This window comes from Rhodococcus sp. 14-2470-1b (assembly GCF_002259415.1).
Classification (GTDB): domain Bacteria; phylum Actinomycetota; class Actinomycetes; order Mycobacteriales; family Mycobacteriaceae; genus Rhodococcoides.
The window spans coordinates 57,084-114,754 of record NZ_NPFY01000036.1 but is presented as its reverse complement, the minus strand read 5'-3'; the positions used below and the strand labels follow the sequence as shown (position 1 = coordinate 114,754).

General features: G+C 64.0%; 57 protein-coding genes and 1 pseudogene (2 of these 58 cut by a window edge). 27 read left to right on the top strand and 31 right to left on the bottom strand.

Features of this window, described 5'->3' with window-relative positions:
- The 3 genes in view from modA to CH293_RS25150 are tightly spaced (at most 42 nt apart) and all read right to left on the bottom strand, a layout consistent with a single transcriptional unit that may run on beyond the window.
- Nucleotides 1-368, bottom strand: the beginning of a protein-coding gene (gene modA, locus CH293_RS25160) for a molybdate ABC transporter substrate-binding protein (RefSeq protein ID WP_094721787.1). The gene continues 445 nt to the left of window position 1, outside the view; 368 of the gene's 813 nt are visible here — the first part of the coding sequence; it begins with the start codon at nt 366-368; its stop codon lies off the left edge, out of view.
- Between the two features lie 28 nt (nt 369-396).
- Nucleotides 397-795 (bottom strand): molybdopterin-binding protein, encoded by a 399-nt coding sequence (locus tag CH293_RS25155; protein WP_020110257.1) that lies wholly within the window; start codon nt 793-795, stop codon nt 397-399.
- Nucleotides 796-837: 42 nt separating this feature from the next.
- Nucleotides 838-1,017 carry a hypothetical protein gene (locus tag CH293_RS25150; RefSeq protein ID WP_037112771.1) on the bottom strand — a complete coding sequence of 60 codons (180 nt, stop codon included), beginning with the start codon at nt 1,015-1,017 and terminating at the stop codon, nt 838-840.
- A 162-nt stretch (nt 1,018-1,179) separates the two neighbouring features.
- Between CH293_RS25150 and CH293_RS25145 the strand changes: the two genes are divergently transcribed.
- Genes CH293_RS25145 through truB form a run of 3 tightly spaced genes read left to right on the top strand, consistent with a single transcriptional unit; the run spans nt 1,180 to nt 3,715 of the window.
- Entirely contained in the window at nt 1,180-2,103 is a 924-nt protein-coding gene (locus CH293_RS25145; RefSeq protein WP_037113326.1) for a metallophosphoesterase, read from the top strand.
- Nucleotides 2,100-2,762 carry a 4'-phosphopantetheinyl transferase Npt gene (npt, locus tag CH293_RS25140; protein WP_037112775.1) on the top strand — a complete coding sequence of 221 codons (663 nt, stop codon included), beginning with the start codon at nt 2,100-2,102 and terminating at the stop codon, nt 2,760-2,762. Before CH293_RS25145 ends, npt begins: the two co-directional genes overlap by 4 nt.
- Before the next feature lie 26 nt (nt 2,763-2,788).
- Nucleotides 2,789-3,715 (top strand): tRNA pseudouridine(55) synthase TruB, encoded by a 927-nt coding sequence (gene truB / locus CH293_RS25135; protein WP_037112778.1) that lies wholly within the window; start codon nt 2,789-2,791, stop codon nt 3,713-3,715.
- A gap of 10 nt (nt 3,716-3,725) precedes the next feature.
- Here truB and CH293_RS25130 read toward each other — a convergent pair whose 3' ends face one another.
- Genes CH293_RS25130 through CH293_RS25115 form a run of 4 tightly spaced genes read right to left on the bottom strand, consistent with a single transcriptional unit; the run spans nt 3,726 to nt 7,024 of the window.
- Nucleotides 3,726-4,436, bottom strand: coding sequence for a metal-dependent transcriptional regulator (locus CH293_RS25130; RefSeq protein ID WP_037112780.1), 711 nt, complete (start codon nt 4,434-4,436; stop codon nt 3,726-3,728).
- Between the two features lie 52 nt (nt 4,437-4,488).
- Nucleotides 4,489-5,349: a metal ABC transporter permease gene (locus CH293_RS25125; protein ID WP_037112782.1), complete on the bottom strand. Its 861-nt coding sequence runs from the start codon at nt 5,347-5,349 to the stop codon at nt 4,489-4,491.
- Between the two features lie 2 nt (nt 5,350-5,351).
- Nucleotides 5,352-6,095: a metal ABC transporter ATP-binding protein gene (locus CH293_RS25120; RefSeq protein WP_037112785.1), complete on the bottom strand. Its 744-nt coding sequence runs from the start codon at nt 6,093-6,095 to the stop codon at nt 5,352-5,354.
- Nucleotides 6,092-7,024: a metal ABC transporter substrate-binding protein gene (locus tag CH293_RS25115; RefSeq protein WP_037112787.1), complete on the bottom strand. Its 933-nt coding sequence runs from the start codon at nt 7,022-7,024 to the stop codon at nt 6,092-6,094. The genes CH293_RS25120 and CH293_RS25115 overlap by 4 nt, the downstream gene beginning before the upstream one ends.
- A gap of 103 nt (nt 7,025-7,127) precedes the next feature.
- Between CH293_RS25115 and CH293_RS25110 the strand changes: the two genes are divergently transcribed.
- From CH293_RS25110 to CH293_RS25095, 4 genes are all read left to right on the top strand, one after another.
- Nucleotides 7,128-8,096, top strand: coding sequence for a bifunctional riboflavin kinase/FAD synthetase (locus CH293_RS25110; RefSeq protein WP_170945351.1), 969 nt, complete (start codon nt 7,128-7,130; stop codon nt 8,094-8,096).
- 104 nt (nt 8,097-8,200) lie between these two features.
- Nucleotides 8,201-8,470, top strand: coding sequence for a 30S ribosomal protein S15 (gene rpsO, locus CH293_RS25105; RefSeq protein ID WP_020110253.1), 270 nt, complete (start codon nt 8,201-8,203; stop codon nt 8,468-8,470).
- A 332-nt stretch (nt 8,471-8,802) separates the two neighbouring features.
- Nucleotides 8,803-11,076, top strand: a complete 2,274-nt coding sequence (locus CH293_RS25100; protein WP_020110252.1) for a polyribonucleotide nucleotidyltransferase — start codon at nt 8,803-8,805, stop codon at nt 11,074-11,076.
- Between the two features lie 73 nt (nt 11,077-11,149).
- Complete coding sequence (locus CH293_RS25095; protein WP_255122982.1) at nt 11,150-12,430, top strand: pitrilysin family protein; 1,281 nt, start codon at nt 11,150-11,152, stop codon at nt 12,428-12,430.
- Here CH293_RS25095 and CH293_RS25090 read toward each other — a convergent pair.
- On the bottom strand, nt 12,394-13,017 hold the full coding sequence (locus CH293_RS25090; RefSeq protein ID WP_094721785.1) for a TetR/AcrR family transcriptional regulator: 624 nt from the start codon (nt 13,015-13,017) through the stop codon (nt 12,394-12,396). The two genes, CH293_RS25095 and CH293_RS25090, sit on opposite strands and share 37 nt — an antisense overlap.
- A gap of 76 nt (nt 13,018-13,093) precedes the next feature.
- Between CH293_RS25090 and CH293_RS25085 the strand changes: the two genes are divergently transcribed.
- Complete coding sequence (locus tag CH293_RS25085; protein ID WP_094721784.1) at nt 13,094-13,765, top strand: 1-acyl-sn-glycerol-3-phosphate acyltransferase; 672 nt, start codon at nt 13,094-13,096, stop codon at nt 13,763-13,765.
- On the opposite strand, the gene CH293_RS25080 is transcribed toward CH293_RS25085, so the two are convergent.
- The 5 genes and pseudogenes from CH293_RS25080 to CH293_RS25065 all read right to left on the bottom strand — a co-directional run bounded on the left by CH293_RS25080 (nt 13,752) and on the right by CH293_RS25065 (nt 17,830).
- Nucleotides 13,752-14,489, bottom strand: a complete 738-nt coding sequence (locus CH293_RS25080) for a polyprenol monophosphomannose synthase (protein WP_037113328.1) — start codon at nt 14,487-14,489, stop codon at nt 13,752-13,754. The two genes, CH293_RS25085 and CH293_RS25080, sit on opposite strands and share 14 nt — an antisense overlap.
- Nucleotides 14,490-14,612: 123 nt before the next feature.
- Nucleotides 14,613-15,433 (bottom strand): annotated as a pseudogene (locus CH293_RS25075) (2-phosphosulfolactate phosphatase).
- Entirely contained in the window at nt 15,430-15,606 is a 177-nt protein-coding gene (locus tag CH293_RS28300) for a hypothetical protein (RefSeq protein WP_176460119.1), read from the bottom strand. The pseudogene CH293_RS25075 and the gene CH293_RS28300 overlap by 4 nt, the downstream one beginning before the upstream one ends.
- 45 nt (nt 15,607-15,651) lie before the next feature.
- Nucleotides 15,652-16,737 (bottom strand): GGDEF domain-containing protein, encoded by a 1,086-nt coding sequence (locus CH293_RS25070; RefSeq protein ID WP_037112795.1) that lies wholly within the window; start codon nt 16,735-16,737, stop codon nt 15,652-15,654.
- A gap of 103 nt (nt 16,738-16,840) precedes the next feature.
- Complete coding sequence (locus tag CH293_RS25065) at nt 16,841-17,830, bottom strand: endonuclease/exonuclease/phosphatase family protein (RefSeq protein ID WP_094721867.1); 990 nt, start codon at nt 17,828-17,830, stop codon at nt 16,841-16,843.
- A gap of 208 nt (nt 17,831-18,038) precedes the next feature.
- Between CH293_RS25065 and CH293_RS25060 the strand changes: the two genes are divergently transcribed.
- Together CH293_RS25060 and CH293_RS25055 are read left to right on the top strand one after the other, a co-directional pair.
- Nucleotides 18,039-19,454: a sugar porter family MFS transporter gene (locus CH293_RS25060; protein WP_094721783.1), complete on the top strand. Its 1,416-nt coding sequence runs from the start codon at nt 18,039-18,041 to the stop codon at nt 19,452-19,454.
- A 29-nt stretch (nt 19,455-19,483) separates the two neighbouring features.
- On the top strand, nt 19,484-19,840 hold the full coding sequence (locus CH293_RS25055) for a universal stress protein (protein WP_037112798.1): 357 nt from the start codon (nt 19,484-19,486) through the stop codon (nt 19,838-19,840).
- A gap of 3 nt (nt 19,841-19,843) precedes the next feature.
- On the opposite strand, the gene nuoN is transcribed toward CH293_RS25055, so the two are convergent.
- The 16 genes from nuoN to CH293_RS24975 all read right to left on the bottom strand — a co-directional run bounded on the left by nuoN (nt 19,844) and on the right by CH293_RS24975 (nt 36,320).
- The gene (gene nuoN / locus CH293_RS25050) at nt 19,844-21,421 is read right to left on the bottom strand and encodes an NADH-quinone oxidoreductase subunit NuoN (protein WP_094721782.1); all 1,578 of its coding nucleotides are present in this window, start codon (nt 21,419-21,421) and stop codon (nt 19,844-19,846) included.
- Nucleotides 21,418-22,944, bottom strand: coding sequence for an NADH-quinone oxidoreductase subunit M (locus CH293_RS25045; protein WP_094721781.1), 1,527 nt, complete (start codon nt 22,942-22,944; stop codon nt 21,418-21,420). Before CH293_RS25045 ends, nuoN begins: the two co-directional genes overlap by 4 nt.
- Nucleotides 22,938-24,818 carry an NADH-quinone oxidoreductase subunit L gene (gene nuoL, locus CH293_RS25040; RefSeq protein WP_094721780.1) on the bottom strand — a complete coding sequence of 627 codons (1,881 nt, stop codon included), beginning with the start codon at nt 24,816-24,818 and terminating at the stop codon, nt 22,938-22,940. The genes CH293_RS25045 and nuoL overlap by 7 nt, the downstream gene beginning before the upstream one ends.
- Before the next feature lies 1 nt (nt 24,819).
- Nucleotides 24,820-25,119, bottom strand: coding sequence for an NADH-quinone oxidoreductase subunit NuoK (gene nuoK, locus CH293_RS25035; RefSeq protein ID WP_020110242.1), 300 nt, complete (start codon nt 25,117-25,119; stop codon nt 24,820-24,822).
- Nucleotides 25,116-25,835, bottom strand: a complete 720-nt coding sequence (locus CH293_RS25030; protein ID WP_019664159.1) for an NADH-quinone oxidoreductase subunit J — start codon at nt 25,833-25,835, stop codon at nt 25,116-25,118. Before CH293_RS25030 ends, nuoK begins: the two co-directional genes overlap by 4 nt.
- The gene (gene nuoI / locus CH293_RS25025) at nt 25,832-26,335 is read right to left on the bottom strand and encodes an NADH-quinone oxidoreductase subunit NuoI (protein ID WP_037112806.1); all 504 of its coding nucleotides are present in this window, start codon (nt 26,333-26,335) and stop codon (nt 25,832-25,834) included. The genes CH293_RS25030 and nuoI overlap by 4 nt, the downstream gene beginning before the upstream one ends.
- Nucleotides 26,328-27,578 carry an NADH-quinone oxidoreductase subunit NuoH gene (gene nuoH / locus CH293_RS25020; protein WP_037112807.1) on the bottom strand — a complete coding sequence of 417 codons (1,251 nt, stop codon included), beginning with the start codon at nt 27,576-27,578 and terminating at the stop codon, nt 26,328-26,330. The genes nuoI and nuoH overlap by 8 nt, the downstream gene beginning before the upstream one ends.
- Nucleotides 27,575-29,923, bottom strand: coding sequence for an NADH-quinone oxidoreductase subunit G (locus CH293_RS25015; protein WP_094721779.1), 2,349 nt, complete (start codon nt 29,921-29,923; stop codon nt 27,575-27,577). The genes nuoH and CH293_RS25015 overlap by 4 nt, the downstream gene beginning before the upstream one ends.
- On the bottom strand, nt 29,920-31,233 hold the full coding sequence (gene nuoF, locus CH293_RS25010) for an NADH-quinone oxidoreductase subunit NuoF (RefSeq protein ID WP_094721778.1): 1,314 nt from the start codon (nt 31,231-31,233) through the stop codon (nt 29,920-29,922). The genes CH293_RS25015 and nuoF overlap by 4 nt, the downstream gene beginning before the upstream one ends.
- 1 nt (nt 31,234) lies before the next feature.
- Complete coding sequence (gene nuoE / locus CH293_RS25005) at nt 31,235-32,062, bottom strand: NADH-quinone oxidoreductase subunit NuoE (protein ID WP_094721777.1); 828 nt, start codon at nt 32,060-32,062, stop codon at nt 31,235-31,237.
- Complete coding sequence (gene nuoD, locus CH293_RS25000; protein WP_094721776.1) at nt 32,059-33,390, bottom strand: NADH dehydrogenase (quinone) subunit D; 1,332 nt, start codon at nt 33,388-33,390, stop codon at nt 32,059-32,061. Before nuoD ends, nuoE begins: the two co-directional genes overlap by 4 nt.
- A complete protein-coding gene (locus CH293_RS24995; RefSeq protein ID WP_094721775.1) occupies nt 33,390-34,046 on the bottom strand; it encodes an NADH-quinone oxidoreductase subunit C in 657 nt (218 codons plus the stop codon). The genes nuoD and CH293_RS24995 overlap by 1 nt, the downstream gene beginning before the upstream one ends.
- Entirely contained in the window at nt 34,043-34,597 is a 555-nt protein-coding gene (locus tag CH293_RS24990; RefSeq protein WP_019664151.1) for an NADH-quinone oxidoreductase subunit B family protein, read from the bottom strand. Before CH293_RS24990 ends, CH293_RS24995 begins: the two co-directional genes overlap by 4 nt.
- Nucleotides 34,598-34,635: 38 nt before the next feature.
- Nucleotides 34,636-34,995, bottom strand: a complete 360-nt coding sequence (locus tag CH293_RS24985; RefSeq protein WP_019664150.1) for an NADH-quinone oxidoreductase subunit A — start codon at nt 34,993-34,995, stop codon at nt 34,636-34,638.
- A 197-nt stretch (nt 34,996-35,192) separates the two neighbouring features.
- Entirely contained in the window at nt 35,193-35,600 is a 408-nt protein-coding gene (locus CH293_RS24980) for a response regulator transcription factor (RefSeq protein WP_037112823.1), read from the bottom strand.
- 90 nt (nt 35,601-35,690) lie between these two features.
- The gene (locus tag CH293_RS24975; protein WP_176460118.1) at nt 35,691-36,320 is read right to left on the bottom strand and encodes a hypothetical protein; all 630 of its coding nucleotides are present in this window, start codon (nt 36,318-36,320) and stop codon (nt 35,691-35,693) included.
- A gap of 162 nt (nt 36,321-36,482) precedes the next feature.
- On the opposite strand from CH293_RS24975, the gene CH293_RS24970 reads away from it, so the two are divergent.
- The 7 genes from CH293_RS24970 to CH293_RS24940 all read left to right on the top strand — a co-directional run bounded on the left by CH293_RS24970 (nt 36,483) and on the right by CH293_RS24940 (nt 47,092).
- The gene (locus CH293_RS24970) at nt 36,483-36,662 is read left to right on the top strand and encodes a hypothetical protein (RefSeq protein ID WP_037142485.1); all 180 of its coding nucleotides are present in this window, start codon (nt 36,483-36,485) and stop codon (nt 36,660-36,662) included.
- A gap of 76 nt (nt 36,663-36,738) precedes the next feature.
- On the top strand, nt 36,739-38,268 hold the full coding sequence (locus CH293_RS24965) for an aldehyde dehydrogenase family protein (protein WP_052059546.1): 1,530 nt from the start codon (nt 36,739-36,741) through the stop codon (nt 38,266-38,268).
- 40 nt (nt 38,269-38,308) lie between these two features.
- Nucleotides 38,309-39,829 (top strand): APC family permease, encoded by a 1,521-nt coding sequence (locus CH293_RS24960; protein WP_037142482.1) that lies wholly within the window; start codon nt 38,309-38,311, stop codon nt 39,827-39,829.
- Entirely contained in the window at nt 39,826-41,379 is a 1,554-nt protein-coding gene (locus CH293_RS24955) for a GMC family oxidoreductase (RefSeq protein WP_094721773.1), read from the top strand. The genes CH293_RS24960 and CH293_RS24955 overlap by 4 nt, the downstream gene beginning before the upstream one ends.
- On the top strand, nt 41,363-43,246 hold the full coding sequence (locus tag CH293_RS24950) for a putative nucleotidyltransferase substrate binding domain-containing protein (protein ID WP_094721772.1): 1,884 nt from the start codon (nt 41,363-41,365) through the stop codon (nt 43,244-43,246). Before CH293_RS24955 ends, CH293_RS24950 begins: the two co-directional genes overlap by 17 nt.
- Nucleotides 43,247-43,269: 23 nt before the next feature.
- Nucleotides 43,270-45,939, top strand: coding sequence for a glucosidase (locus CH293_RS24945; protein WP_094721771.1), 2,670 nt, complete (start codon nt 43,270-43,272; stop codon nt 45,937-45,939).
- 49 nt (nt 45,940-45,988) lie between these two features.
- Complete coding sequence (locus CH293_RS24940; protein ID WP_094721770.1) at nt 45,989-47,092, top strand: alcohol dehydrogenase catalytic domain-containing protein; 1,104 nt, start codon at nt 45,989-45,991, stop codon at nt 47,090-47,092.
- Here the strand turns inward: CH293_RS24940 and CH293_RS24935 are convergent.
- Nucleotides 47,074-47,883, bottom strand: a complete 810-nt coding sequence (locus CH293_RS24935; RefSeq protein ID WP_037142469.1) for an ABC transporter ATP-binding protein — start codon at nt 47,881-47,883, stop codon at nt 47,074-47,076. The genes CH293_RS24940 and CH293_RS24935 overlap by 19 nt on opposite strands.
- Before the next feature lie 112 nt (nt 47,884-47,995).
- Between CH293_RS24935 and CH293_RS24930 the strand changes: the two genes are divergently transcribed.
- The 7 genes from CH293_RS24930 to zwf all read left to right on the top strand — a co-directional run bounded on the left by CH293_RS24930 (nt 47,996) and on the right by zwf (nt 54,916).
- Complete coding sequence (locus tag CH293_RS24930; RefSeq protein WP_094721769.1) at nt 47,996-49,330, top strand: OFA family MFS transporter; 1,335 nt, start codon at nt 47,996-47,998, stop codon at nt 49,328-49,330.
- A 186-nt stretch (nt 49,331-49,516) separates the two neighbouring features.
- Nucleotides 49,517-50,275, top strand: coding sequence for a 4-hydroxy-tetrahydrodipicolinate reductase (dapB, locus tag CH293_RS24925; protein ID WP_217900786.1), 759 nt, complete (start codon nt 49,517-49,519; stop codon nt 50,273-50,275).
- Between the two features lie 4 nt (nt 50,276-50,279).
- Nucleotides 50,280-50,744, top strand: a complete 465-nt coding sequence (locus CH293_RS24920; protein WP_020110224.1) for a hypothetical protein — start codon at nt 50,280-50,282, stop codon at nt 50,742-50,744.
- A 16-nt stretch (nt 50,745-50,760) separates the two neighbouring features.
- Nucleotides 50,761-51,210, top strand: a complete 450-nt coding sequence (locus CH293_RS24915; RefSeq protein ID WP_094721768.1) for a flavodoxin family protein — start codon at nt 50,761-50,763, stop codon at nt 51,208-51,210.
- Nucleotides 51,211-51,237: 27 nt separating this feature from the next.
- Nucleotides 51,238-52,149, top strand: a complete 912-nt coding sequence (locus CH293_RS24910; protein WP_094721767.1) for an alpha/beta hydrolase — start codon at nt 51,238-51,240, stop codon at nt 52,147-52,149.
- 34 nt (nt 52,150-52,183) lie between these two features.
- Nucleotides 52,184-53,404 (top strand): winged helix-turn-helix domain-containing protein, encoded by a 1,221-nt coding sequence (locus CH293_RS24905; RefSeq protein ID WP_094721766.1) that lies wholly within the window; start codon nt 52,184-52,186, stop codon nt 53,402-53,404.
- 57 nt (nt 53,405-53,461) lie between these two features.
- A complete protein-coding gene (gene zwf, locus CH293_RS24900) occupies nt 53,462-54,916 on the top strand; it encodes a glucose-6-phosphate dehydrogenase (RefSeq protein ID WP_019664132.1) in 1,455 nt (484 codons plus the stop codon).
- 1 nt (nt 54,917) lies between these two features.
- Here zwf and CH293_RS24895 read toward each other — a convergent pair whose 3' ends face one another.
- Nucleotides 54,918-55,379 (bottom strand): toxin-antitoxin system HicB family antitoxin, encoded by a 462-nt coding sequence (locus CH293_RS24895; RefSeq protein WP_037142457.1) that lies wholly within the window; start codon nt 55,377-55,379, stop codon nt 54,918-54,920.
- A 101-nt stretch (nt 55,380-55,480) separates the two neighbouring features.
- Here CH293_RS24895 and thyX point away from each other — a divergent pair, with 101 nt between their 5' ends.
- From thyX to CH293_RS24880, 3 genes are all read left to right on the top strand, one after another.
- Nucleotides 55,481-56,233, top strand: a complete 753-nt coding sequence (thyX, locus tag CH293_RS24890; RefSeq protein ID WP_170945350.1) for an FAD-dependent thymidylate synthase — start codon at nt 55,481-55,483, stop codon at nt 56,231-56,233.
- Between the two features lie 72 nt (nt 56,234-56,305).
- Nucleotides 56,306-57,214 carry a 4-hydroxy-tetrahydrodipicolinate synthase gene (gene dapA / locus CH293_RS24885; RefSeq protein WP_037113334.1) on the top strand — a complete coding sequence of 303 codons (909 nt, stop codon included), beginning with the start codon at nt 56,306-56,308 and terminating at the stop codon, nt 57,212-57,214.
- Nucleotides 57,211-57,671, top strand: partial view of a ribonuclease J gene (locus CH293_RS24880; protein ID WP_230595701.1) — the 5' portion only. It continues 1,378 nt past the right edge of the window; only the first 461 of its 1,839 coding nucleotides appear in the window; it begins with the start codon at nt 57,211-57,213; its stop codon lies beyond the right edge, outside the window. The genes dapA and CH293_RS24880 overlap by 4 nt, the downstream gene beginning before the upstream one ends.

Genomic DNA, 57,671 nt, shown 5'->3' with positions numbered 1-57,671 from the left:
ACCGGGTCGCCGTCGACGAGATCCCCTTCCACCGCCTTCGTCATGTTGTTGGTGTCGGCCGAGGCGAAGACGTCGGCGGGTGCGCCCTGAGCGATTTGGTTCACCAGGTCGGAGGATCCGGCGAAATTGAATTCGACGGTCGCTCCGGGGTTCTCGGCCTCGAACGTCTCACCGAGCTCGGTGAACGTCGCCTTCAGTGAGGCGGCAGCGAACACGGTGATGTCACCGGTGACGTCCGATCCCGACGACGATTCGGACGCGCTGGCGGACTCGGTCGGCTCTGCGGAATCGTCGGCATTCGAGCATGCGGACAGAAGTGTGGCGCACGATCCGAGTGCGACGAGGGTGGTGACGAGTGATCGTTTCAATGGATTTCCTCCACGAGAAATGGCCCGTTCAGGGCGCTTCGACGATGACAGTGGTTGCCTTCACGACGGCGACGGAGATCTTCCCCGGTTCGAGCCCCAGTGTGCGTACCGATTCCGTGCTCATCAGCGAGACGACGGTGAACGGTCCGCACTGCATTTCCACTTCGCTCATCACGGTGTCGGAGGTGACCTTGGTGACGAGTCCGACCAACCGGTTCCGCGCCGAACTCTCGGTGCCCGTCGGGTCCGGCGGCGGCGACGCGTGATCTCTGGCGAACGTGGCGAGCACGGCGCCGTCGACGACCTTTCGGCCCGCCTCGTCCTTGCCTGCGGGTAGGGCTCCGCTGTCGATCCATCGGCGCACCGTGTCGTCGCTCACGCCGAGCAGTGCGGCGGCGTCGCGGACGCGAATCCGTGATTGCGGCATAAGGGAGACTCTAGACCAGCAGATGCGGATGTAATGCGTCGATCATCGGTTTCGTCGGGAGATCACCCTCTGCGCGGCGAAATGTGCCGCGAGCAACGCGACGACACAGACGGCCGCGGTGATCGCGAACCCCGTCACGAAGTTGTCGGAGGCGATCCCGGCGAGGAACGCGGCCATGACCGACAGAATCAGACCCGCCCGGAGCGCGCTCTTGTTTCCCATGTGTTCAATTCTCGCATCCGGTCCTCGTATCCGGACGAAGCCGTGGGCCGACCACGCATCGCCGGTAGTGGCAGGGGACAATCAGGAATGGCAGGGGTCGACCAGGCGTTGGTACTGGATCGAGGACGCACCCACACCCGTGATCGGAAGGACTTCTGGCCTGTGACAGCCAAGCTCTGGGCAGTCAGCGACATCCACGTCGGCCACCGAGGTAATCGGCCGGTCACCGAGGACATTCATCCCGAGTCTCCCGAGGATTGGCTCATCGTCGCCGGTGACGTCTCCGAGAAGACGGACGACATCAAATGGGCACTGGAACTGCTGCGCAGCAGGTTCGCCGAGGTGATCTGGGTGCCGGGCAATCACGAGTTGTGGACCACGGCCAAGGATCCGGTTCAGATCCATGGCGTTGCGCGCTACGAGTACCTGGTGAACCTGTGCCGCGAGATCGGCGTCGTGACACCGGAGGATCCGTATCCGGTGTGGGAGGGCGAAGGAGGACCGGCGACGTTGGTTCCGATGTTCCTCCTCTACGACTACTCGTTTCTGCCGCGAGGTGCGATCGACAAAGAGCACGGACTGAAGATCGCGCGGGACAAGAACGTCGTCGCGACCGACGAGTTCCTTCTCTCGCCCCAGCCGTACGCCACCAGAGATGCCTGGTGCCGGGCTCGAATCGACAGCACTCGTACACGACTCGATGCACTCGACACTTCTGTTCCCACGGTTCTGATCAATCACTTCCCGATGGTTCGGCAGCCGACCGACGTTCTGTTCTATCCGGAGTTCGCACTGTGGTGCGGCTCGACGCTGACCGCGGATTGGCACACTAGATACAACGCAATTTGCTCGGTGTACGGGCATCTGCACATTCCGCGGACGACGTATTACGACGGGGTGCGGTTCGAGGAGGTGTCCGTGGGCTACCCGCGTGAGTGGCAGCGACGTGGTCTGCCTGCGAACGTGCTGCGTCAGATTCTCCCGGTTCCCGAGTACCCCGAGGGCACGCTGAACAAATGGGGCGGCCACTTCACGGTCACTCCCGAGATGGAGGCGGAAGTAGAGAAGATGAGGGCGAACAAGTGATCGAGTCGATCCTGCCCAACGGTGTCGTGGCCGCAGAACTCTTCGACGATCCGCCCGGCTTGCAACCGCATCCGCTCGAGGCGCCGCTCGTGGCGAAGGCGGTGGACAAGCGCAAGCGTGAATTCACGTCGGCCCGTCACTGCGCTCGAGTCGCGATGGACAAGCTCGGTGTCGAGCCTGCTCCGATCCTGCGCGGAAAGTCCGGCGCGCCGCAGTGGCCCAAGGGTGTCGTCGGCTCGCTGACGCACTGCGACGGGTATCGAGGTGCCGTCCTGGCACACGCCATGCAGATCCGCTCGGTGGGTATCGACGCCGAACCTCACGGCCCTCTCCCCGACGGGGTTCTCGACGCCGTGAGCCTCGACAAGGAACGCGAGTGGCTGTCGGGGGCGGACTCGAGTTTGCACTGGGATCGGCTTCTGTTCTGCGCCAAGGAAGCCACCTACAAAGCGTGGGAGCCGCTGACGGGTCGGTGGCTCGGATTCGAGGACGCACACATCACGTTCGAGCGAACGGGTACGGGAAACGACCTGTCCGGAACGTTCCATTCGACACTTCTGGTGCCGGGCGCCACGATCAGTGGACCACCGTTGAGCTCGTTCGACGGCAAATGGCTCGTGTCCGACGGACTGATCGTCACGGCGATTGCAGTGACGTGACCTGCCTCCTGGCAGAATGAACTCCCGTGTCTGCACGTGGAAAGTTGTCGTCCGGCCTCGTCGGCGCCGGGTTGTTGATCGTCGACAAGGGAGCCGGGGTGACGAGTCACGACGTGGTGGCGTCGTGCCGGAAGTTGCTGAACACTCGTAAGGTCGGGCATGCGGGGACCTTGGACCCGATGGCTACCGGAGTGCTCGTGTTGGGTATCGAACGGGCGACGAAGATGCTCGGTCTGTTGGCGCTGACGACCAAGGCCTACACCGCGACCATCCGGCTCGGGCGGACCACGACCACCGATGACGCCGAAGGTGACACTGTCCTCGACGTCGACGCGTCGGCAGTGACGAACGAGGCGGTCGCGCGGCACGTGGCCGCGTTGACCGGTGAGATCGATCAGGTCCCGTCCAGCGTCAGCGCCATCAAGGTCGACGGTCAGCGCGCGCACAAGTTGGTGAGAGCCGGCGAGGACTTCACGATTCCCCCGCGGCGAGTGACGGTGACGAGGTTCGATGTCGTCGGCCGACAGGACGTGCAGGGTAGCGGTTTCGTCGACCTCGACGTCGAGGTCGACTGTTCGTCCGGAACGTACGTCCGTGCTCTGGCGCGTGATCTCGGTGATGCGCTGGGGGTGGGAGGCCACCTGACGGTGCTGCGCCGCACGAGGGTCGGTCCCTTCACTCTCGAACATGCGCGCACGCTGGAGGACCTTGCCGAATCACCGTCGGTCAGCCTGGATATCGACGAGGCCGCGAGGACGGCGTTTGCGCACCGTGAGATCAGTGCGGAGGAAGCAGAATCGATCAGCCAGGGACGTTGGCTCGATCCGATCGGGTTACCGGGGGTGTACGCGGCGATCGATCCGACCGGTCACACGATCGCCCTGTTGCAGGAGAAGGGTAAGCGCGCAAGTTCGGTGATGGTCGTGAGGCCGGCAACTTTGCGCGGCCTGTAGGCCGCTGCTGTCAGGCCGGGATCATCCAGATCGCTTCGGCGGCCCGTTGGCCGAGGTCGATGGGGCCCGCGTTCTCGGTCTTGCCGAGTTCGATGGCAACCGTTCCGGCGAAGTCACGGCGCTCGACGACGGTGATGGACAGGTCGAGGGTGATACCGACGGAGTCGAAGTACCGAAGCATCGCAGGATCGGAATCCGAGATGCGGGCAACGCGACCGCACTGTCCGTCGACGTAGTCGCTCAGGCGCGTTGCTTCCGGTGATGCGATGTCGCCGTCGACGGACGGGATCGGGTCACCGTGCGGATCACGTTCGGGGAAGCCGAGTTTGGCGTCTATCCGCGCCATCATGAGATCCGAGACCGCGTGCTCGAGGATTTCGGCTTCGTCGTGCACCTCGTCCCATCCGTACCCGAGTTCGCGAACGAGGAAGGTCTCGATCAGTCGGTGACGCCGCACCATCGCGATCGCCGCGGTGCGTCCGCGTTCGGTCAACGAGATAGCGCCGTAGCGCGCGTGGTCGACCATGCCCTGGTCGGCCAGCTTGCGGATTGCCTCGGACACCGTGGATGCGGACACTCCGATGCGTTCGGACAGCATCTTGGTGCTGACCGAGTCCTCGCTCCACTCGCTGGCTGTCCAGATGACCTTCAGATAGTCCTGTGCGACGGCCGACAGTTGCACGTCTTCGGCCGCGACAGGTTCACCGGTTCTTTCCGCCACGAAAGCGAGCTTAGGCAATCCACTCGGAAATGACACGTTGCCACCGGCGCGTTCAGGCCGCGACCTCCGTGCGCCTGCGGACTGCGCGAGTGACCAGCCCCTGACTCGGGCTGAACAGATACGCGAGCAGGAACACCAGTCCCTGCGCCAGCACGACCATGCCGCCCGAGGACACGTCGAGGTAGAAGCTGACGTAGATGCCCACCACGGCGCAGCCGACTCCGATGGTCGGCGCAAGTACGAGCATCCGCCCGAATCGATCCGTCAGCAGGTACGCGGTGGCGCCCGGCGTGATGAGCATCGCGACCACGAGGATCACTCCGACGGCCTGAAGCGCGACGACGGTGGTGAGGGCGAGCAGCGTCAACATCAGACCCGAGAGCACGGTCGGGGAGATTCCGACGGCCTGAGCCTGCGTGCGGTCGAACGCGAACAGCGTGAAGTCGCGGCGCTTGGCGACCATGACGACGAACGCGAGACCGCCGAGCACGATCACTTGCCACATGTCGCCGCGGGACACTCCGAGGAGATTGCCGAACAGAATGTGATTGAGGTCGATCTGGCTCGGAAACTTCGAGATCAGCACCACACCGAGCGCGAACAGAGTGGTGAACACCACCCCGATGGCTGCGTCCTCTTTCACCAGGGTGGTGTTGCGGACGACGCCGATCGCCCCGACGGCGATCAGAGCGAACAGGAGTGCGCCGATCGCGAACGGTGCACCGAGCAGGTAGGACAGAGCGACGCCGGGAAGGACGGCGTGCGAGACGGCGTCGCCCATGAGCGACCATCCGATCAGCACGAGCCAGCAGCTCAGAACCGCGCACACGATCGATGCGACGACCGTCACCAGCAGTGCACGCTGGATGAAGGTGTACTGGAGAGGTTCGACGATGATGTCGACGAGAACCATGGTCAGCTCGCTTCCGATGTGGTCGAGACGCCGAATGCCATTGCCAGGTTGTCCGGTTTCAGAACCTCACGGGGATCCCCGTGCATCAGGACACGTTGCTGGAGCAGGACGGCCTCGTCGCACAGATCCGGGAGGGCGTGCAGGTCGTGCGTCGAGACGAGGATCGTCGAGCCGGCTGCTGCCAGTTCCTTCAGTAACCGAGTGATGGTGGCCTCGGTGCGTTTGTCCACCCCCGCGAACGGTTCGTCGAGCAGCAGCAGCGTCGCCTCTTGCGCGATGGCCCGTGCAACGAACGCTCGTTTCCGCTGGCCGCCCGACAGTTGGCCGATCTGGCGATGCGCGAGGTCGGTGAGGTCCACTCGGCCCAGGGCGGCGTCGACGGCGTCGTGATCGCGGGCGCGCGGTGAGCGCATCCAGTTCTGCTTTCCGAAGCGGCCCATCATCACCACGTCTCGGACACTGACGGGAAACGTCCAGTCCACCGACTCGCTCTGCGGGACGTAGCTGACGGTCCCGTTCTTGCGCGCGGCGGCAGGCGCACCTCCGTGGATTCGGATCGATCCGGTGTTCGGTCGGACGACGCCCATGATCGCTTTGAACAGCGTCGACTTGCCTGATCCGTTCATGCCCACGAGACCGCAGACACGGCCGGATTCGAGGGTGAGGGAGGCGTTGCTCAACGCGGTCACGTCGCGGTAGGTGACGGACACTCCGACGATGTCCAGTGCTGCTGTCATGGTGGTCATTCCGGCTTTCCGAGTAGTGCGTCGGCGATGGTCCGAGCGTCGTAGGCGAGCAGGTCCAGATAGGTGGGAACGGGGCCGTCCTGATCGCTGAGAGAATCGACGAACAGCTTGCCGCCGAAGCGTGCTCCGGTGTCCTCGGCGACCTGCAACTGTGCTTTGTCCGAGACGGTCGACTCGCAGAACACCGCGGGCACGTCGTTGTCCTCGACGAACCGGATCGTGGACACCACTTGCTTCGGCGTGCCTTCCTGCTCGGCGTTGACCGGCCAGAGGTAGGCCTCGCGCAGATCGAAGTCCCTGGCGAGATAGCTGAACGCGCCCTCGCACGACACAAGTGCGCGTTGCTCTGCGGGCAACCGGTCGAGATCGCGCTTCAGCTCGTCGCCGACTGCGCGCAGTTCGAGCTTGTAGCCCTCGGCGTTGGCGCGGTAGTCCGACTCGTTGGCCGGGTCGAGGCGCACGAACGCCGCCGCGATGTTGTCCACGTAGGTCTCGGCCACGACCGGAGACATCCAGGCGTGTGGGTTGGTCTTCCCGGCGTACGCGTCGTCACGAATGAACACGGGCTCGACACCGGCGGTGACGACTGCGTGTGGAGCAGGAACTCGTTCGACGAACTTCTCGAACCACGATTCGAGCCCCAGGCCGTTGTCCAGGATGAGCTCGGCCGTTTCTGCCGTCCGCAGATCTCCCGGCGTCGGCTCGTAGCCGTGTATCTCCGCGCCGACCTTGGTGATCGATTCGACCCGGAGGTGGTCCCCGGCGACGTTGCGTGCCATGTCCGCGAGCACGGTGAAGGTCGTGAGGACGAGGGGGCGTCCATCGTCGGCGAGGATCGGTTCGTCTTCCCCGACGGACCGGGCGCAGCCTCCTAGAATCGCGACGCCGAGCACGATCGCTGCGATGCGTCGAAGAAATAAGTTCGGCACACCGAAATCTTGGCAGAGTGTTTGCAGGTTTGTCCACTGGTGTTCGCTGCGACATGTCCATCCGGACGTGACCCGCGCGGACGCGGGCCGTAGGCTTCTCCTCGTGCAGAGATGGCGAGGTCTCGACGATGTACCTGCCGACTGGGGTCGTTGTGTTCTCACGATCGGCGTATTCGACGGCGTCCACCGTGGTCACGCCCAGTTGATCAGCCGTGCGGTGACGTCGGCCGAGGACCGTGGAATACCCAGTGTGCTCATGACTTTCGATCCGCACCCGATGGAAGTGGTACGGCCCGGAACGCATCCGGCTCAATTGACGACGCTCACTCGGCGCGCCGAGTTGGCGGAAGAGCTGGGCATCGACGTGTTCTGCGTGATGCCGTTCACGCCCGAGTTGATGAAGCTCACGCCCGAGCGCTACGTCCACGAGATTCTGGTGGAGCGGTTGCACGTCGCCGAGGTCGTGGTGGGGGAGAACTTCACCTACGGAAAGAAGGCACTCGGCAACGTGGAGTTGCTGCGTAAGGTCGGCGACCGGTCCGGTTTCGCCGTCGACGGAGTCAACCTTCTGGCCGAGCACGCGGTCACCTTTTCCTCCACGTACATCCGTTCGTGTGTCGACGCGGGTGACGTGTCCGCGGCTGCCGCAGCCTTGGGGCGTCCTCACCGCGTCGAGGGCGTCGTCGTGCACGGCGACGGTCGCGGCCGCCAACTGGGGTATCCGACGGCCAACGTCGCACCGCCGATGTACTCGGCCATCCCTGCGGACGGCGTCTATGCGGCGTGGTTCACCGTGCTCGGTCCCGGCCCGGTCATCGGCACCGTGATTCCGGGTGAACGTCATCGCGCTGCCGTGTCCGTCGGCACCAACCCGACATTCTCGGGTCGGACTCGGACGGTCGAGGCGTTCGTGTTGGACAGTGACGGTGACCTTTACGGACAGCACGTCGCGGTCGATTTCGTCGAGCGGATTCGCGGAATGGAGAAGTTCGAGTCGATCGACGATCTGATCGAGGAGATGGGTCGGGACGCGGAGAAGGCTCGCGCCGCCCTGACCGACCGACTTTCGTGACCGGCTGCCTGCCCTGATAGGATCCCTTCTCGGTGCATGCTGCGGTCCGTGGTGGCTGCGCCGCTTTCCTTTCCCGCGGACGTCAGTGATCAGGAGTAGTACCAGTGGCATTGACCACCGAACAGAAGAAGGCCGTTCTCGGCGAGTACGGCTTGCACCCGACCGATACCGGTTCGCCCGAGGCGCAGGTCGCGATGCTCACCAAGCGCATCACCGATCTCACCGAGCACCTGAAGAAGCACAAGCACGACCACCACTCCCGCCGCGGCTTGCTGCTGCTGGTCGGACGTCGTCGCCGCCTGCTGAAGTACATCGCGAAGGTGGATGTCACCCGGTACCGTTCGCTCATCGAGCGTCTGGGACTGCGTCGATAACATCGGCGCCGACGCGCCCGCGAAAGTGGGCCGTCTTCGAAATATGCAGTAGCCAACGAGGCAGTGCTTAGACTGTTCCTCGTTGGCTATCTGTGTTTGGCATGCCAGCAAGACAAGCGAACACATGGGTGTTCGCACATCGCCGTGATCGCTCGACGCACCCAGGGTGTCGGTCTTCGGTAGTGGCCTTGGCGGACGAACTTCTCGTCCCCAGGGCTTCGATCGATGGCCGCCCCCGCGCAACAGCGACCGCAGTCCTGCCTGCACATGGCAGCGGGGCCAGTGGTCCGTCGGCGAGCGCACGGCAAAGACGAGAGGACGAGAAGAAGAGAATGACAGACACCACCAACCTGGACGTCGAAGAAGGCGTCTACGAAGCAACTGCCGTCATCGACAACGGCACCTACGGCAAGCGCAGCATCCGGTTCGAGACCGGTCGCCTCGCTCAGCAGGCATCCGGCGCCGTCGCTGCCTACCTCGACGAAGACACCATGCTGCTGTCCGCCACGTCGGCAGGCAAGAGCCCGCGCGAAGGGTTCGATTTCTTCCCGCTCACGGTCGACGTCGAAGAGCGTATGTACGCCGCCGGACGCATCCCCGGATCGTTCTTCCGTCGTGAGGGTCGCCCGTCCACCGACGCCATCCTCACCTGCCGCCTCATCGACCGGCCGCTGCGCCCGACGTTCGTCGACGGTCTCCGCAACGAGATCCAGGTCGTCATCACCGTCCTGAGCCTCAACCCGGCCGATCTCTACGATGTCGTGGCCATCAACGCGGCATCTGCGTCCACGCAGATCGCTGGGCTGCCGTTCTCCGGCCCCATCGGTGGTGTCCGTGTCGCGCTCATCGACAAGCAGTGGGTCGCGTTCCCGACGGTCGAGCAGCTCGAGAAGGCCGTGTTCAACATGGTCGTCGCGGGACGCATCGTCTCGGGTTCCGGCGCCGACGCCGACGTCGCGATCATGATGGTCGAGGCCGAGGCCACCGAGAACGTCATCGAGCTCATCGAGGGCGGCGCGCAGGCTCCGAACGAGTCCATCGTCGCCGAGGGTCTCGAAGCGTCGAAGCCGTTCATCGCTGCGCTGTGCACCGCACAGCAGGAGCTCGCCGCCAAGGCCTCCAAGCCGACCGGTGACTTCCCCCTGTTCCCGCCGTACCAGTCCGACGTCTACGACGCCGTCGCCAATGCTGCTCAGATCCCGTTGAGTGAAGCACTGACGATCGCAGGCAAGGCCGAGCGCGAGAACAAGCTCGACGAGGTCAAGGCTCAGGTACTCGAGCAGGTCTCGGACTCGTTCGAGGGTCGTGAGAAGGAAATCGGTGCTGCGTTCCGCGCGCTGACCAAGAAGTCGGTGCGTCAGCGCATCCTGACCGACCACTTCCGCATCGACGGCCGTGGTGTCACCGACATTCGTTCGCTGTCCGCCGAGGTCGCGATCATTCCGCGTACCCACGGCTCGGCGCTGTTCGAGCGCGGCGAGACGCAGATCCTCGGTGTCACGACACTCGACATGGTCAAGATGGCGCAGCAGGTCGACTCTCTCGGGCCCGAGACGTCCAAGCGGTACATGCACCATTACAACTTCCCGCCGTACTCGACCGGTGAGACCGGTCGCGTCGGATCGCCGAAGCGTCGCGAGATCGGCCACGGCGCGCTCGCCGAGCGCGCGCTGTTGCCGGTTCTGCCGAGCCAGGCCGAGTTCCCGTACGCCATCCGCCAGGTCTCCGAGGCGCTGAGCTCCAACGGCTCGACCTCCATGGGTTCGGTCTGCGCATCGACGCTGTCCTTGCTCAACGCCGGTGTGCCGCTGCGCGCTCCCGTCGCGGGCATCGCCATGGGCCTGGTGTCCGACGAGGTCGACGGCGAAACGCGTTACGTCGCGCTGACCGACATCCTCGGTGCCGAAGATGCCTTCGGTGACATGGACTTCAAGGTCGCAGGTACCAAAGACTTCGTCACGGCCCTGCAGCTGGACACCAAGCTCGACGGTATCCCGTCGAAGGTTCTGGCAGGCGCGCTGTCGCAGGCGAAGGACGCGCGCACCACGATCCTCGAGGTCATGGCCGAGGCCATCGACGCTCCGGACGAGATGAGCCCGTACGCACCTCGCGTCACGGCCATCAAGGTTCCCGTCGACAAGATCGGCGAGGTCATCGGACCCAAGGGCAAGATGATCAACTCCATCACCGAGGAGACCGGCGCCAACATCTCGATCGAAGATGACGGCACCGTCTACGTCGGTGCAGCGGACGGCCCGTCCGCTCAGGCCGCGATCGACAAGATCAACGCCATCGCCAACCCGCAGTTGCCGAAGGTCGGCGAGCGCTTCCTCGGAACCGTCGTCAAGACAACGGCTTTCGGTGCATTCGTCTCGCTGCTTCCCGGCCGCGACGGCTTGGTGCACATCTCGAAGCTCGGCGGCGGCAAGCGCATCAACAAGGTCGAGGACGTCGTGAGCGTCGGATCGAAGCTCCGTGTGGAGATCGCCGACATCGACAACCGCGGCAAGATCAGCCTCGTTCCCGTCGAGGAAGAGGGAGCAGCTGCTGCAGGCTCGTCCGATTCGGCTCCGGCCGACGCACCTGCCGAGGCGAACGCTGAGTAAGAAGCAGCAAGGCAGAACGGTACGTTCCTACGGGACGTACCGTTCTGCCGTTTCGGATCCCGCCGGGCAGAACCTGGGTGTCGAACGCACCACGCTGCCCGGTGGTCTTCGTGTGGTGACCGAGTTCGTGCCGGGAGTTCGGTCGGCGTCGGTCGGTGTGTGGGTCGGCGTCGGTTCGAGGGACGAGGGTCCGTCGGTGGCCGGTGCCGCTCATTTCCTGGAGCATCTGCTGTTCAAGTCGACGCCCACTCGGAGCGCGCTGCAGATCGCTCAGGTCATGGACGGGGTCGGCGGTGAGCTGAACGCGTTCACCTCGAAGGAGAGCACGTGCTTCTACGCTCACGTTCTCGACGACGATCTCGGTTTGGCGATAGACCTCGTCAGTGATGTCGTCCTCCGCGGGCGTTGTCGTGCAAGCGATGTCGACCTCGAGCGTCAGGTCGTCCTCGAGGAGATCTCGATGCGCGACGACGATCCGGAGGATCTCCTCGGCGATCTGTTCATCGAGGCGATGTTCGGTGATCATCCGCTAGGTCGGCCGATCATCGGAACCGTGGAATCCATCGAGGACATGACGCGCTCTCAGCTGCGCTCCTTCCACACGCGTCGGTACACACCGGAGCGGATGGTCGTCGCGGTGGCGGGCAATGTCGACCACCGCCAGGCGGTGGCGTTGGTCAAGCGTGCATTCGCGGGTCATCTGCACAAGGGCGTCAAGCCTGCTCCTCGGCGCGACGGTCTGGCGAGACTTCGTCATCGACCTGAGCTTCGTTTCGAACGACGAGACAGCGAACAGGCTCACCTGTCACTCGGTGTGCGCGCGTTCGGTAGGCACGAGGGGCACCGGTGGGCGCTGTCCGTACTGAATGCGGCTGTGGGAGGTGGGCTTTCGTCGCGCCTGTTCCAGGAGATCCGTGAAGAGCGCGGGCTGGCCTATTCGGTCTACTCGTCGGTGGACACCTTCTCCGATTCCGGTGCGTTCTCGGTGTACGCCGGGTGCCAACCCGAGAACCTCGCCGAGGTGACGACGGTGGTGCGTGAGGTTCTCGCGCAGGTCGCCTCCGATGGCATCACCGAGGAGGAGTGCGCGCGTGCCAAGGGGTCGCTGCGTGGCGGTCTTGTACTCGGCCTGGAGGATTCGGGGTCACGGATGAACCGGATAGGCCGCAGCGAGCTCAACTACGGCAATCACCGGGATATCTCGGAGACCCTCGCCCGGATCGATCAGGTGACCGTGAGTGAGGTGCGCGACGTGGCTCGGGTCCTGTTGTCCCGGCCGTTCGGTGCTGCGGTGGTCGGCCCGTACACCAGCGTCCGTCAGCTGCCCGCGTCGGTGAAATCCATAGCCGGCTGACTCGGACCTTCTCGGTTCGGATCACCCCGGTTCGTATCGACGATCGACTCGACCGCCGCATCCACCAGAGCGGTCGAGTCGACCTCGGTGACGACCGACAGCGCGGTCGTCGAGCTCAACGCAGCGATTCCGTGGACCGCCGTCCAGATCTGCACGGCTCGGACGTGAGTGTCGGTGCCTGCCAACGGTTCGACGAGGTCGGTGACGAATGCGAACAGCGGCAATGACGTTCCGCGAAGATGCATTCCCGAGTTCGCGAGGATGTCGTGACGGAACACGAGTGCGAACATGTCGGGTCGTTCGACGGCGTACCGCACGTAAGCGAGGGCCGCGGCTCGTAGGCGCGCCGCCGGTTCGGTGTTCTCGCCTACCTCCCGTTCGATTCTTCTGCGGAGGTCCTGCAGACCCCGTTGCGCGACGGCGGCGTGCAAAGCCGCGAGGGTAGGGAAGTAGCGCCGTGGTGCGCCGTGCGACAGTCCCGAGGCACGTGCGACGGATCGCACGGTGACGCCCGAAATCCCTTGGGTCTCCATCAAGTGCTCCGCCGCGTCGATCATGCGCGCGGCGGACGATTCGCGCCCGTCCATGGTAGACAGTGTCTACTATGGATGTAGACGATGTCTACGATTCGTAGTTCGGCAGACCAGAGGGAGTGCACCGCTCATGTGGTACTGGATGTTCAAGTACGTTCTGATCGGCCCCGTTCTGCGACTTCTGGGGAGACCGCGTATCGAGGGCATGGAACATCTGCCACGGTCCGGCCCCGTCATTCTCGCGGGCAACCATCTGACGGTGGTCGACTCGTTCTTCCTGGTGTTGGTCGTCAGGCGCAGAATCCGTTTCATCGCCAAGAGCGAGTACTTCTCGGGTGCGGGATTCAAGGGGCGTCTGCTGCGCTGGTTCTACACGAGTGCGGGCCAGGTCCCCGTCGACCGCTCCGGTGCAGGGGCGGGCGACCCAGCTTTGGCCGCAGCGCGAAAGATACTGGCCGACAACGGAGTGTGGGCCATCTACCCCGAGGGTACGAGGTCTCCGGACGGCCGGCTGTACAAGGGGAAGACGGGAATGGCGAGGGTTGCGCTGGAATCCGGCGCACCCGTCGTTCCCGTGGTCATGTTCGGTACCGAAAGATTCAATCCAGTGGGCAGTCGGATGTGGCGACCGACGAAGATCGTCGTGAAGTTCGGCGCTCCGATCGACTTCAGCCGGTACCGGGAACATGCGGGCAACCACGCCGTCGTGCGGTCCGCCACGGACGAGGTGATGTACTCCCTGATGGAGCTTTCCGGCCAGGAGTACGTCGACACCTACGCGGCGAAGGTCAAGGCCGCCTGACTCCGAAGAGCAACTTCCACGGTACGGCTGCGGATTCGAGCTGCACGGCGAGGCTCATCTTGGATTCGCCGTCGTTGCGTTCCTCGAAGCGAATGGGGACCTCGGCGATCTTCAAGCCGCGTCGGACGGTGCGGTGGTTCATCTCGACCTGGAACGCATAGCCGTTGCTCTCGACCGACTTCACGTCGATCGCCCGCAGCGTCGCAGCATGCCAGGCTTTGAAGCCCGCGGTCGCGTCCTTGACCTTCAACCGAAGAATTGCGTTGACGTAGAAGTTGGCCCATGCAGACAGTGCCTTCCGATGCCAGGGCCAATCGCTGGCCACGGCGCCGCCGGGGACGTAGCGCGAACCCAGTACGACGGCTGCGTCCGTTGTCGTGAGCGTGCGCACCATCGTGGGGATGACGTCGGCGGGGTGGGACAGGTCCGCGTCCATCTGGACGACGATGTCCGCACCGTCGTCGAGTGCGCGGCTCATGCCGGCCACGTACGCCCGGCCGAGCCCGTTCTTCTCGGTGCGGTGCAGAACCGTCACCGGCAGAGGCCCTGTCTCGGCGAGTTCGTCGGCGAGCGTGCCCGTGCCGTCGGGGGAGTTGTCGTCGACCACGAGCACGTGAAGATTGTCCAGTTGCAGACCGGCGAGAAGCTCGACGAGCTTCGGGAGGTTCTCGCGTTCGTTGTACGTGGGTACGACAACGGTCGTCTTCGGGGCGACGTTCGGAATGCTCACGCTCGTATGATCCGTGATCGGGTATCAAAGACCAAATAACGGACAGCCTCGTGTCCTGCCGTCGTCGGCGTTTGCGCAGTTCCGGGCCTCGAGCGGGACACTGGAATGTTGCGCCGGTCACACAGCTTCGTTGTGTGAACCAGCGTCGTTGTGCGAGCCAGCGCCGTTGTGTGAACCAGCGTCGACGAAGATTCCGGAGTCCAGGACGGGCACGGATCGCGAGGAGCCGACTTCCGCAGCGATCGTGACGTCGATTTCGTAGCCCTCGTCGATCAGTTCGAGACCTGATGCCGACTCGACGAGAGCGTGGGGGAGTCGACTGCACACAGCCTTCCACGCATCGCGTGCCATCTCGGCTTCCGGAGACAGAGTGCAGTCCGGGCGCCTGTCGCCCAGTTCCGCGAGGAGAAATCCGGCTCCCCACAGGTCTCGATGCACGGTCGCAAGGCGCCGTTGGGCCAGTGTTCTCCTGCGGCGATCACCGCGACGACGGCGTCGGTATCGGTGTTCGCAGCGATCCACTGCGCCGCAGCCGGCGCGTTGCGAAGCGAGACCCCTGTACAGACCGGTACCTCGGCAGCCAGCTGCGCGGATATCGTCGACCCGTTCGGCGACGGCAGCACGAGCCGCTGTGGCGGCGTCCCCGCGCGGAGCGTGGCCGGGGACAAGCTGATGTCGCCCGGGCCCGCATCGCGCCGCCGGACCGCCATGACGGCATCGGTGCGGCGGGCGTATTCGGCGGCCGAGGCCTGGCCGACGGCCCAGGGCACCACCGCGGTCCCCGCATCGGCGGCGACGGTCAACGTGGTGGTGAACGACAGAACGTCGACGACCACGGCAACGTCCGCCCCGGAAGCAATTGCCGATGCACCCGAGGTGCCCCAATCGAACCGAACCGTCGACGTGAACTGTCGATGGGCACGATCCGGATCGGTCACGGAGTCGTCACCTCCGAGGATGCAGGAGTGTCGTACGGCGACGGACCTTCCGGTGGTCCGAGGAGATGGCGAACGAGGAGAGTGGCTCCCAGAGCGAGAAGTGCGACGACGACGATGACAGCCACGACAGCCGCCAATCTGCGTGGGCCTCCGAAGAGATCGTTGGAACTCATTCGCTCATGATGGTGCATCGCGGCCCAGCTCGGTGGAGCGGGCCGTCAGGAGCCTGTTCTGACGTCGCCGTCGTAGACGTCGATCACTATCGAGTTGCCGCCGTGACTCTTGGCTCGGTACATCGCGGTGTCGGCGCTGTCGAGCAAATCGTCGAGGACCTCCGGGAGGTCGTGCACAGCGATCTTGCGATAGTGGATGCCGATGCTGGTGGTGGTCAATCCGGCGGAATTGCAGGACGGGATCGCATCTCGTAGGGCCTCGGCTGCCCGGGACATGTCGGACAGCGGGCCAGTGGAGACAACGACGAACTCCTCACCACCGGTGCGAGCGGTCACTGAGGGTGGCGGAAAGTTGGTGTTGATTGCCTGGGCAGTCTTGCGCAGGACATCGTCGCCGAAACTGTGCCCGAACTCGTCGTTGACGGCTTTGAAGTTGTCGAGGTCAGCGACGAGGACCGCAACTCCGGCTGCTCCGTCTTCCATCACTCCGACGGCCGAGTCAAGTCCGCGGCGGTTGCGCAGTCCGGTCAGAGGATCGAAGTGGGCCACCGCCGCGTCCCTCTTGAGGAACGTCAGATAGGCCTGAGTGAGGACCGGAGAGGACACCAGGACCATGACGAGAACGATGAGATATGCAGTCGTCTGGGCGAGGTCGGCGTCGGAATACGATAGTGCAAGGACGTACAGCGCGGCACACGCGCACAGGGACCATATCTGACGTGCTACGAAAACTCGGGTGTCGTGGTACGCCGCGACATAGTTGCCCATGACGGCGAAGAGCGCCGAACACAGGAGTGCCACCGGACGGTCGTCGAGAGAGAACAGAACGGCGGCGACGCCGATTTCGGCGAATGCAACGAAGAGCAGTGACTGACGATATGTCGGCCACGGACCGCGTATCCACAGGCAGCCGACGAATACCGAACACGACCCGAACGACGCGACGACGATGATGTCGGTGGGGCTCGACACAATCGGCGATGCAATGGCGAGCAGGCAGATCAGCCCGTAGAACCAACAGCACAGGCCGATCGCGACGCGACTTTGTCGGAGGATCGGATGCGTTTGCGAGTAGGAGACATTCCACACGTAGTCGGTCCGTTGCGACCACCACTCGTGCAGCGAACTCATTCCAAGGACCTCTACATCCCGTGCATGACCGACCCGCAGATAGTTGACTACTAATCTAATCAGACAACGATACTGACCGGTTGGAAATGACGATCGAACACCGTCAACGCAGTTGAATCTCAGCGACGAGTCCCGCGTGATCGGATCCGAGGATGGAGACGGGTTCGAGTGCGGTGGCACGGGCGCCCCGGGTGAGGACGTGGTCGATTCCGACGACGGGTGGATACGACTTGTCGGTCGGGTAGGTCGGTATCAAACCACTACCGGTCACGTCCGCAGCATCTTCGTACCCGGCGTCGAGGATGTGCCTGAACTTGCTGTGAGATCTGGTGGAGTTGAAGTCGCCGCTGACGATCACGTTGGACATCGACGTGGCTGTCGACACCTCCGACCGGAGCATGTCCATCTCCGAAGCCCACAGCGGCGTCGGAGACGGATAAGGCGGTACCGGATGGACCGAGTAGACACGGACAGGTTGTTCGGCACCGACGTCCAGGTCGACCGACAGGTTGGACAGAGTGAACACCGGGAGCTCGCGCTCCCCGGAGATCGGGAATCGGCTGAATATGCCGGTTCCTCCTCCGCCACCCGGTGTCGGCTTGGTGTAACGGTACGGGAGCAACTCGGCGATTCCTGCCGCGTCCAGCGCGCCTTCGGCGTCGAACGTCAATTCCTGTGCGGTGAAGACGTCGATGTCACGCGACCGGACGAAGTCCAGCACGTTGCCCGTATCGGCCAGCCCGAGCATCAGGTTGGCTTGCAGAACGTGCAGACTCCGCCCTTGGCCTGGTGTTTCGGCGGGCGGTCGATCGCTTGCGATGTACATGGGCGCGAGCAAGGCCGACGCCGTCACCGCGACGACGGTCGATGCCGTCGCCAGGATCCAGCGTTGGGACACCACGGCGACGGCGATACCGAGCAGGGAGAACGCCATGAGGATCGGTGCGAACGACGCCAACCCCACCACGTACCTGTTCTGTGTGTCGGTGAAGTAAGCGATGACGCCCGTCGCGCCGATCAACACGCAGCAGCCGGCAACGATGGCGGCGGCTACTTGCCGACCCCGAGCGCGATGCGCGGACCGATCAGACACTGCCGTTTCGTGTTGCACATGCGCAGCGTAACCACGGGTGAATGTCGCGGCTGTCGGTCCAGGTCGGATCGATTCAGTGAGTATCCTCTTCGGACGAAGAACTTGTGATCCAGTTCTCAGCACGCTAGAACTATGTAAAGACATACGTACAAGGATTCGGATGCGGGTGTAGGAGCAATTCTTCGCACGCACACAAGATTGGATCGAGATGACCCGTAGTGACGGATCGACCGGTGCAGTTCTCCCACCGGACACCGCAGGAACACACAGTCACCGGCTAGGCATCATTGCGGTGATCGCGACGTTCGGTGGATTGCTCTTCGGATACGACACCGGAGTGATCAACGGGGCGCTGGAGCCGCTCCGCGACGATTTGTCGCTGACCTCGTTCACCGAGGGCTTCGTGGTGAGCATTCTCATCTTCGGTGCTGCGATCGGCGCACTGGTGGGTGGGCGTCTGTCCGACCGATACGGCCGACGCCACAACATCATCATGCTCGCACTCGTCTTCATGGTCGGAACGCTCGGTTGTGTGCTCTCACCGAGCTGGGAGATCTTGGCCGTGTTCCGCTTCGTACTCGGACTCGCCGTCGGTGGCGCATCGGCGACAGTGCCCGTTTACCTCTCGGAGATTTCTCCCGTGGAGCGGCGTGGTTCGTTGGTCACGCGGAACGAGGTCATGATCGTCAGTGGGCAGTTCGCTGCCTTCGTGATCAATGCGATCATCTTCAACATATGGGGTGAGCACGAGTCCGTGTGGCGCTTCATGCTTCTCGTCGCAGTGGCCCCCGCAATCGTGCTTTTCTTCGGAATGCTGCGCATGCCCGAAAGCCCCCGCTGGCTTGTCCTGCAGGGCCGAGAGGACGAGGCTCTGGAAGTACTCAGGCAGGTTCGGTCGGAAGAACGCGCTCAGGCCGAGATGGCCGAAGTCCACCGACTCGCCGAGGAAGAGAAACTGGCGAAGACCGGTGGCGTGACCGACCTGTCCGTTCGTTGGATTCGTCGCTTGATCTACATCGGAGTCGGTCTCGGTGTCGCCAACCAGATCACCGGCATCAACTCGGTGATGTACTACGGCACTCAATTGCTGAGCGATGCCGGCTTCTCGTCCAGCGCAGCGATCATCGCGAACACCCTCAACGGATTGTTCAGCGTTCTCGGAATCACGGTCGGAATCTTCTTGATGAACAAGGTCAACCGACGGACCATGCTCATTGCAGGCTTCTCGCTGACTACAACGTTCCACCTTCTTGTCGGCCTGTCTGCGCTTCTGCTTCCCGACGGCACGGTCAAGGCTTATTTCATTCTGGTGTTCGTCGTTCTGTTCGTGTTCTGCATGCAGGGAACTATCGGACCCCTGGCGTGGTTGATGCTCGCCGAGATCTTCCCCCTGAAGATTCGCAGTTTCGCGATCGGCCTGTGTGTTTTCGCGCTGTGGATTGCGAACGCTGCCATCGCGCTGCTGTTTCCGCCGGTCGTGGCGGCCTTCGGAATCGCGGCCACGTTCTTCATCTTCGTCGGTCTCGGTGTGATCGCGCTCATCTTCTGCATCACCCAGGTCCCGGAGACGCGAGGTCAGACGCTCGAAGAACTGGAAACCCGGTTCCGCAAGGAATACTCCTAGAGGTCAGCTACACCGAGAGAGGTAAATTCATGTCAGTTCTGGTTGCAGTGACCGACAGTCCCGAGGGCATCCATTCACTGTCCGCCGCTGCGGACGAGGCGGCGCTTCTGGGCACCGATCTGATCGCGGTCAACCTGACCCTGGGCAAGCTCGACCTCTCCGTGCTTCCAGAAGACTGCGAGGTCACCGTCGTCGAACGTGCGGGCCGCGAAGACCGCGACCCAGTCACCGCCGTGCTCGACGAGTTGGAAGTGTTCCCCGATGTCACGCGTCTGGTGATAGGAATCAGGAAACGTAGCAGGGTCGGAAAGGCTTTGCTGGGCAGCGTGAGTCAACGTCTTCTGCTGACCTCCCCGGTTTCGGTTCTTGCGGTCAAGGCCCCGTAGGGCTCACCAGACCGCCGCACTAGCGGCGAGATCCAACAGCGGTTGTGGATACACACCGAACACGACGGTCGCGACGACGCCGAGGCCGATGGCCACGGCTGTTGCGACACCTGGAGTGACGACGGTGGGACGCCCACCGTCGTCACTGTCGTTCGTGCCGGCCACGGGGTCGGCGAAGAACATGAGGACGATGACGCGTACATAGAAGATCGCCGCGATGGCACTACTGAGCACCCCGACGACCACGAGCGCGGTTGCGCCGCTACCGGCCGCAGCCTGGAAGACCGCGAACTTACCGACGAATCCAGCCGTCAGCGGGATCCCCGCGAACGACAACAGCAGCAACGCGAAGACGGCGGCGATCGCGGGGGAGCGACGACCGATGCCGGCCCATCGCGCCAGTTCGGTCACCTCACCGTTGCCGTCGCGCACGACGGTGACGACGGCGAATGCCGAGACAGTGCTGAACCCGTAGACGAAGAGATAGAACATCGTCGCGGACAGCCCGTCGGCGTCCAGAGCGACGACGCCGGTGAGAATGAATCCCGTGTGGGTGATCGACGAGTACGCGAGCATCCGTTTGATGTCGGTCTGGGTGACCGCAAGAAGGGCACCCACCAGCATCGTGACGATCGCTACGGCCCACAGTGCCGGTCGCCAGTCGTCGCGCAGGTCCGGCAGTGCGATGTAGAACAGGCGGAGCATGGCACCGAACGCGGCGATCTTCGTCGCGGCGGCCATGAAGGCGGTGATCGGAGTCGGTGCACCCTGATACACGTCGGGAATCCACGAATGAAATGGAATCGCACCGACTTTGAACAGTAGGCCGACACCGACGAGTGCGGTACCGAGCATGGCCAGCACGTCGTTGCCGTCGCCGAGAGCGATGGCAGCACCGATGGGGCCGAGCTCGAGCGAGCCTGCGTACCCGTACAGCATCGCGGTACCGAACAGAAAGAACGCCGACGAGAACGCGCCGAGCAAGAAGTACTTCATCGCAGCTTCCTGCGACAGCAGCCTGCGCCGACGGGCCAACCCGCACATCAGGTACAGCGGCAGCGAGAACACCTCGAGGGCAACGAACATCGTGAGCAGATCGTTCGACGCGGGAAACAGCAGAAGGCCGCCGATCGCGAACATCGTCAGCGGGAACACCTCCGTCTGCGCCGCGCCTGCCTGGCCTGCCTGGCGTTCGGACAGACTTCCGGGAACGGTGGAGGCCTGCGGGGCGAAGGAGTCCACCCGGGTGCGTTCGAGTGAGCGTTCCCCGACCATGAGCAACGAGGGCACGGCCACGAGCAGCAGGGTGCCCTGGAGGAACAGCGAGGGGCCGTCGACCACGACCGAGCCCATCACGGACCGGGTGCCGGGTGAGCTGGAGCCGGACACGGCCAAGACGACGACCGCCACGAGAGATGCAATCGTCGCAGTCAAGGCAAGCGCCATCTGGATGCGACGACGGGCGGCACTCGGTGCGAACGCCTCGACGAGTACGCCGAGAACAGCTGCGGCGAAGACGATCAGCATGGGCGACAGAACGCTGTACTCGATGCTCGGCGCAGTCAGGACGGAGTCGTTCATCGGGGTCCCTCCGGCGTCTCGGCCACGTCTTCGATGCCCTGCACGGTGGTCACTGTCGTCTGTACCGCGGGAGAAACGATGTCCAACAGGGGCTTCGGGTACACGCCCAGTACGACGAGCAGCACGATGAGCGGCCCCATCACGGCCAGTTCACGCGGGACGAGGTCCTTCATTCCGTCGTTCTCGGCGCGGCGCGGACCCGTCATCACCCGTTGGTACAGCCACAGGATGTAGATCGCGGACAGCACGAGAGCGATCGATGCCACGATGGCGGCCACGTGATACTTCGCGAATGTACCGATCAGTACCAGGAATTCGCTGACGAACGGTGCGAGCCCAGGGAGCGACAGAGTGGCGAGACCGGCGACGAGAAAGGATCCGGCCAGCACCGGTGCGACCTTCTGAACGCCACCGTAGTGGGAGATGACGCGGGTGCCACGACGCGAGACCAGGAAGCCGGCGACGAGAAACAGTGCCGCCGTCGAGAGTCCGTGATTGACCATGTACAACGCGGAACCGGCCTGGCCTTGGCTGGTCATGGCGAAGATGCCCAGAATGATGAAACCGAAGTGCGAGATCGACGTGTACGCGATCAATCGCATCACGTCGGTCTGCGCGATCGCCAGCACGGCGCCGTAGACGATGCCCACGACCGCGAGAGTGACGATGACCGGCGCGAAGTACGACGACGACTCGGGGAAGAGTTGCAGACAGTAGCGAAGCATCGCGAACGTGCCCACCTTGTCCACGACGGCCATCATCAGAACGGCTGTGGCAGGGGTGGATTCGACGGCGGCGTCGGGTAGCCACGAGTGGAACGGCCACAGGGGTGCCTTGACGGCGAAAGCGAACATGAACCCGAGGAACAACGCGTTCAGAACCCCAGGGGTGACGCCGAGGTCGCCGAGAGCAGCCGTGTCGGCGATCTCGCGGAACGAGAAGGTTCTCGCCACGACGTACAGTCCGATGACCGCAGCGAGCATCACCAGACCGCCGACGAGGTTGTACAACAGAAATTTCACGGCCGCGGCGGCGCGTCCCGGACCGCCGAATCCTCCGATGAGGAAGTACATCGGGATCAACATGGCCTCGAAGAAGACGTAGAACAGCAACACGTCGAGGGCGCAGAAGGACATCAGGACCATCGACTCGACGAGAAGAATCGATGCGACATAGACGTGCGTGGACTGCCCGACGCGCGGATCGTTCCATCCTGCTACCAGCAGAATCGGAAGCAGGACCGTCGTCAGCAGGACGAGCACCAGCGCGATGCCGTCGATTCCCAGCTCGTATCGAGCTCCGAACGACTCGATCCACCAGTGGGATTCGACGAACTGGAATTCGTCACCGGACGGATCGAAGCCGGCGAACAACACCACCGCGACCGCCAGAGTGAGCAGCGAGGTCGCGAGCGCGCACACTTTCGCGAGCTGTGGCCTCGTGCGAGGCAGGATCAGGGTCAGGACAGCACCTGCCACCGGCAGCAGCCACAACATGGTCAGCCACGGAAAAGTGTTCACCACACCATCACCGCCACCATCATCGCGAGGACTACCGCCGTACCGGCCAGCATCGTCAGAGCGTACGAGCGCACGTACCCGGTCTGCGTGCCACGAATGCGAGCGGAGAGCGACGTCAGCCCGCTCGCCAGTGTGCGGGTTCCGCCCTCGACGGCGACGTCGTCGAAACGCTGCGCGGCCTCGGCCACCTTGAGACCCGGTCGCATCAGAAGCGCTTCGTTGACGGCGTCGCCGTACAGGTCGACACGTGCGGCAGTTGTCAGCGCGGTCACGGGTGTCGGCGCGATCGGCGGTACGGGAGTTCTCGCGTAGCGGTGATACGCGAGTCCGATGCCGACGGCCACCACCGTCAGTGCCATCACGGTCACCAGCCATGCTGGTATCACGTGCGCCTCCTCTGCCTCGCCGACGACCGGTTCCAGCCAGTGCGTCAGCGCTCCACCGATGGTGAACAAAGCTCCTGCCGCAACCGAACCCACCGCTAGAACGATCATCGGCACGGTCATGATCGACGGCGACTCGTGTGGGTGCGCGTCGGGCTCCCACCGCTTCTCGCCGAAGAAGGTCATCACCATGACCCGGGTCATGTAGAACGCGGTCAAGCCTGCACCGACGAGCGCGACGATTCCCAGCACGGCGCCCTGTACTCCGCCGGCACCGAACGCGACTTCGATGATCTTGTCCTTGGCGAAGAAACCCGAGAACGGGGGAACACCGATGATCGCGAGATAACCCAGTCCGAAGGTGACGAACGTGACGGGCATGACGGTTCGGAGCCCGCCGAACTTGCGCATGTTCACTTCGTCGTTCATGCCGTGCATCACCGAACCGGCACCGAGAAAGAGTCCGGCTTTGAAGAATCCATGGGCGAGTAGCAGCATGATCGCGAATGCATAGCCGGACGGACCCAGGCCCGCGGCGAGAACCATGTACCCGATCTGGCTCATCGTCGATGCGGCCAGCGCCTTCTTGATGTCATCTTTTGCGCAGCCGATGACGGCTCCGAACAGCAGTGTCACGGTACCGACGACGATCACCGCCGTTTGCGCGACGGGGGCTGCTTCGAAGACCGGTCCGGATCGGACGATCAGATACACCCCGGCGGTCACCATCGTCGCCGCGTGGATCAACGCCGACACCGGAGTCGGGCCTTCCATGGCGTCACCGAGCCACGATTGCAGAGGTACCTGGGCCGACTTTCCGCACGCAGCGAGGAGAAGCACGAAACCCAACGCGGTGAGTGTTCCGCTCGACGCAGTCTCGGTACCGGAGAATACGTCCGTGAACGAGACGCTGCCGAAGTTCGCGAACATGATCATCAACGCGACCATCAATCCGATGTCTCCGACACGGTTGACGACGAACGCCTTCTTCGCCGCCGTCGCAGCGGACGGTTTGTACTGCCAGAACCCGATCAGCAGGTAGGACGCCAGACCCACGCCTTCCCAGCCGACGTACAGTCCGAGGAAGTTGTCGGCCGTCACCAGTAGGAGCATCGCGGCGAGGAAGAGGTTCAGGTACGCGAAGAACCGTCGTCGGTCCGGGTCCTCCGCCATGTACCCGATGGCGTAGACGTGAATGAGCGTGCCGACGCCGGTGATCAGGAGTACGAAGCACATCGACAGTTGATCCAGGCGAAAGCCGAAGTCCACCTGCAACTGTTCGACGGGAACCCAGCTGAACAGCGTGGTCGTCACCGCCCTGTCGTCTGCAGCCCGGCCCACCATGTCGACGAAGAGGACCACGGCGAATCCGAAGGACACTGCGGCCATGCTGGTTCCCAGCGCATGTCCCCACCGATCGGTTCGCCGGCCTCCGAGTAGCAGCACGACGGCGCCGAGCAGCGGCAGCGCCGGCAACAGCCAGATGGCGTCCATGTCAGTTCTTCAGCAGGTTGGCGTCGTCGACCGAGGCCGAGCGGCGGGCACGAAAGATGGTCATGATGATCGCGAGGCCGACGACCACCTCGGCTGCTGCCACGACCATGGTGAAGAACGCGAAGACCTGGCCTTCGAGATTGCCGTGCATACGGGCGAACGTCACGAATGCGAGGTTGGCGGCGTTGAGCATGAGCTCGATGCACATGAACACGACGATCGCGTTGCGGCGCAGCAGAACACCCGCAGCACCGATCGTGAAGAGGAGGACCGACAGATACAGGTAGTTCTCGGGATTCACATCTCACCGTCCCGGTGACCCCGGTGCATCGGGTTGACGGACAGCTCCGACGGTGACCCGTCGGGCAGACGCGCGGGCCAGTCGACGGCGTTGTGCCGGGCATATACTCCGGGACTCGGCATCGGCGTGACGTGAGTGCCGTCGCGGAATCGCTGCTCGGACAGCTCGCGCTGACCTTGCCGCTCGGTGAACCGCTCACGGTGGGCGAGGATCATCGCGCCGACCGTGGCGATGATCAGCAGCGCACCGGTGAGTTCGAACGCCCAGAGGTAGCGAACGAAGATGAGCTCGGCGAGGCCTTCGACGTTGCCGCCCGCATTGGCGGCGTCGAGTCCGACGAAGTCCGGTCGCCCGCTCTCCACCGATGCGTTGCCGATCGCGCCGATGACGACGAGCCCGAAGCCGATGCCTGCGGCGATCGCGGCAGGTCGTTGACCTTTCAGCGTTTCGGTCAACGAGTCCGCCGAGTCCACTCCGACGAGCATGAGCACGAACAAGAACAGCATCATCACCGCGCCGGTGTAGACGACGACTTGTACGACGCCGAGGAACACTGCGCCCTGGGCGATGTAGAACACGGCCAGGATGATCATCGTGACCGCGAGGAACAATGCCGAGTACACGGCTTTGGTGGCGCAGACCATCGCGATCGCACCCAGTACCGCCAATCCGCCCAGCAGCCAGAACTGGACGGCCTCGGCGGTCCCGGTGCTCATCGGATCGTCCCCCGGTAGTAGTCGGCCGCAGTCGTGTTCTCGGCCATGGGATGTGGCGCGGGTTCCATGCCCGGTTCCATCGGCGCGAGCAGGCGGTCCTTCTCGTAGATGAGGTCGGCGCGGTTGTCGTCGGCCAACTCGTACTCGTTGGTCATGGTCAGCGCGCGCGTCGGGCAGGCTTCGATACAGAGCCCGCATCCGATGCAGCGGAGATAGTTGATCTGATAGACCTGCCCGTATCTTTCACCGGGGGAGTAGCGCTCTTCTTCGGTGTTGTCCGCGCCCTCGACGTAGATCGCGTCCGCCGGGCAGGCCCACGCGCAGAGCTCACACCCGATGCACTTCTCGAGGCCGTCGGCGTAACGATTGAGCTGGTGCCTGCCGTGGTAGCGCTGAGCGGTCGGTACCTTGTCCTCGGGATAGAACTCCGTCACCGGCTTCTTGAACATCGTCGAGAACGTGACACCGAAACCTGCCACCGGACCCAGAAATTCAGGCATCGCTACGCTCCTTCACTGGTGTCGGCAGTGTCTGTCCCGGCATCGGCGGGACGGGAAAACCGCCGGCGAACGGATCGAACGGTTCGTCGTGCGTGGACGGTGGGGACGGATCGTCCGGCTCGCGGTGCAACCGGCGCCGGACGAAGACCGCCACCAACAGAGCTACGACGGCGCTGACGACGACCAGCGCGACGGCCAGTGATCCGTATCCCTCGACACGGAATGCGCGGACGGTCGCCACGAGCACAATCCAGATCAACGAGATCGGTATCAGGACCTTCCAGCCGAGGTTCATGAACTGGTCGTAGCGCAGGCGCGGCAGCGTACTTCGAAGCCAGATGAAGACGAACAGGAACAGCCACACCTTCAGGGTGAACCACAGAACCGGCCACCACCCTGCATTGGCACCGTCCCACAGGCTGATCGGGAACGGTGCATGCCATCCGCCGAGGAACAGTGTTGTCGCGAGTGCAGACACCGTGACCATGTTGACGTACTCGGCGAGCATGAACATCGCGAAGTTGAGGGAAGAGTACTCGGTGTGGAACCCGCCGACCAGCTCGCCCTCGGCCTCGGGGAGGTCGAACGGGGCGCGGTTGGTTTCACCCACCATGGACGTCAGATAGATCGCGAACGACGGGAAGAGCAAGAAGATGTACCACGTGTTCGACTGCGCAGCAACGATTCCGGAGGTGGACATCGTGCCCGCGTGGAGGAACACCGCGGTGAAGGACAGGCCCATCGCGATCTCGTACGAGATGACCTGAGCGGTGGATCTCAATCCGCCGAGCAACGGGTACGTCGAACCCGACGCCCACCCGGCGAGCACGATTCCGTACACACCGACGGATGTCACGGCAAGGATGTACAGGACGCCGACCGGAAAGTCTGTCAGCTGCAACGCAGTTCGGTGACCGAGGATCGACACCTCAGGGCCGAATGGAATCACGGCGAAGGCCATGAATGCGGGCACTGTCGCGATCACCGGAGCCAGAAGGTAGATCGGTCTGTCGACGCCCTTGGGGACGATCCCTTCCTTCAGCGCGAGCTTCACGCCGTCGGCGAGGCTCTGGAGCATGCCACCTGGCCCGACTCGGTTCGGCCCGACGCGGTTCTGCATACGTGCCATGACCTTGCGTTCGACGAGGATACAGACGAGGGGTGTCAGGATCAGGAAGACGAAGATCGCCAGCGACTTCGCGACCACGAGCCACCACGGGTCCGTCCCGAACGTCTCGCTCACGACGACACGCCCTCGATACGGACGACAGCACCGTTGCCTACACCGAGCGCCGAGTTGACCTCGGACCCGGTCGAGCGCATCGGCAGCCACACCACTCGATCGGGTAAGTCGGTGATTGCCAGCTCGAGTGTGATCGATCCTGAGTCCGACGACACCGTCACCGGATCACCGTCGGAGACCCCGATCTCTGCTGCCGTGCCAGGGGACAGTCGCACCACCGGGGTGCGGGCGGTACCGGCGAGATGCGGTTCACCGTCCTGCATACGGCCCGCATCCAACAGCATTCTCCACGTGGCGAGAACGGCTTGGCCGATGCTCGGCCTCGGGGCGGAAGATGGAGCATGGCTCGGCGCTGGGGGCGGCGCGCCCGTCCAGGATCCCAGGCGGTCGATCTCGCTGCGCGTGCTCTGGACGTCGGGAAGGCCGATGGGAGTGTTCATCTCGGCGGCGAGTGCGTGGAGCACCCGCCCATCGGTCAGCGACCGTGAATTGGGAATCGCAGCGTCGAAGGAGCGAGAGCGCCCTTCCCAGTCCAGATAGGTCCCCGCTTTCTCGGTCACCGGAGCGACGGGGAACACCACGTCGGCATGTTCGGTGACGCTGCTGTGGCGGATCTCGAGGCTCACCACGAACGATGCGCTCTTCAGCGCCTCGGCGGCGCCGGCTGGGTCGGGTAGGTCCGCGAGTTCGACTCCGCCGACCACGAGTGCGCCGCCCGAACTCGCCGAGCCGAGGATGCCCGTCGTGTCCAGGCCGTCGGACTCGGGTAGTGCGTCCGTGCCCCAGAACTCGGCGAGGTCGGTGCGCGCGCCGGTGTCGCCGACGGGTCGCCCACCCGGAAGCAAGGTCGGCAGTGCTCCCATGTCGAGTGCACCACGATCACCTGCGCGCCGGGGGATCCACACCAGAGCCGCACCGGTTTCCCGCGATGCGGCGACGACAGCTGTGTAACCGCCCGGAGTGTCCGCAATTCGTTCGCCGACCAGAATCACACTGCCCTCGGGCAGGTCGCCGACGCCCGCCAGCGCCGCGGGCTCCTGGCCGGGCACACAGGAGATCAACGACGCCCCGAGCTTGGACGTCCCGGCCGACAGGAACGGTGCGACGGCCCGCACCTTCTGACCTTTCGTGCGGACGGCTTTACGCAGTCTGAGAAAGACGATGGGCGATTCTTCCTCGGGCTCGAACCCGACCAGGACAACCGAGGGGGCGTTGTCCAGTCGCGCGTAGGTGACGTTCATGTCGGTGCCGGCGACATGCGAAGCGAGGAACTCGGCCTCCTCGACGCTGTGTGCACGAGCACGAAAGTCGATGTCGTTCGTGCGCAACGTGACCCGGGTGAACTTCGAGTACGCGTAGGCATCCTCCACGGTGGCGCGACCGCCGACGAGCACGCCGACTCGATCAGCCTTGTTCAGTCCCGCGGCCGCGACAGCCATGGCCTCGGACCACGATGCGGGTTCCAGAGTTCCGTCTGCCGTGCGTACGAGCGGAGTGGTCAGCCTGTCCGGCTCGGTGGCGTACGTGAACGCCCACCGTCCCTTGTCGCAGTTCCATTCCTCGTTGACGGTCGGGTCGTCTCCCGCCAGGCGGCGCAACACTTTTCCGCGGCGATGGTCGGTCCGTTGCGCGCACCCGCTGGCGCAGTGCTCGCAGGCACTCGGAGTCGACACCAGGTCGTACGGCCGAGCGCGGAATCGGTACGCCGCACCGGTCAGTGCTCCGACCGGACAGACCTGCACGGTGTTGCCGGAGAAATAGGATTCGAACGGCTCGTTCTCGTAGATGCCGACCTGCTGCAACGCCCCTCGCTCGACGAGCTCGATGAACGGGTCGCCGGCGATCTGCGAGGAGAATCGAGTGCACCGCGCACAGAGCACACACCGCTCACGGTCCAGCAGCACTTCCGTGGACAGCGGAATCGGTTTCGGGTATGTGCGCTTCTCCTCGACGAACCGCGACTCGGATCGGCCCGCCGACATCGCCTGGTTCTGCAGGGGGCACTCGCCGCCCTTGTCGCACACCGGGCAGTCGAGCGGGTGATTGATGAGCAACAGCTCCATCACGCCCTTCTGCGCCTTCGCGGCAACCGGCGAGCTCAGCTGCGTGCGAACGACCATGCCGTCGGTCACCGTCGTGGTGCACGACGCCAATGGCTTCCGCTGGCCCTCCACTTCGACGAGACATTGGCGGCATGCCCCCACCGGATCGAGGAGCGGGTGGTCGCAGAACCTGGGAATCTGGATACCGATCAGCTCCGCGGCCCGTATCACGAGGGTGCCGGGAAGAACCTGGATTTCCTGGCCGTCGATGCTGACGGTGACGGTGTCCACCGAGGTGCTCATGACGAAAGCCCTCCCGCTGTCAGTTCGGCGGACATCAGCGTGCTGCGGTGCGGATCGAACGGGCATGGTGCGCCGATGTGCTGTATGTACTCGTCGCGGAAATGCTTCAGCGACGACGTGATCGGACTGACTGCACCGTCGCCCAGGGCGCAGAAGGACTTGCCGAGAATGCTGTCCGCGATGTCCAGCAGAGTGTCGAGATCCGATTCCGTTCCGCGGCCGGTTTCGAGTCTCTCGTAGATCTGCACGAGCCAGTACGTTCCTTCGCGGCACGGCGTACATTTGCCGCAGGATTCGTGGGCGTAGAACTCCGTCCATCGCCGTACTGCACGTACGACGCACGTGGTCTCGTCGAATATCTGCAGCGCCTTGGTGCCCAGCATGGATCCGGCTGCGCCGACGCCCTCGTAGTCGAGCGGGACGTCGAGGTGGTCGGCAGTGAAGATCGGCGTCGACGACCCGCCTGGCGTCCAGAACTTCAGCGAATGACCCTCGCGCACGCCGCCCGCGTAGTCCAGAAGTTCCCGCAGCGTGATACCGAGCGGAGCCTCGTACTGTCCGGGAGTCGTCACGTGTCCCGACAACGAGTACAGGGTGAAACCCGGGGACTTCTCGCTCCCCATGGACCGGAACCAGTCGACACCGTTGCGCAGAATCGACGGGACGCTCGCGATGGACTCGACGTTGTTGACGACCGTCGGGCACGCGTACAGGCCTGCCACCGCAGGAAACGGTGGCCGCAGTCGGGGTTGCCCACGTCGACCCTCGAGCGAGTCCAGCTGAGCTGTCTCCTCGCCGCAGATGTACGCGCCCGCGCCCGCGTGCACCACGACGTCCAGATCGAATCCGCTGCCGAGGATGTCCGAGCCGAGATATCCCGAGGCGTAGGCCTCCTCGACCGCGGCCTGAACGCGTCGGAGCACGGGGACGACCTCCCCTCGCAGGTAGATGTAGGCGCGATGCGCCCGAATCGCATACGCCGCGATCACGATTCCCTCGATCAGGACCTGCGGCGTCGCGAGAAGCAACGGCGTGTCCTTGCACGTGCCGGGTTCGGACTCGTCGGCGTTCACCACCAGATAGTGTGGCTTGCCGTCACCCTGCGGAATGAAGCTCCACTTCATGCCCGTCGGGAAACCGGCCCCTCCTCGGCCTCGAAGTCCCGCGTCTTTCACCGAGGCGATGACGTCGCCTGCGGGCATGCCGAGTGCGCGGCGGAGGCCGTCGTATCCACCGTGGCGTTCGTAGGTTTCGAGAGTCCATGATTCGGGGTCGTCCCAGTAACTGCTCAAGACAGGTGTCAGCGCCACGTCACGGTCCTTTCTCGGGCGGAACCGATTCCGTCGGTGCGGGGGCAGGCTTGTCCTTGGTGGTCTCGGCGGCGTTGGCCTGTTCGGAGCCCAACGGAGCAGCTCCGCTGTCCCGCACTTCTTCGGCTGTCGGCGCGGACATTCCGTGCTCACGAGCGATCCGGAGACCTGCCAGTGTCGGCGCACCTGCTTGTCCACCGGCGTGCACCGCACCGAGCCGTTCGTCGGGGAAACCGGCGAGAATTCGCTCCGTCTCCTTGAACGTGCACAAAGACGCACCACGGGTGGGAACCACTTCGGCGCCGGAGCAGAGGGAATCGACGAGTGTACGAGCAGATTCCGGTGTCTGATTGTCGAAGAACTCCCAGTTGACCATGACGACCGGCGCGTAGTCGCATGCTGCATTGCATTCGACGTGAGTGAGAGTCACGGCCGGATCGGAGGGATCGACGTGTTCTCGCAGAGCATCCATGATCGCGTCTCCGCCCATCACGGCACACAAGGTGTTGGTGCAGACGCCGACCAGATACTCGCCCGTCGGTTCGCGCCGATACATGGAGTAGAAGCTCGACACCGCAGTGACTTCGGCACCGGTCAACCCGAGGTGTTCGGCGCAGAATTCGATTCCTGTGGGGGAGACGTACCCGTCCTCCGACTGCACCAGATGGAGCAACGGCAGCAGTGCGGATCGCGCCATCGTGGGATCGGGCGCTTCGGGAGGCGAGTATCTCGCGATGATCTTCTTGGCGTCCTCGTCGAGGCGGGCGCGGACGTCGTCCGGGTAGGGGGCTGGGCGGGTTCGGAGTTGGAGATGGACCTTCTCGCTCATCGGTCGACACCGCCCATCACGGGATCGATGCTGGCGACGGCGGCGATGACGTCGGCAACCATTCCGCCCTCGCATGTCGCAGCCACGGCTTGGAGGTTGGTGAACGACGGATCCCGATAGTGCACTCGGAACGGCCGAGTGCCACCGTCACTCACCATGTGCACGCCGAGCTCACCGCGCGGCGATTCGACGGCAACGTAGACCTGCCCGGCCGGAACGCGGAACCCCTCGGTCACCAACTTGAAATGGTGGATCAGTGATTCCATCGACGTGTTCATGATGTCTCGGACGTGTTCCGTGGAATTTCCCATCCCGTCGGTGCCGACGGACAGGTCGGCAGGCCACGCGATCTTCTTGTCGTCGATCATGATCGGCCCCGGTCGGAGCCGATCGAGGCACTGTTCCACGATCTTCAGCGACTCACGCATCTCCGCGACTCGGATGATGTAGCGGCCGTACGCGTCGCACCCGGTGTCGGTGCACACGTCGAACTCGTAGTTCTCGTAACCGCAGTACGGTTGCGACACCCGCAGATCGTGAGGCAGACCGGTGGATCTGAGCATCGGTCCGGTGATCCCGAGCGCCATGCATCCGGTGAGGTCGAGATAACCGATTCCCTTGGTGCGTGCCTTCCAGATCCTGTTGTCGTCCAACATGTTCGACATGTCCGTCAAGCCGGACGGCAGGGTGTCGAGAAGACCGCGGATCTTCTGAATCGCTCCCTCGGGCAGGTCCTGAGCCAACCCGCCGGGACGAATGTATGCGTGGTTCATCCTCAGACCCGAGATGGTTTCGAAGACGTCGAGGATCTGTTCTCGTTCGCGGAACCCGAACAGCATTGCTGTCACGGCGCCCAGTTCCATCCCACCCGTCGCAAGGGCGACGAGGTGAGACGAGATTCGATTGAGTTCCATCAGCAGAACGCGAATCACGGTTGCGCGCTCGGGAATCTCGTCGGTGATGTCGAGGAGCTTCTCGACGCCGAGGCAATATGCAGTCTCGTTGAAGAAAGGCGACAGATAATCCATCCGCGTGACGAACGTGACGCCCTGGGTCCAGTTTCGGAATTCGAGGTTCTTCTCGATCCCGGTGTGCAGATAGCCGATTCCGCACCTGGCTTCGGTCACGGTCTCTGCTTCGATCTCCAGAATCAGCCGTAGTACACCGTGCGTCGACGGGTGCTGCGGACCCATGTTGACGACGATCCGCTCCTCCGACGACGCCGACGTGTCGGCGGCTGCCGCCACGATGTCGTCCCAGTCCTGCCCGGACACGGTGAAGGACTTCTCCGGAGCGGCCGATGTGTCGTGGCCGGCTGTGTCCGTCATCAGTTGTACTCCCGCCGTCGATCCGGTGGGGGAATGCTCGCGCCCTTGTACTCGACGGGAATTCCACCCAATGGATAGTCCTTGCGCTGGGGATGACCCACCCAGTCGTCAGGCATCTGGATACGTGTCAGCGACGGGTGTCCGTCGAACTCGATGCCGAAGAAGTCGAAGGTCTCGCGTTCGTGCCAGTCGTTCGTCGGGTATACACCGACGAGACTCGGGATGTGCGGATCCGATTCCGGCACCGACACTTCCAGACGAACACGGCGATTGTGAGTGATGGAGAGCAGAGGATAGGACGCGTGAAGTTCTCGACCGGTGTTGTGTGGATAGTGAACGCCGTTGACGCCCAGGCACATCTCGAACCGTAGTTCCGGACCGTTTCGAAGCGCGGTCGCAACTGCGAGCAGGTGCTCGCGCCGGACATGCAGGGTCAATTCACCTCGGAAGACGACGACGGATTCGACGGCAGTGTCGAAGTGGACACCGAAGTCTTCTCGGAGTGCGGAGGCGAGTTCGTCGGCGACCGAGTCGAAGAATCCTCCGTAGGGCCGCTCGGTGCTGCCCTGAACCAGCGCCGGGATCACGAGCCGTCCGTACCCTGAGGTGTCGCCCGTCCCGCGGACGCCGAACATCCCGCGCTTGTCCACCGTCATCGAAGCAGTCCCTTCAGCTCGATGGTCGGCCTGGAGTTCAGTGCCGCTTCCTCGGCTGCACGCGCTACCGTCTCGCGGTCCACGCCCAGCGGCATCTCCTGAATTTTCTCGTGCAGCTTCAGGATTGCGTCGAGCAGCATCTCCGGCCGCGGTGGGCAGCCCGGCAGATAGATGTCGACTGGAACGACATGGTCGACGCCCTGGACGATGGCGTAGTTGTTGAACATTCCGCCCGAGGATGCGCACACGCCCATCGCCAGAACCCATTTCGGCTCGGCCATCTGGTCGTAGATTTGCCGGAGAACCGGCGCCATCTTCTGGCTGACCCGTCCTGCGACGATCATCAGGTCTGCCTGCCGAGGGGATGCGCGGAACGCCTCCATGCCGAAACGGGCGATGTCGAACCGCCCCGAGCTGGTGGCCATCATCTCGATCGCACAGCATGCAAGTCCGAACGTCGCGGGCCACAGCGAGCCTTTGCGAACGTAACCGGCGAGGCCCTCCACCGTGCTCAGCAGAAAGCCGCTCGGGAGCTTCTCTTCGAGACCCATGTCGGACCTTTCTTGTTGTTCGGTGCGCGATCGGCGGGCTAATCCCAGCTCAGACCGCCTCGACGCCACTCGTAGGCGTACGCGACGGCTGCGCTGACGATGAACATGCCCATTGCGAGAAGACCGAAGATGCCGAGCGCGTCGAAGTGAACAGCCCAGGGATAGAGGAAGACAATCTCGATGTCGAAGATGATGAACAGCATGGCCGTCAGGTAGAACTTGACGGGGTATCGACCCGCCCCCATCGGCTGCGCGGTCGGCTCGATCCCGCATTCGTAGGCATCCAATTTCGCGCGGTTGTAACGCTTGGGCCCGACGACTGCTGCGATGACCACGGACACGAGGGCGAAGGCGACCGCAACAGCGCCCAGGACCAGAATGGGGATGTACTCGTTCAACCTGTGTCGCCTCTCCGTGCCTGCCTTGTGAGCAAATGAGGAGTTCTGCCGACCAAGAGGTCCTTAGCCAACAGAAATTGTGAGCTGGAACACAGCCTACCGGTGTGATGCCCCGACTTGTCTCGGTTTTCGGCCAGCCAGGTCGGCGTGTCGGTCAGAAAGTTGATCTTGCGCCGGGGAGTGGCAGCGAATGGAAATCAGTTGTGACCGACAGATTTCGACGACTCGCGCAGCAAGCCCGTCACTGCCTCGGTCAGGACGAACGGGTCGATGGGTTGCGACACCGCAGCCTCGGCCCCGGACCACTCGGCCAGCCACCTGTCGTCGGGGCGGCCGGTGAGCACGACCAGCGGCGGGCAGTGTTCGAGCTCGTCCCTCAGTTGCTTGGCGACGCCCATTCCGCCCGCCGGCGCTGCCTCTCCGTCGAGGATCGCCAGGTCGATTCCACCTGCGTCGAGGTAGTGCACCACCATGGGCTCGCTCGCGACCTCGAGGTACTCGAAATCCGGAAGCGCCGGATCGGGGTGTCTGCCGATGGCGGAGGTGACGTCGGCGCGCGTGTGTGCATTGCTGCTGTAGACGAGGATGCGCAGCGAGGCGGTCACGTGAGCGATGCTACGTCCGAACCGTCGCCGCGGGTACGGTTCCGCAGAATTAGGTAAACCTCTGTCCGGCAACAAGTCCGTAGTCGTCGGTCAGTGCTCGTGCGGCCTGATCCAGGCCAGGACGACGGGGTCGGACTGACCGGGCCAGGTGCCGGTCAGGGATGGGCCGGCCGCCGTCGATCGAGTCGTGTCCACGACGCGGACGAGGTCGATTCGCGTCGTCCCCGCAGTGATGTTCGTCGACTGGTCGGAATCGACCGACGACACCGAGTCGATGGCAGGAACCTGGGTGCCCGGGGTTCCGGTCCCGACGACCCGGGTGGTGACGGCCCGCTTTTCCGGCGGAGCCTGGTAGTCGTACTCCAAGGCGGCCTCGGTTCCACCGGTCAGGATCGCGGCTGCCAGCGCGGTCACGTAGACGGGATCGGCCACACCGTCGTAGGCCCATCTCGTACCGAGGACCGAGTGCTCCATCGTCGTCACGAGGGATTCCACGGACCCGGACAGAGGTGCGCCGCGGTATGTGATCGGGACCTGCAGTACTCGGCCGCCGGTCGAGATCAGAAATGTCTCGATCCCGACGGCACCGGTGGGATCGTCGAATCTGTACGTGCCGAGGATGTCGACGTCGGTGCTGGTTGCCCATGGGCGTGTAGGTAGCCAAGCGCGGAGAGCGTCGCGCTTGCTCGGCGTCAACTCGGCGGCGTGAATGATGGCCATGACGTGCACGCTATCTGCACATCGACGTTCCATTTGGTATCAATGTGTAACGGTTCAAGTAGTTGGACTGATGAACAGTTCAACTCCGGAGCGCGGTACCGCAGACCCCCGACTCGGCACCGCCCCGGAGCCCCGAACATCGGACGAGCTGCGAGGAAGCCCATGCACGATCACGTGACAGACCAGTTTCCGCACGGCGAAGGACCGAGCGAGGACGTGTTGACGGAGTTCGGAGTCAGTCGCCAGGCCTTCGTCGGTCGACTTCGCGAAATTCTTCTGCGTAACCCTCCCGCGGCTCTCGACGACGTCGACGTCGCGCGGGTTCTCGCAGCCTGCTCCTGACGGCACTGGCACACGAAGTCCCCTCGCGGGCTTACGGTTGATCACGAGTCACCCGGTCAGCGAGAAGGAGTCCTACGTGCCCACCTCCGGAAACGAAGCACTCGACGCAGCAAATCTGCGTCCGTCGTTGTGGATCGACGGACGATGGACGGAGTCGTCCGACGGGGGCACCCGTGAGATTGTCGATCCGTCGAACGGAAGCGTCGTCGTTGTGGTCGACGAAGCGACGCCCGAGGACGCGCGAGACGCTGTCGCGGCGGCGCGACGAACCTTCGACGACGGCGCCTGGCCGGCAACGGCAATCTCCGAACGGGCAGCGCTGCTGACCACGATCGCGGACCTACTGCAACGGGACAAAGAGCAACTCGCGCACCTCGAAACCGTCGACACGGGTAAAACGTTGGCCGAGAGCCGAATCGACATCGACGACGTGACATCGGTGTTCCGGTACTACGCGGAACTCGCGGCGGTGCACAGCGACCGGCTCGTCGACGTCGGACGGCCGGAAATTCTCAGCCGAGTCGTGCACGAGCCGATCGGCGTATGCGTCATGATCGCGCCGTGGAACTATCCGCTCCTGCAGATCTCCTGGAAGATCGCACCGGCGCTGGCGGCAGGGTGCACGATGGTGCTCAAGCCCAGCGAAGTGACCCCGCTCAGCACCATCGCGTTCGCCAAACTCGTCGAAGAGGCAGGAGTGCCTGCAGGTGTGGTCAACCTCGTGCAGGGCAGCGGTGCCGTACTCGGTGAGGCGCTGACGACCGATCCGGACGTCGACTTCATCTCGTTCACCGGGGGTCTGGCGACGGGCCGAACGATCCTGGCGGCAGCAGCCGCGAACGTGACCAAGGTGGCCGTCGAGCTCGGCGGGAAGAATCCACACATCGTGTTCGCCGATGCACTGGTCGACGACGACGCGTTCGCGAACTCGGTCGATCACGTGTTGACCGGCGTGTTCCTTCACTCGGGCCAGGTGTGCTCGGCCGGTACCCGTCTCATCATCGAGGACTCGGTCGCGGACCGGTTCGTCGCTGCCGTCGCCGAACGCGCCGGCCACATCACGATGGGACCGGGCCTGGACGAGAGATCCGAGACCGGGCCGCTCGTGTCGGAGGCGCAGCTGACGAAGATCGAGGGCTTCGTCGAACTGGGTATAGCCGAAGGTGCCGAGCTCGTTGTCGGAGGCAGTCGGCCCGAGGATCCGCGCCTGGCTGCCGGCAGCTTCTTTCTGCCGACGGTGTTCGACAAGTGCGATCGCTCGATGAAAATCGTCCAGGACGAGACGTTCGGGCCCATACTCACTGTTGAGCGCTTCACGACCGAGGAGGAAGCTTTGCGTCTCGGCAACGACACGAACTACGGTCTCGCGGCAGGTGTCCGAACGTCGGACAGTGCACGGGGCGAACGTATGGTGCGCGGATTGCGGCACGGAACGGTGTGGCTCAACGACTTCGGCATTTACACTGCTGCGGCTGAATGGGGCGGTTTCAAACGATCCGGAAACGGCAGAGAACTAGGTCCGTCCGGATTGTCCGAATATCAAGAAGCCAAGCACATCTGGCACAACACCTCGCCGACGGCGGCGGGGTGGTTCAGCACCTCCTGAAATCCCACGAGTTTCTGCCGGACGAAAGGCAGTACGGGCTATGACAGTCGATTCCGACAGCGGCATGGACGATTTCGGATACAAGGAATCGCTCGATCGAAGTCTGGGAAAGTTCGCCAGCTTCGCCGCAGGTGTGAGCTACATATCGATTCTGACCGGCACGTTTCAATTGTTCTACTTCGGGTTCGGTACTGCCGGACCCGCCTACCTGTGGTCGTGGCCTGCAGTGTTCGTCGGGCAACTCTGCGTTGCACTGTGTTTCATGGAGCTCGCCGCCAAGTACCCCGTCGCGGGATCGGTCTACAACTGGGCGAAGCTTCTGGGTAGGCGCATCGTGGGGTGGTCCGCGGGTTGGTTGATGTTGACGGCGTCGATCGTCACATTGTCCGCCGTGGTGCTTGCGCTGCAGTTGAATCTCCCGCGGATCTGGAGTGGGTTCCAGATCATCGGCGACGGCAGTGGAGACAACGATTTCGCGACCAACGCAGTCCTGTTGGGTGCCATCATGATCGCGATTACCACAACGATCAATGCATTGGGTGTCAAGTTGATGGCGATGATCAACAGCGCCGGAGTGTTCATCGAACTGATCGCCGCAGTGCTGATTGCCGTCATCCTCGCGGCCAATATCACGCGAGGCCCCGAGGTCTTCTTCTCCACCAACGGGTACGGCGCAGGTGAGAGCGGCGGTTTCCTTGCCGCGTTCCTCGTCGCCTCTCTTGCGTCCGGCTACGTCATGTACGGATTCGACACGGCGTCGTCACTCGGCGAGGAGACTGTCGAGCCGAGGAGGACGGCACCGAAGGCAATCCTGCGCGCCATTCTCGCGTCGTTCGTCATCGGTGGCGCAATTTTGGTGTTCGCGGTGATGGCAGCCCCCGACCTGGACGATCCCTCGCTCGGCAGTCCCGACGGGAGTCTTCAGTCGATTGTCGAATCGGTGATGTGGGGTCCACTCGGAACGGTCTTCCTGATCTGCATTGTCATCGCTGTCATCGTCTGCTCGCTGGCCGTCCACACCGCAGCGATCCGCCTGACGTTCGCGATGGCGCGCGACAACGCGTTACCGTTCGGCGAGAGCCTGGCCAAGGTCAATCCGAAGACCCAGACTCCGGTCGTGCCTGCCGTGACGATCGGCGTGCTGGCCATCGCGATCCTGGTCGTCAACGTCGGTCAGCCGCAGATCTTCACGGTGCTGACGTCGATCGCGATCATCATGATCTACCTTGCGTATCTGATGGTGACCGGTCCGCTGCTCGTCAAGCGGTTCAAAGGGGAATGGCCACCGAAGGACCTGAAGCCCGGCGGTTACTTCACGATGGGCAGAGCCGGCCTGATCGTCAACCTGGTCGCCGTCGTCTGGGGAGCAGGCATGGCCTTGAATCTGGCGTGGCCGCGCGTCGCGGTGTACGGCAGTCCCTGGTACAACACGTGGGGTGCGTTCGTCTACATCGGTGTGATTCTGGTGCTGGGTCTGGCCTGGTACGGAACGACGGGTCGTCGCCACATCGGTACGTTGAAGTCACATGCATCCACCGGTGAGGAGAGGAGTCCGTCGTGACGGACGCGGCATTCGATTACGTCATCGCAGGAGGCGGTACCGCAGGGTGTGTTCTCGCTGCACGACTGAGTGAGGATCCGTCCGTGACCGTGTGCCTCGTCGAGGCTGGTCCGTCCGATGTGGGCGACGACAGCATTCTCGAACTGTCGCAGTGGATGCACCTGTTGGATTCCGGTTACGACTGGGACTATCCCGTCGAACCGCAGGAGCGGGGCAACAGTTTCATGCGCCATGCGCGGGCGAAAGTGCTCGGAGGGTGTTCATCGCACAACTCCTGCATCGCATTTCACCCGCCCGCGCAGACGCTGGACGACTGGGAAGCCGCGGGCGCAACGGGGTGGGGAGCGAAGGATGTGCTGCCGTTGGTGGCGCGAGTGGAGAACAACGACACCGGGCGCGGTCACGACGGGCCCGTGCGCATCCGCGACATTCCTCCCGTGGATCCCTGCGGGACAGCGGTTCTGGAGTCTGCAGCCGCGGTCGGTCTGCCCACCGTACAGTTCAACCGCGGTGACACCGTCATCGACGGTGCCGGGTGGTTTCAGATCAACGCAGGCGAGGACGGCACGCGCATGTCCACCTCGCACGCGTACTTGCATCCGATTCTGGACTCACGCCCCAATCTCGAGGTTCGGACTCACAGCTGGATCAGCGAAATTCTGCTCGACGACGCACTCACCGCAACCGGGATCCGCTGCCAGCGACCTGATCTGACGGGATACGACACGATCACCGCGCGCCGCGAAGTCGTTGTCACGGCCGGCGCGATCGACACACCGAAATTGCTCATGTTGTCCGGCATCGGACCCGCGGATCATCTGCGCTCCATGGGAATCGATGTGCGAGTCGATTCACCCGGTGTCGGTGAGAATCTCGACGACCACGTCGAAGGGCTCGTCTTCTGGGAAGCGTCGCGGCCCATGGTGACCACGTCCTCGCAGTGGTGGGAAATCGGTATCTTCGCTGCCACCGAACCGAACCTGAGCTACCCCGACGTCATGATGCACTACGGCAGCGTCCCGTTCGACATGAACACCCTGCGTTGGGGATACCCGACGACCGACAACGGATTCTGCCTGACGCCCAACGTAACTCAGGGCCGGTCGCGGGGCACGGTACGCCTGCGGAGCCGTGACTTCCGGGACCGCGCGAAAGTGGACCCCCGATACTTCACCGACTCGGAAGGACACGACGACGCGGTCATGCTCGCAGGCCTGAAACTGGCGAGGAAGATCGCCGCGCACGGGCCGCTGTCGTCCTGGATCGAACGTGAACTCGCTCCGGGGCCCGACGTAGTGACCGACGACGACCTGCTCGACTACGTTCACAAGACCCACAACACCGTCTATCACCCGGCGGGCACCGCACGCATGGGGTCCACCAGCGACGTCATGGCGGTGCTGGACCCTGAACTGAGGGTCAAGGGCGTACGCAACCTCCGCGTGGTGGATGCGTCGGCAATGCCCAAGTTGCCCTCGGTCAACCCGAACATCACCGTCATGACCATGGCAGAGAAATGCGCAGACCTGATCCGTGGACGACACAGCTGATTTCCTGGCCCGCTACCCTCCGTTCCGGACCGCGACGCCGGGAGAATTGGACGCGCTGAGCTCCGAGGCTCGTAGCGTCGAGTATGCAACCGGGGCAACGATTCTCGACGTCGACATGCGCGACGTCGATTCGGTGTGGGTGGTCCGACGCGGTCGAGTCGTCATTCTGCAGCCGGACGACACGGCTCTGACGGCTCTTCCCGTCGACACGGTCGACGTCGGCGGTGTGTTCGGGTTCTCTGCCATGCTGTCCGGATCGACGTTCGGTTTCGTTGCTCGTACGACCGAACCGAGCGTCGTCATCCAGCTGCCCGGGGCGCTCATGCGCCCGCTGTTCTCCGAACCTGCGGGCCTGGCGTTCCTTGCCGAGGCGGTGACCACGGCCAACGCGGCTGTGGCCGGTCCGACCGACCGAACCACACGCAGAACCGTCGGCGACCTGGTGTCCGGTCCAGCGATCGTGGTCGATGCGGCCACCACAGTTCGCGACGCAGTGCGGGACATGACCGAACGCGGGGCGTCGTGCGTACTGGTGCAGCTGGGCCGAGGCCGCTACGGGATCTTCACCGATCGCGATCTCCGCATTCGAGTCGTCGCCGCCGACATCGGCGTCGACACACCGATCGGCGCGGTCATGACCGCGCCTGCCGAGACCGTCACCGCCGACCGGCTGGCTGCCACTGTGTTGGTGGACATGCTGGATCGAGGGTTGCGGCACATGCCAGTGCTGTCGGGGCGAGGTGAGGTGGTCGGCGTCATCGAGGACTCCGAACTGCACGCGGCGTCGACCCGGCGGAGCTTCGTGCTGCGACGGTCGGTTGCGCTGGCCGCGACCACGAGCGAACTGATCGACGCTGCACAGAGGATTCCGGGGCTCGCGATCGATCTGTTCCGCGGTGGGACGGAACCGACCGCGGTGAGCGCAATCCTGTCGGTCGTCATGGACAGCGTCGTTCGACGAGCGCTCGAGCTCGAGCGGGGAGCCGATCCCGAAGTTCCGCGGTCCGACGTCGCATGGTTGACGCTCGGTAGCGTCGCACGTCGGGAAGCGATGCCGTCCTCGGACGTCGACAGCGCCCTGTCCTGGTCGGATCTACTGCCCGACCCGTCGGACGGCGGGCGAACCCGGGACACCGCTCTGATGGACCTCGCTGCCCGAGTACATCTGACCCTTGCCGCGTGCGGTCTACCGGCCGACTCGAACGGTGCAGTTGCGAGCTCGCCGAGATTTGCCAGATCAGCGACCCAGTGGCGATCCGCCGCCGGACATTGGCTGAGCAACCCTTTCGGCGACAGGGGCAACCCGTCGTCGGATTCGGGCCTGATCATGTCGTCTCTGCTCGTCGACGGTCGAGTCGTGTGGGGAAATCGCGAACTGCACACAGTTCCCGACGTGTACCGCACGATGGCCACGGATCATCCCGACGCGCTTCGACTTCAACTGCGCGACGCACTGGCAGGGCGTGCCCGCCTCCGATCGCTGCGCGACGTGCTGGCACGACGAGGCGGCACGTTCGATCTCAAGGCTCACGCGATCACCCCGATCGTCAATCTTGCTCGGTGGGGCGGCTTGTCCGTCGGATTGGCTTCCGCGTCCACTCCGGCACGACTGGCAGCGGCGTCGGGCAACGGGTTTCTGGCCGACCGCGACGTCGACATTCTGACCGAGGTGTTCTCTCTGTTGCAGCGCCTGCGGCTCGGACATCAGATCGAACAGCTCGAAGGAGGTCTTCCGCCGGGGGACGTGCTCGTCATGGGAGATCTCTCCGCGATCGAGCGCAGTGTGCTCGGGGACGGTGTCCGCGAGATCGCAGCCGTTCAGCGACGTGTGGGATATCTCGCGAGCAACGTCGGCGTGCGTCCGTGACTCCGAGATAGCAGACTGAGCGCGTGACCGACGACGCTGACACACCTTCGACCGCCGAACATTCACGCCTTGCCGAATCGCCCGGTGTGTCGGGCCCGTGGCGCCAGTGGGGCCCCTACCTGGCGGGACGACAGTGGGGGACAGTGCGTGAGGATTACTCGGCCGACGGCGATGCGTGGCAGTCGTTCCCCTTCGACCAGGCGCACGCCCGTGCGTACCGCTGGGGAGAGGACGGATTGGGCGGAATCAGCGACCGCTTCGGCTTTCTCAACTTCGCCTTCGCGTTGTGGAACCGCAAGGACCCGATTCTCAAGGAGCGGCTGTTCGGGCTGACCAACGGCGAGGGGAACCACGGCGAGGACGCCAAAGAGTACTGGTGGGTCGTCGACGGCACCCCGACCCACAGTTGGATGCAGTGGCTCTACCGTTACCCGCACGCCGAATATCCGTACCGGAAGTTGCGTGAGGCCAATGCAGCGCGCGGACGAGACGAACGCGAATACGAACTGTCCGATACCGGAATCCTGGACGACAACCGCTTTTTCGACGTCCAGGTGACGTACGCCAAGGCATCGCCGGACGACATGTGCATCGTCATCTCCATCACCAATCACGGACCCGAGGCGGCGTCGGTCGACTTGCTTCCTCATCTGTGGTTACGCAATACCTGGGCATGGGGCCGTGACGACAGGGCCGGAATGCTCAGGGCCGTCGAAGCGCCGGAACTGCAGGTCGGCGGTGTGAGTGCCGTCGAGGCCGAGCACGGATTCCTCGGCAAGTACTATCTGAGCGCCGGGGGCCACCCCGAAGTCCTGTTCTGCGACAACGAAACCAACGCGGCCGAACTGTGGGGTCAGGAGAACCGCTCCGCGTTCAGCAAGGACGGAATCGGCCGACGCGTCGTCGGTGGTGATGTGGAGGCAGTCAACCCCGAGAAGTTCGGCACGAAGTCGGCGTTCTGGTTCTCGTTCGACGATATCGCACCAGGTTCGATGGTGGAGGTCAAGCTCCGACTCTCGACGAGAATTCCCGACGAGCAGACATTCGGACGCGGATTCGACGCCGTCGTGGCGGACCGACGTGCCGAAGCGGACGAGTTCTACTCCAGTGTCATCGGACCCGAACTCGACGAGCAGGATCGGCATGTCGCGCGGCGCGCCTACGCGGGCCTGCTGTGGACCAAGCAGCTCTACCGATACGACGTCGAACAATGGCTCGAAGGCGACCGGGTGGGCGAGCCCGCACCGGAATCGCGTCGGGGTCCCGGCGGTCGCAACACCCATTGGCGTCACCTTGCTCTCGCCGACGTCATCTCGATGCCCGACGAGTGGGAGTACCCGTGGTTCGCCGCGTGGGATCTTGCGTTCCACACGATTCCGCTCGCGCACGTCGACCCGGATTTCGCGAAGGAACAACTCGTGCTCATGTGCCGCGAGTGGTCCATGCACCCCAACGGCCAACTGCCCGCCTACGAATGGGAATTCGGCGACGTCAACCCGCCGGTACACGCATGGGCAGCGTGGCACGTCTATCGGATCGACGGCTACCGGGACCGTGAGTTCCTGGTTCGCGTGTTCACCAAGTTGCTGCTGAACTTCGCCTGGTGGGTCAACCGCAAGGACTCCGAGGGATCGAACATCTTCGAGGGCGGGTTTCTCGGGATGGACAACATCGGGTTGTTCAACAGATCCGCACCCCTTCCGCCGGGGTTCCGGCTCGAGCAATCCGATGCCACCAGTTGGATGGCGTTCTACTGCCAGCAGATGTTCAAGATCGCGTTGGAGCTCGCGCGGCACGACAGTGCCTGGGACGACGTGGCGACCAAGTTCTTCGCGCATTTCCTGTCGATCGCCAAAGCCGTGAAATCGTTCGGATCGCAGCACATTTCGCTGTGGCACGAAGAAGACGGATTCTTCTACGACGTCCTCGTTCCACCCGAGGGTGACGCCGTTCCGCTGCGCGTGAGGTCGATGGTGGGCCTGCTGCCGATCCTGGGGGCGACGGAGATTCCGTCGTGGGTGGAGGACGAATGCCCGGACCTGACGGCGCGGCTCCGGTGGGTGCAGCGACGCAGGCCGGAGATGATCAGTCCTCTGCTTGCACGCAAGGACGGAAACGAAGTACGGGTGCTGCTCTCTCTCGTCGAACCGGAGCGTCTCAAGCGTGTGCTGGCCAGGATGTTCGATTCCGAGGAATTCCTGTCGCAGTTCGGCATACGTTCACTGTCTGCGTCCTACCGCGACGGGGTCACGTACGAGATCGACGGCCGGAGCCTGTCGATCGAATACGAGCCGGGGGAGTCCCGCACCGGGATGTTCGGTGGCAACTCGAACTGGCGCGGGCCCATCTGGTTCCCGGTCAACGTCCTGCTGGCGGACAAGTTGCGGGCGTACGGACGGCACTACGGCGACTCGTTCACCATCGAGATTCCCACCGGGTCGGGGAACCACTGCACCCTGACCGACGCCGCGGATCTCATCGACAACGGTCTGGCTGCTCTGTTCCGGCCCGTCGACGGGAAACGACCCGCCGACGGGGATCGCATCGAGTCCAGTGACGACCCTCTGTGGAGTGTGCACCCGACGTTCAACGAGTATTTCGACGGCGACACCGGGGAAGGGCTGGGAGCGTCCCACCAAACCGGCTGGACCGGATTGGTCGCGCACCTGCTGCGGCCCCGCCTTCCGCTGTGAGTGCTTGTGTAGGGCAGGGTGCGCATTTCCGCTCGCCTAGAGTGTGGGAATGAAGATCCGCGGCGCAGTTCTCGAGGAAATCGGACGACCACGGCCATTCGCCGAGTCGAAGCCCATCTCCATCTCCGAGCTGGATCTGGCTCCACCGGGTCCGGGGGAAGTGCTCGTGCGGATCGAAGCAGCCGGGCTCTGCCACTCGGACCTGTCCGTCGTCGACGGCAACCGAGTCCGACCGGTACCGATGCTGCTCGGCCACGAGGCCGCGGGCCGCGTCGAATCGGTCGGGGACGGTGTCGACGATCTGCCGGTCGGCACCCGAGTGGTCATGACGTTCCTGCCGCGGTGCGGAGAATGCGCAGGATGTCTGACGGACGGCCAGATGCCCTGCATTCCGGGCAGTGCCGCCAACAATGCCGGCACCCTGTTGGGCGGTGGAGCCAGGTTGGACCGAGCCGGTTCGGAGGTGAAACACCACCTCGGCGTTTCCGGTTTCGCTACCCACGCCGTCGTCAGTCGTAAATCTGTCGTCGCCGTCGACGACGACATTCCGGCCGACGTCGCGGCTGTGCTCGGGTGCGCGGTACTCACCGGTGGAGGAGCAGTGCTCAACGCCGGCCGGCCGCGGGCGGGACAATCGGTGATGGTGATCGGCCTCGGCGGCGTCGGAATGGCCTCGATCCTCACCGCTGTGTCGGTGGGGGCAGGCGAGGTGATCGGCGTCGACGGTGTGCCGGACAAATTGGATGTCGCCCGTGAACTCGGTGCAACACAGACGTTCTCGCCCGCAGAGCGAGAAGAACGCGGCGTCAAGGCGGACGTCGTGATCGAGGCGGCCGGCAACGCGCGTGCGTTCGAGGCCGCGGTAGCGGCGACGGCACCTGGCGGTACGACGGTCACCGTCGGACTACCCGCGCCCGACGCCCGGTCGTCGATTTCACCACTGGGTCTCGTCGCCGAGGCACGCACGATCATCGGCAGCTACCTGGGCTCGGCGGTGCCGTCGCGGGACATCCCGCTCTACGCCCAGATGTGGCGCGAGGGACGGCTTCCGGTGGAGAAACTCATCAGCTCGCGGATCGGCTTGGCCGACATCAACCGCGGAATGGACGAGTTGGCCGACGGCAAAGCCATCCGTCAGGTGATCACGTTCTGAACTGCGGTTGCCACCCACCGGCCGCCCCGACGGTCGATCTCGATGGGGTGATCGAAGCATGCGCTGATGTTGGCCGTGGTGATCACCTCGTCGACGGCCCCGCTCGCCGTGATTCGACCGTCCCGGATGAGAACGGCGTGCGTCGTCGACGTCGGGATCTCCTCCAGATGGTGAGTCACCAGAATGCTTGCGAGCGAGGGATGTTGGCGTCGCAAGCTGTCGACCGCGGTCAGAAGCTGTTCGCGTGCAGCGAGGTCGAGTCCGGTGGCGGGTTCGTCGAGCAGCAACAGTGCGGGGTCGGACAGTAGTGCGCGTGCAATGAGTGCGCGTCCTCGCTCGCCTTGAGACAGTGTGTACCACGGTGACGAGGATCGGTTCTCGACGCCGAGGGATTCGATCAGGCGCTGTGCGCGGGACCTCTCGTCGTCCGACGGCGACCATCGGGGAATCAGATCCGGAGTGTTCGTCAGCCCGGTGAGCACTGCCTCTACCAGCGTCAGCGACGGTTCGATGTTCAGACGCGGGTCGACGTGACCTATGTGCGTGCGGAGTTCGCGCATGTCCACCCGACCCAGTCGATGCCCGAGGACGTGGACGGTGCCGTTCGTGGGATGAACGAACGCCCCGAGAAGGCTCAACAACGTGCTTTTACCTGCGCCGTTCGCGCCGAGCAGTACCCAGTGCTCACCCTCGGCGATGCTGACGGACGCATCGCGCAGCAGGAAGCGACCGTTTCTGACCAGGTCGACGTGATCCGCTCGGAGAACGGCACCGGTTTCGTCACTCACCATCTGGACGCTAGCGCCGTCGGTCGGACCCGGTGTGATCGGCCCCGGGGTGTGATGTTTGACTCACCCAAGTCAGTGGAAAGTTGTATTAGTTGCCACCGAACAAGGGATCTCGATGACTCTCGCGATACTCGAACGATCACGCATCGTTGCCACCCCGGAATGGAGCCGCTGGCTCATCCCACCCGCAGCACTGTCGATCCATCTGGCGATCGGATCCGCATACGCGTGGAGCGTCTTCAAGAACGCCATCTCCGCGCCCACCGCCATGGATCTCAGCGGAACGGTCACGGCCATACCGTTTCAGCTCGCCATCGTCATGCTCGGTCTGTCCGCAGCCGTTTTCGGAACGAGGGTGGAGAAGAACGGGCCTCGGTGGGCGATGACCGTGTCTCTGATCTTCTTCGTGAGTGGACTGTTGCTGTCCGCCTTGGGAATGAGCCTCGACCAGTTCTGGCTCGTGATCTTCGGGTATGGGTTCGTCGGCGGCATCGGACTCGGCATCGGGTACATCTCACCGGTCTCGACGCTGATCAAATGGTTCCCGGACCGGCCAGGGATGGCGACGGGTATCGCGATCATGGGCTTCGGCGGCGGCGCTCTGATCGCATCACCGTTGACCACCCAGTTGCTCTCGGGCTTCGGTGGTTTCACCGATGCGTCGATCGCACAGACGTTCCTGGTACTGGCTGTCGGCTACGCCGTGTTCATGGCGCTGGGCGTCGTTTTGATTCGTGTGCCGGCCGACGACTGGAAACCCGCAGGCTGGAACCCCTCGGCGTCGTCTCCGTTGGTCGCGACACACAACGTGTCGGCGGCGAACGCGGTCAAAACGCCTCAGTTCTGGCTGCTGTGGATCGTGCTGTGTTTCAACGTGACCGCGGGAATCGGCATTCTGGAACGCGCGTCGGGGATTTACCAGGACTTCTTTCCCGACGCCACCTCCCCGGAGTCACTTGCGGCTGCTGCAGCCGGTTTCGTTGCCTTCCTGTCGCTGACCAACATGATCGGACGGTTCGTGTGGTCGTCTGTGTCCGACCTGGTCGGCCGCAAGAACATCTACCGCCTCTACCTCGGCGTCGGTGCGCTGCTGTATCTCTACATCGCACTGTTCACCAACTCCAACAAGGTTCTGTTTCTCGTCTCGGCGCTGCTCATTCTGTCCTTCTACGGCGCGGGATTCGCGACGATGCCCGCGTATCTGAAGGACATGTTCGGCACCTACCAGGTCGGCGCGATCCACGGTCGATTGCTGACGGCATGGTCGGTCGCCGGTGTCCTCGGTCCGCTGATCGTCAACGCCATCGCCGACGCCGGAGAGGACGGTCAGGTCGGCCGCTACCTACCGGCGTTCTACGTGATGATCGCCCTGCTCGCCATCGGATTCGTCGCGAACGAACTGATCAAGCCCGTGAATCCGAAGTACCACGAACCGGAGGTCGACGCATGAACCCGACACGTCAGCGCATCGTCATGATCGTGGCCTGGCTGTGGGTGACCGTGCCGTTCGTCTACGGGCTCTACGAGCTGATCCTCAAAGCCAAGAATCTCTTCGGCAGCTGATTGGTCTGCGTTCGCGGGTCGTCAGTAGGCTTCACTCGACGAATTGTGTCGATGAGAAGAGAGTGGAGCAGACGTGAGTTCAGAAGCACCTATCCGGGTCGGCGTACTGGGTGCCCGCGGCAAGGTGGGCCAGGCGATCTGTGCCGCCGTCGAGGCCGCGGCGGACCTCGAACTGGTCGCAACCGTCGACGCCGGTGACCCGCTCTCGCTGTTCGTCGACTCGTCCACCCAGGTTGTCGTCGACTTCACTCATCCCGACGTCGTCATGCCCAATCTGCAGTTTCTCGTGGAGAACGGAATCCACGCCGTTGTCGGCACCACCGGGTTCGACGAGGAACGGCTCGCGTCGGTGACGGAGTGGCTGGGGTCCTCGCCTCGGACCGGTGTGCTGATCGCGCCCAACTTCGCCATCGGTGCAGTCCTCACCATGCGCTTCGCGGAGCAGGCTGCACGCTTCTTCGATTCGGTCGAGGTCATCGAGCTGCACCACCCGAACAAAGCCGACGCCCCCTCGGGGACCGCCTACCGCACTGCCGAACTCATCGCGAAAGCACGCGCGACGGCAGGCATCCCGAAGAGCCCCGATGCCACGACGGTGGAGTTCGACGGTGCCCGCGGCGCCGAGGTGGACGGAGTTCGCGTTCACTCGATCAGGCTGGCAGGTCTGGTCGCGCATCAGGAAGTTCTGCTCGGCACGCTCGGGGAGACACTGACGATCCGTCACGATTCGCTCGATCGCACGTCGTTCGCACCAGGCGTCCTGCTGGGGGTCCGCGAGATCGCCGGACGGCCGGGGCTGACCGTCGGACTCGATTCCTTCCTCGATCTGTAAGACCATGAACAAAGCGACGAAAGTCCTGCTGACCATCGGTGTGATGGTGCTGATCCTCGGGTTCTACTTCTACCTTCTCGGAACCCGCGGAATCTCCCTCGTCCAGACGGGCGGACCGGTCAACATCGGGCTCGGCATCGGAGTGCTCCTCCTCCCGATCATCGGCGTCTGGATCGTCGGGGCCACCCTCAAAGCGGGATTCGACCATCAGCACCTGGCGCAACGTGTCGACGACGAGGGTCTCGAACTGGACGTGACGGACCTGCCGCGCATGCCCTCGGGCAGGATCTCCCGGGAGGCAGCGGACGAGCTGTTCCAGACGATCAAGGCCGAATGGGAAAAGGACCCGGACAACTGGCGTAATTCCTACCGACTGGCGAGGGCGTACGACTACGCGGGGGACCGAGGTCGGGCACGCGAGACCATGAAGCGAGCCGTCGCGCTCGAGCGCCAGGAATCCTCGTCATGACGGCGACCCCGAACTGATGGCAACTCTCCTCGTCGTGCACCACACGCCGTCGCCGCCGACGCGGGAGCTGCTCGAGGCCGTCCTCGCCGGTGCAGCCGACCCCGCTATCGAGAATGTCACCACCCGGGTCGTCCCCGCGTTGGCAGCAACAGTGCCGGATGTTCTCGCAGCCGACGGATTCCTGTTCGGAACACCGGCGAATCTGGGATACATGTCGGGGGCGCTCAAACACTTCTTCGACACCGCCTACTACCCGTGCCTGGGCGCAGTTGCCGGTCGGCCCTACGGGTTGTGGGTCCACGGCAACAACGACACAGTCGGTGCCACTTCCGCCGTCGAGAAGATCGCGACCGGATGGAGTCTGGACGGGGTCACCCAATCGCTTCAGCTCACCTCGGTGGACAGAACTGCACGGGAGAAGTGTTACGAACTCGGCGCAACGCTGGCCGCGACTCTGATGAACTGACTGGGTCCATCGCCTAGTCTGGCACGCGTGACCGGTGACCGATATGCGAGGTTCCTGCCCGAGAAGTATCGGCCGAACGAACAGCCGGTCTCGACGAGATGGCAGTGGCGCGACGCCGATGTTCACATCGTCCGTGCCGGCGACGCGCACGCGCCGCTGAAGGTACTCGCCGTCCACGGCGCGGGCGGACATTCCGGTGCGCTGTGGCCGTTCGCGGCGCTGGCGGCAACCCGGGGCGCGGAAGTGTTGTTTCCCGACTTGCCGTTGTACGGCCGCACCGCAGTCCCGGATCCGGGAAGCATCACGTACGAGGACTGGATCGACATGATGTGCGATCTCGTCCTGGCGGAACGACGACGAGATCCGAGGCCGCTGGTGCTGTTCGGCGCCAGCATGGGCGGAATGCTGGCCTACGAGGTCGCCGCGCGTACCGGCGAGGTCGCCGATGTCGTCGCGACGTGTCTGCTCGATCCGTCCGACCCACAGGCGCGTTCGGCGGCAGCGCGGTTCGGTTTCCTCGGCGGACCGTCACCGGCGCTGCTGAAGCTCGGCGCTCGGCTGTCCCGCCGTACGAGGCTACCGATCCGATGGTTGATCGACATCGACAACATGAGCGCCGATCCGGAGTTGTCGGCGCTGTGCGCATCCGATCCGTTGGGTGGGGGAGTGTCGGTACCCCTCGGCTTTCTGAGCAGCTTCTTCTCGTTCGAGCACACGCAGCCGCAGACGTACCGCGGTCCCCGGGTGACACTGGTCCATCCCGTCGAGGATCGGTGGACTCCGCCGGAGATCAGCGTTCGATTCCTCGAGCGCATCGCGGCCGACACGACTTTGGTGTACCTCGAAGGGTGTGGGCACTTTCCGATCGAGGAACCAGGCCTGTCGCAGCTCGTGTCGACGATGGAGGACCTCGCCCGGACACACGGCTGGCAGAGCTGACCGATCTGTCGGACCTTCGTGGCAGGGTGGGGCCATGCGCGAGATGAGTGCCGCGATGGCGAAGCGTACGGCCCTGGCGGCTCAAGGTCTAGCGTCCCCCCATCGTGTGACGGAGCGGGGCGCGTCGTCGAGGGCGGTGCACAAGGTCATCGAACGAAATCGGTTACTGCAGATCGATTCGGTGTCCGTGCTCGTTCGTGCCCACTACGCGCCACTGTTCAGTCGGGTCGGAAAGTACGACCGATCGGTGCTCGACGCCGCAGCGTGGACCGACACCGCGCGCACGCCGCGCAGGCTCGTCGAGTACTGGGCGCACGAGGCCGCCCTGGTGCCGGTCGAGGACTGGCCACTGTTTCGCTGGCGCACCGAGCTGTACGCGCACGGGCGTTGGGGTGGTGCATACACCGTTCTGGAGCGTAATCCGTCTCTGTCGCAGGACATCCTGGATGTCTTGCGAGATGCGGGTCCGTCGAGCGCCGGGGACATCGAGCGAGTCCTCGACTCTCCGCGTCTCGGTCGAAAAGGCCCGTGGTGGGACCGCAGTGACGTGAAGGTGGTCGTCGAGCAACTGTTCGCTGCGGGTGTTGTGTCGGTCGCCACCCGCAGCGGATTCGTCCGGCGATATGACCTGGTCGAGCGTGTCGTACCCGAACATGTTGCAGCGCAGGTGGTGTCGGAACCCGATGCGGTACGGCAGTTGGTCGCACAGTCGGCGTCGGCGCTCGGGATCGGAACGGAGCCCGATCTCCGTGACTACTATCGCTTGTCGCAGAAGCAGACGAAGGCCGCCATTGTCGATCTCGTCGAGGACGGCACACTGGAACCTGTCGCGGTCCGGGGCTGGGGAGCGACAGCATTCCTCCACGCCGGTGCCAGAACCCCCAGAGCGGCAACAGGATCGGCGCTTCTGTGCCCGTTCGACCCGATGATCTTCTTTCGTCCCCGCGTCGAGCGGATCTTCGATTTCCACTACCGCATCGAGATCTACACACCCCAGCACAAGCGAGTGCACGGGTATTACGTGTTCCCGTTCCTGATGGACGGGGACCTCGTGGCCAGGGTCGACCTGAAGGGCGACCGTGCGGCGTCGCAACTGCAGGTCCTCGGAGCGTTCGTCGAAGGGGACCGCGATCCCGGACCCATCGCCGATCGCCTCGTTCCGCACTTGCGGGAGATGGCCGAATGGCTCGAACTCGAGTCGGTGGTGGTCGGTGAACGCGGGGACCTCGTGGGTGCACTGTCCCGCGCGCTCTGAGACGAGGATCAGTGCTTCGGCCTGCGAGACGGGCGTATCGGTGCCACTATCTCCACTGTGACGACGTCGGCCACCGCGCCCAAGAGTGAACTCCCTCCGCAGGTCGTGGTGCTCTTCGGTGCCACCGGTGATCTGTCCAAACGCAAGTTGCTGTCCGGAATGATGCACCTGGCGCTGTCCGATCTCGCCCCGCGCATCCGCGTCGTCGGGACCTCGCTCGAGGAGATGTCCAGCGACGAGTTCCGGCAGATGGCGCTCGAAGCGATCGACGAGTTCTCCAGCCGGAAAGTGTCGGACGAGCAGTGGCGGCAATTCGCCGGAAAGCTCAGTTACGTATCCCAGAAGGCGGGGCCGGCGGCGCTTGCCGAAGCTGTTGCCCGCGCCGAGATGGAACTCGGACCGGGGACTCGGAAGCTGCACTACCTGTCCGTGCCACCGAAGGCCGCGCTGGCCGTCGTCGAGATGCTCGGCGCAGCAGGGTTGGTCAAGGGGTCTCGCATCATCATGGAGAAACCCTTCGGTACCGACCTGGCCAGTGCCATCGAACTGAACGCTACCGTGCACGAGACCTTCGACGAGGACCAGATCTTCCGGATCGATCACTTCCTGGGAAAGGAACCGGCGCAGAACATTCTGGCGTTCAGATTCGCGAACGGCTTGTTCGAACCTATCTGGAATCGCAACTTCATCGACCACATCCAGATCGACATCCCGGAGAAGCTGGCGCTCGACGGACGCGCGAACTTCTACGAGTCGACGGGCGCCTTCAAGGACATGGTGGTCACGCACCTGTTCCAAGTCCTCGCATTCATGGCGATGGAACCTCCGACGGCGCTCGAACCACGCGCGATCGGTGAAGAGAAGAACAAGGTGTTCCGGTCGATGAAGCTGCTCGATCCCCGCAAGGTAGTTCGCGGACAGTACGCGGGGTATCTGACCGAACCCGGAGTGTCGCCGGATTCCGACACCGACACGTTCGTAGCGCTGCAGTGCGAGATCGACAACTGGCGTTGGGCCGGAGTGCCGTTCTACCTACGGACGGGCAAACGCATGGCGGAAGGCCAGCGCATCATCTCGATCGCGTTCCGCGAGCCACCGAAAAGTATGTTCCCTGCCGGTTCCGGCGTCGGCGCCCACGGTCCCGACCACCTCACGTTCGACCTGGCCGACGCCTCGAAAGTGTCCCTGTCGTTCTATGGCAAACGCCCGGGCCCCGGCATGCGTCTGGACAAGCTGAGCATGCAGTTCGCGATCGGCGAGACCGAACGCGTCGGCGACGTTCTCGAAGCTTACGAGCGGCTGATACTCGACGCCATGCACGGCGATCACACGCTGTTCACCACGGCCGAAGGTATCGAACGACTGTGGGAGGTCTCCGCGCCGCTGCTTGCGGATCCGCCCCCGGTTCGTCAGTACACACCGGGGTCGTGGGGGCCCAATGCAATCCACCAGTTGATCGCACCCAACGCCTGGCGGCTGCCCTTCGAACGAGCGTGGCGCGAACGACCGTGAATCAGAAGGGGCGGTCCTTGCGCATCTGATCGCGCAACGCTCCCTGAACTGCCTGAGAAAGCCACGAGTTGAGCGACACGCCGTTCATCGATGCGGCCTCTTCTGCGCGTTCCTTCACCTGCTCGACCACTCTCAGCGTCACCCGGCGCATCTCGCCGGTGACATCGTCCATCGTCGGATAGTCCTCGGCGGCGGCCCGATCGTCCGGTGTGCCGGAGTCGGGTGCCGCGGTGACATCGGCTACGGCCTCCGTACCGGCGATGCGCACATGCACCGACGGACCGTTCAGCTGTGCGGTGACCTCGTCGGCGAAGTCAGACAGTGCCTGCAGCAACATGAGCCTGGCCGACGCCTGCGCCGCGGATCCGAGCGCTTCGGCGGTCTTCCTGGTGTGTTCGTCGCCGAGCGCTGCCGCGGCAAGTAGATCGGCTCGGAGGGACGAGGTGTACGTGTCGAGTTCCATGACGCCAGTGTGGCGTCAGAAATGGCGTCATGCAAGGCGTCAGTATGGCGCATCGATAGTGTTCGGGTGTATCGGTGCAGCTCGAGCAAAGGAAAACCGACGTGTCGAAGACGGTGTCACTGAAGGTGCAATTGGTCGCGAAGACCGATTTCGTGCCACCGGAGGACATTCCGTGGGAAACGGACGCCGACGGGGGTCAAGCGCTCGCCGAGTTCGCAGGCCGGGCGTGCTACCAGAGCTGGTCCAAGCCCAATCCTCGGACTGCGACCAACGCGTCCTACCTCCGGCATCTGCTCGATGTCGGCCACCTCTCCGTACTCGAGCACGCGTCGGTGAGCTTCTACATCACCGGTATCTCGCGCTCGTGTACCCACGAGCTGATCCGTCACAGGCACTTCTCCTACTCCCAGCTGTCGCAGAGATTCGTACCCGAGCGTGAGGCCAAGGTGATCGTGCCTCCGGCCATCGACGGTGATCCCGAGTTGGAAGCGCTTTTCCTGGAGGCAACGGAACAGAGCCGGGCAGCATACGTCGAACTTCTCGGCGTACTCGAGCAGAAGTTGGACGGAGTGACCGGCGCTGCTCTACGTGGCAAGCAGGCTCGGCAGGCCGCACGTTCGGTACTTCCCAACGCCACCGAGACCAAGGTCGTCGTCACCGGCAACTATCGAGCCTGGCGGCACTTCGTGGCGATGCGCGCATCCGAGCACGCCGACGTCGAGATTCGGCGTGTCGCCGTGGAATGCCTGAGGCAACTGACCACCGTCGCACCGGACGTGTTCGGTGACTACGAGATCGCGATGCTGCCCGACGGCTCGGAAGTGGCGCACAGTCCGTTCGTCACCGAGGTGTGACGTCACGCCACGGAAGTGAACTCCCGTCCCACCGACAGGTGGGGCTCCGCGTACCGGGTAGCCTTTCTGACCATGACATACGGTGATGCCGCTCCTCGAGTACTGCCGGCGTTCGGCACGGTGCTCACCGCAATGGTGACGCCGTTCACGGCGGACGGAAAGCTCGATGTCGACGCCGGAGTCCGGTTGGCACACCACCTGGTGGAGCAAGGCCACGACGGCCTGGTTCTGGCCGGCACGACCGGAGAGTCGCCGACCACCACGGAGAACGAGAAGCTCGAACTGATGCGGGCCGTCATCGCCGCGGTGGGTCATCGTGCACGGATCATCGCCGGTGCCGGAAGCAACGACACGGCGCACAGCGTCCAACTGGCTCGCGACGCCGCGCGCGCAGGTGCGCACGGCCTGCTCGTCGTGACGCCGTACTACTCGCGCCCGCCTCAGGCCGGGCTCTACGCTCATTTCACCGCGGTCGCCGACGCGACCGACCTGCCCGTCATGCTGTACGACATTCCGCCCCGGTCCGTCGTGCCCATCGAGACAGACACGTTGCGCCGCCTGTCCGAGCACCCACGAATCATCGCGGTGAAGGACGCCAAGGGCGACCTGAACGCGGGCGCGGAGCTCATCGCGACCACCGGCTTGCAGTTCTACTCGGGCGATGACCCGCTCAACCTGCCGTGGCTGTCCGTCGGTGCCACCGGATTCGTCAGCGTCATCGGACATCTCGTTCCCGCACGCCTGCGGGAACTGCACTCCGCGTTCATGGTCGGCGACGTCGCCCGCGCCCGCGCCATCAACGCAAGCCTCATCCCCGTCATCCGATCGGTAGCGCGCCTCGGCGGCGTCACCGCATCCAAGGCCGGGCTACGCCTCATCGGACTCGACGTCGGTGATCCCAGACTTCCCCAGGTGCCACCGAGCATCGACCAAATCGAATTGCTCGCAGCAGATCTGCGGGCAGCAGGAGTCCTTGTATGAGTAGACCAGCACGTTCACGAGGCCGCGCAACCCGAAGCGCGGGCCCCCCTGCGGAACGGCCGGCGCAGCCTGCCAAGTCCGCGGCAAAACCAGTGGTGCAGAATTCCGCGCGCACACAGCGCCCGGACACCCGCCGTGAGGTCGATCCGACCGACCGCCTCGGGACGCCACCGAAGGCCCCGTTCAAAGGCCTCCGCATCGTCGCCCTCGGCGGAATCGGCGAGATCGGTCGCAACATGACCGTGTTCGAGCATCAGGGCAAACTCCTGATCATCGACTGCGGCGTCTTGTTCCCCGAGGACCAACAGCCAGGCGTCGACCTGATCCTGCCTGACTTCCGGCACATCGAGAACCGAATGGCCGACGTCGAGGCCGTCGTGCTCACCCACGGCCACGAAGACCACATCGGCGCGGTCCCGTTCCTGCTCCGGTTGCGGCCCGACCTGCCCGTCATCGG

Bases quoted from the DNA above. Each gene is read 5' to 3' on its own strand.
- CH293_RS25055 (WP_037112798.1), top strand. From the start codon at position 19,484: ATGTCAGTTCTGGTTGCAGTGACCGACAGTCCCGAGGGCATCCATTCA.
- CH293_RS25015 (WP_094721779.1), bottom strand. From the start codon at position 29,923: ATGAGCACCTCGGTGGACACCGTCACCGTCAGCATCGACGGCCAGGAA.
- CH293_RS25100 (WP_020110252.1), top strand. From the start codon at position 8,803: ATGACAGACACCACCAACCTGGACGTCGAAGAAGGCGTCTACGAAGCA.
- CH293_RS24905 (WP_094721766.1), top strand. From the start codon at position 52,184: ATGCGCGAGATGAGTGCCGCGATGGCGAAGCGTACGGCCCTGGCGGCT.
- CH293_RS24975 (WP_176460118.1), bottom strand. From the start codon at position 36,320: ATGGCCATCATTCACGCCGCCGAGTTGACGCCGAGCAAGCGCGACGCT.
- CH293_RS24920 (WP_020110224.1), top strand. From the start codon at position 50,280: ATGAACAAAGCGACGAAAGTCCTGCTGACCATCGGTGTGATGGTGCTG.
- CH293_RS25060 (WP_094721783.1), top strand. From the start codon at position 18,039: ATGACCCGTAGTGACGGATCGACCGGTGCAGTTCTCCCACCGGACACC.
- CH293_RS25030 (WP_019664159.1), bottom strand. From the start codon at position 25,835: ATGAGCACCGGGACCGCCGAGGCCGTCCAGTTCTGGCTGCTGGGCGGA.
- CH293_RS24930 (WP_094721769.1), top strand. From the start codon at position 47,996: ATGACTCTCGCGATACTCGAACGATCACGCATCGTTGCCACCCCGGAA.
- CH293_RS24935 (WP_037142469.1), bottom strand. From the start codon at position 47,883: ATGGTGAGTGACGAAACCGGTGCCGTTCTCCGAGCGGATCACGTCGAC.
- nuoE (WP_094721777.1), bottom strand. From the start codon at position 32,062: ATGAGCGAGAAGGTCCATCTCCAACTCCGAACCCGCCCAGCCCCCTAC.
- CH293_RS24960 (WP_037142482.1), top strand. From the start codon at position 38,309: ATGACAGTCGATTCCGACAGCGGCATGGACGATTTCGGATACAAGGAA.
- CH293_RS28300 (WP_176460119.1), bottom strand. From the start codon at position 15,606: ATGAGTTCCAACGATCTCTTCGGAGGCCCACGCAGATTGGCGGCTGTC.
- CH293_RS25125 (WP_037112782.1), bottom strand. From the start codon at position 5,349: ATGGTTCTCGTCGACATCATCGTCGAACCTCTCCAGTACACCTTCATC.
- CH293_RS25155 (WP_020110257.1), bottom strand. From the start codon at position 795: ATGCCGCAATCACGGATTCGCGTCCGCGACGCCGCCGCACTGCTCGGC.
- CH293_RS24915 (WP_094721768.1), top strand. From the start codon at position 50,761: ATGGCAACTCTCCTCGTCGTGCACCACACGCCGTCGCCGCCGACGCGG.
- CH293_RS25090 (WP_094721785.1), bottom strand. From the start codon at position 13,017: ATGGACGGGCGCGAATCGTCCGCCGCGCGCATGATCGACGCGGCGGAG.
- CH293_RS25070 (WP_037112795.1), bottom strand. From the start codon at position 16,737: ATGAGTTCGCTGCACGAGTGGTGGTCGCAACGGACCGACTACGTGTGG.
- CH293_RS24995 (WP_094721775.1), bottom strand. From the start codon at position 34,046: ATGACGGTGGACAAGCGCGGGATGTTCGGCGTCCGCGGGACGGGCGAC.
- dapA (WP_037113334.1), top strand. From the start codon at position 56,306: ATGACATACGGTGATGCCGCTCCTCGAGTACTGCCGGCGTTCGGCACG.
- CH293_RS25120 (WP_037112785.1), bottom strand. From the start codon at position 6,095: ATGACCACCATGACAGCAGCACTGGACATCGTCGGAGTGTCCGTCACC.
- CH293_RS24970 (WP_037142485.1), top strand. From the start codon at position 36,483: ATGCACGATCACGTGACAGACCAGTTTCCGCACGGCGAAGGACCGAGC.
- CH293_RS25150 (WP_037112771.1), bottom strand. From the start codon at position 1,017: ATGGGAAACAAGAGCGCGCTCCGGGCGGGTCTGATTCTGTCGGTCATG.
- CH293_RS24940 (WP_094721770.1), top strand. From the start codon at position 45,989: ATGAAGATCCGCGGCGCAGTTCTCGAGGAAATCGGACGACCACGGCCA.
- CH293_RS24895 (WP_037142457.1), bottom strand. From the start codon at position 55,379: ATGGAACTCGACACGTACACCTCGTCCCTCCGAGCCGATCTACTTGCC.
- nuoN (WP_094721782.1), bottom strand. From the start codon at position 21,421: ATGAACGACTCCGTCCTGACTGCGCCGAGCATCGAGTACAGCGTTCTG.
- CH293_RS24990 (WP_019664151.1), bottom strand. From the start codon at position 34,597: ATGGGTCTCGAAGAGAAGCTCCCGAGCGGCTTTCTGCTGAGCACGGTG.
- nuoL (WP_094721780.1), bottom strand. From the start codon at position 24,818: ATGGACGCCATCTGGCTGTTGCCGGCGCTGCCGCTGCTCGGCGCCGTC.
- nuoI (WP_037112806.1), bottom strand. From the start codon at position 26,335: ATGCCTGAATTTCTGGGTCCGGTGGCAGGTTTCGGTGTCACGTTCTCG.
- CH293_RS25085 (WP_094721784.1), top strand. From the start codon at position 13,094: ATGTGGTACTGGATGTTCAAGTACGTTCTGATCGGCCCCGTTCTGCGA.
- nuoD (WP_094721776.1), bottom strand. From the start codon at position 33,390: ATGACGGACACAGCCGGCCACGACACATCGGCCGCTCCGGAGAAGTCC.